Here is a 55,405-nt window from a genome sequence, read left to right as displayed (position 1 = left end):
CTTGCCGACCTTGGTGGAGCTGTGGCCGTAGCCGGTGTCCCGGGGCGGCATATCCAGGCCGAAGCGCTTGTGCCAGTCCTGCGTGAGCCAGACCTGGTCAAGCCCGAAGGCATCGGCGATGTGGTCGTCCTGGACGCGGGTGAGGTGCCAGATGAGCCAGCTGATGGAGTTGGCGTCGTGCGAGGGGCGGGCGTTGAGCACGTCCGGTTCGAGTCCCTCGACGGCGGAGTGGACTTCTTCCTGGATGCGGTTGAACGCGTCGATGAGGATGTCCTTGGCATGCATCCATCCACCATCGCGCATTACGGCGCCTCGTGCGTCCCCTGTTGGAGAAGCGACATCAGCGCCCGGGCCGCCGGACTGGTCGCCTGCGGCGGCGGCAGCAGGGCCACAGTCTCGTAGACGGTCTCGCCGGTGCCCTTCACGGGCAGCGCGCTGAGCGACTCGCGCTTGTGCCGGAAGTGCCGGGGCACGACGGCGATGCCGAGGTTCTCGTCGACCAGGTCCAGCAGACTGTGCACGTCGTTGACCTCCAGCGCGACGGTGCGCCGCACGCCGGCCTCGGCGAAGGCCGCGTCCGTGGTGCGGCGCGGTCCCCAGTCCGGATGGAAGTCCACGAACACCTCACCGCCGAGGTCGTCCGGCGTGACCGCCGCACCGCCGGTCGCCAGCCGGTGGGAGGGGTGGCACAGCACGGTCATCGGCTCGCCGGTCAGCGAGACCGAGCGCAGCTGGTCGGTGTCGGCCTGCGTGCGGTAGGCGAAGGCGAGGTCCAGGCGCCCGGCCGCGACCTCCTCCGCGAGCGCGCCCGAGCCCTCCTGCCGCAGCCGGATCTCCACGTCCGGGTGCATCCGACGGAAGGCGGCGAGCAGCCCCGCCACATGGACTCCCGCGATGCACTGCTCGGTGCCGAGAGACAGCGTCCCGCGCAGGACGCCCTGCACGGCGGCGACCGCCTCGTGCGCCGAGCGCACCTGCGCCAGGATCCGTTCCGCCTCGCCCAGCAGCGCCCGCCCGGCCTCCGTGAGCGTGACCCGGCGGGTGGTGCGCACGAAGAGCGGGGTCTGCAACTCCCGCTCCAGCGCGCGGATCGAGGCCGACAGCCCCGACTGGGACACCATCAGCCGTTCCGCTGCCCGGGTGAAGTGCTGGTCCTCGGCGACCGCGACGAAGTGCTGAAGATGACGAAGTTCCACGATTGAGAAGCCTAGCCGCTGAGTTCCATCGCATTCTCCTGTTGGACCACTGGCCGCAGGTCGCGCGAGAGTGGGTACCGGTTTCCCGGCAGTTCCCGGAACCGGAATCTCGTGTGCCAACCCCTCTGGAGTCGCGTTGTACACCGCACACCCCGACCGTTACGCGGACATGCCCTACCGGCGCACCGGACGCAGCGGCCTGAGGCTCCCCGCGATCTCGCTCGGCCTCTGGCACAACTTCGGTCCCGACCGTCCGGTCGAGACCCAGCGGGCCATCTTGCGCCGCGCCTTCGACCTCGGCGTCACCCACTTCGACCTGGCCAACAACTACGGCCCGCCGCCCGGCGCCGCCGAGTCCGCCCTCGGCGAGGCCCTGAAGGCGGACTTCACCGGCCACCGCGACGAGCTGGTCATCTCCACCAAGGCCGGCTACCGGATGTGGCCCGGGCCGTACGGCGAGTTCGGCTCCCGCAAGTACCTGCTGTCCTCGCTGGACCAGAGCCTTAAGCGGATGGGCCTGGACTACGTGGACATCTTCTACTCCCACCGCCACGACCCGGACACTCCCCTGGAGGAGACGATGGGCGCCCTGCACTCGGCGGTGCAGCAGGGCAAGGCGCTCTACGTCGGCGTCTCCAACTACTCGGCGGAGCAGACCCGCGAGGCCGCCCGCATCCTCGACGAGCTGGGCACCCCGCTGCTGATCCACCAGCCGCGCTACTCGATGCTCGACCGCCGCCCGGAGACCGAGGGCCTCCTGGACGCCCTCGACGAGCTGCAGGTCGGCTCGATCGTGTACTCCCCGCTGGAGCAGGGCCTGCTCTCCTCCCGCTACCTCGACGGCATCCCGGAGGGTTCGCGGGCGGCGAGCGACAGTCCCTTCCTGAACTCGGACGCGGTCACCGAGGAACTGGTGGGCAGGCTGCGGGCCCTCGACGACCTGGCCAAGGGCCGCGGTCAGACCCTGGCCCAGCTGGCCCTGGCCTGGGCGCTGCGCGGCGGCCGGGTGACCTCGGCGCTGGTCGGTGCGAGCAGCGCGCAGCAGATCGAGGACAGCGTCGCGGCCACCCGCAACCTGGACTTCGACGCCGACGAGCTGGCCCGCATCGACGAGATCGTCACCGTGTGAGCAGTCGTTCGCTGACCTCCCAGAGGCGGGCCGCCGCCTCTGGGTCGACGGCGTAGGGCAGCACACCGGGGGTCTCGGCCCCGGCACGCCAGGCGGCCTCCTCCTCGGCCGACACGAGGGGGCTGACGTCGCAGTTCTCGCAGTAGACCCCGCCCATACCGGCGAGCCGCGCGCTGGTGGCGCACCAGACGCTGGTGGCCGCTCCCTGCGGGATCGTCTTCAGCTGCCGGGAGGGGTCGCGGACGGTCCGTCCCTCGGCGTCCACGGCCCCGGCCGCGCGGAAGGCCTCGGCGGGCAGATGCTTGGCGAGATTGGTGTCGATGATGGTGCCCGGGTGCACGGAGAAGGCCCGGATGCCCTCGGTCCGCCCGCGCCGGTCCAGCTCCACGGCGAACAGCGCGTTGGCGGTCTTCGACTGGCCGTAGGCGAGGAACGGTTCGTAGGTCCGGTGCTCGAAGTGCAGGTCGTCGAAGTCGACGTCGCCGAACCGGATGCCCCGCGAGGACACCGACACGACGCGCGCGCCGTCGGCCGCGACGAGCGCCGGCCACAGGCGCTTCACCAGCTGGAAGTGGCCCAGGTGGTTGGTGGCGAACTGCGTCTCGTAGCCGCGGGCGTCGCGGGTCAGCGGGGTCGCCATGATGCCGGCGCTGTTGACCAGGATGTGCAGCGGGCGCCCGGAGGCCAGGAACTTCTCCGCGAAGGCGTCGATCGACGCCGGGTCCAGCAGGTCCATGTACTCGACCTCGGCACCGGGCACATCCTTCAGCGCGTCCTGTGCGCGTTCGAGGTCGCGCGCCGGTACGACGACCTCGGCGCCCGCCGAGCGCAGGACGCGGGCCGTCTCCAGGCCGATGCCGGAGTAGCCGCCGGTGACGACGGCGACCTTGCCGGTCAGGTTGATGCCCTTGATCACCTCCTCGGCGGTGCTCGCGGCGCCGAAGCCGGAGGGCAGGGGATGCTGTGCGGTGGTCATGGTGGGTAACTCCTCTGAATGAGCCGTCCACGCCACCGTAGGTCCGCGATTCCGTACGATGAATACTTGAGAATCCGCATTACTTGCGTGATAGTTCGAGCATGTCCGCGGATCCCCTCTCCGACGCCCTGGCCGTCGCCGATGCCCGCAGCGTGTTCTCCGGCGGCTTCACGGCCGGCGGGTCCTGGGCGATCCGGTTGCGCGGACGCGACAGGCTCAAGGTCAACGCGGTGGTGCGGGGCGGCTGTCTGCTCGTCCGCGAGGACGGCGGGGAGCCGCTGAAGCTGTCCGAGGGCGACGTCGTCGTCTCCGACGGCCGGCAGGCGTACGTGATGTGCAGCGAACCCGGCCCCGAGCCGGTCGACTCGGCCGACGTCGCCGTGGACCCCGAGACCGGCATGGCACGGCTCGGCGGGGGAGAGGTCGAGGACGTCATGTGCGTCTCCGGGCACATCGACCTGAGCCGGGACAGCGGCGAGCTGCTGCGCCGGGCGCTGCCCGAGATGATCCATGTGCGCGCCGACGCGGCCGAGGCACCCGCGCTGCGCTGGCTGATCGGGCAGCTGACCGAGGAGATGCAACCGCACCGCGCCGGTGGGGAGTTCGCCTCGGACCAGCTCGCCCAGCTCGTGTTCGTCCAGGTGCTGCGGGTCTGTCTCACCGAGGCCGACGGGCTGCCCGCGGGCTGGCTGCGCGCCCTCGCCGACGCCCGGCTCGCCCCCGCCCTGCGTCTGATGCACGGCGACCCGGCGCACCCCTGGCAGCTGGAGGAGCTGGCCGGGGCCGCCGCGATGTCCCGCACCACCTTCGCCGTACGGTTCAAGGAGGCGGCCGGAGTGCCGCCCCTGTCCTACCTGATGAACTGGCGGATGAGCCTGGCCGCCCGAGCCCTGCGCCAGGACACGACCCCCGTCGCCTCCCTCGCCCGCTCCGTTGGCTACACCTCGGAGAGCGCCTTCAGCAACGCCTTCAAGCGGGCGATGGGTGTTGCGCCGCGGCGTTACAGGGAGGCGGCCAGGACCGAGGAACGTGACGCTCGGCTGCGGTCATGAGTCCGCTGTCGGCGGCGACCCGTGCCGGGCTGCTGCCTGTTCGAGGAGAGAGCGGAATTGGTGTACGTCCGGGTTGCGCGCCGTGCCGGGGCGAACGACGGTGCAGATGGTGCGGGCGACCGGTGCGAGCAGGGGGTGCAGGCTGACGCCGTCATGAGGTTCGGGGACGGCGAGGCGAGGGGCCAGGGCGACGCCGGCATGTGCGGCGACGAGGGTCAGCAGTACTGAGAAGTCGCTGCTGCGGACCCGGATGTCAGGTACGAACCCGGCTGCTCCGCAGGCCCGTTGGATCATCTCGTAGCAGGAGGTGTCGGGGCCCGGCGTGAGCCATGGGTCGTCGGCGAGCCGGGCGAGGTCGGCGGGCTGACCGGGTGAGAGGCCGAGGCTGCGGGCCCGTTCCGGGTGCACGCACAGCACCACCGGATCCTCCATGAGGAACTCCTGCTGACTGTGGTGCGGGAAGTTCCGGGGCAGCACCGTGTAGCTGTGGGCCACGACCACGTCGGTCCGGTGTTTCCGCAGGGCCTCCAGCGCCTGGTCCGGTTCCTGCTCGTCCAGCCGGAGGGTCAGCGTGGGTGCCGTCCCGTCCTCGTGCCGGGAGAGCGCCCGGTACACGTGGGGCAGCAAGGTGCGTGCGACCGAGGCGAAAGCAGCCACGCGCAGCACCCCGTGGTGCCCGCCCTTGAGCGCGGCGAGATCGGACTCCGCGGCGGCGAGGTCGCCGAGGATCACCTCGGCGTGCGCCACGAGGAGTTCTCCGGCGGGGGTCAGACACAGCGTGCGTCCCCGCTTCTCGACCACCGGCACGCCGGCCTCGCGTTCCAGCACGGCCAGTTGCTGTGACACAGCCGGGCCGGTCAGGTGCAGCGCATCGGCTGTCGCCGCGATCGTCCCGTAGGCCGCCAGGTGCTGCAGCATCCGCAGCCGTCGCACATCGAGCATGAAGAGCACCTCATCAGTGGTGTCGCGGAGACGTCCGCGCGAGGGAGCCGGTGGGCCTGCGATCCTCACGACCGCTCGTGCTCCCCGTCGCGTCCGTGCATGTGTCGTCGCGCGCGGAGCCGGACGCCGACAGGGGGACCGCCTCAACGTCTGTCCCGGGTTCTTCGGCCCTGCGGCGATTGATCAGGACGACCCCGGCCACGGTGATCGCGCCCCCGGCCAGTTCGAGCGGAAGAGGTCGCTCACCCAGCCATACGAACGAAACCACGAGGGCCACGGGCGGGACCAGGTACAGAGCCGCCGTGGAAGCCGCCAGAGGCAGACGGGCGACCGCGTACCCCCAGATGACGAAGCCGAGCGCGGAAGGCAGCAGCCCCAGGAACACGGCGGACCACAGCGCGTCTGCCGGGGCGCCGACCGTCGCGCTCACCGCGCGGGGTGCGAGGGGCAGGGCGAAGAGGGTGCCAGCGACCATCGCGTAGGTCGCCACCTCCAGTCCGCTGTAGTGCTTCAGCAGCGGCTTGCTGGCGAAGTGGTACACGCCCTGGACGACGGCGGCGGCCAGCACCACCAGCGAGGCCGGGCTGAAACCGGAGTACCCCTCGGCCAGGGTCACGACCGCGGTGCCCGCGATGGCGATCAGGCTGCCGAGGACGACATTGCGGGTCGGACGCTCGGACAGGAACACACTGCCCAAGAGGACGCTGAACACCGGAGCGATCGCGATCAACAGGCTCGCCGTGCCTGCCTCGACATGCACCTCCCCCCAGTTCAGCAGCACCTGGTATGCGGTCATGCCGGTCAGTCCGCACAGTCCGATCAGCGGCAGGTCCCGCTTGCGCGGCAGGCGTACGCCGGCGAACGGAGCCATGGCCAGCAGGGCGACGGCCGCGACGGCGAGCCGCAGGAAGGACAGCGCGACCAGGCCGAGCCCCGCCACGCCCACACGGATGGCGGGGAAGGCGCAGGCCCACAGCAGGACGGTGCCCGCGAGGGCGAGGAACCGGGGGGATGCGGATCGCTTCTTCACCTCTCCAACGTGACAGCCGTGAGGCAAAAGATCCATTTAGTAGTTTTTTGCAGACCGCACACTTTTCCTTACGGTGTGCTGGGACCCTCCAGCGTCCAGCCGTCGGCGGTCACCTCGAGCTCGACGTCGTCCCGATCGGCTGCCTCGCCGCAGTGTGCGCACACGGCACGCGGGGTGAACTCGTGATCGTGGTGGCGCAGTCGCATCGAGGGGGACGTCGTGATCCAGCGGTCTCCCCAGCGCAGCAGTTCGCGCAGGACGCCGACCAGGTCACGGCCCGCGTCCGTGAGGTAGTAGCCCTCGTGGCGAGGTTCGTCGGGCAGCGGACGGCGTTCCATCACCCCGGCCGAGACCAGGCCCTTCAAACGGGCGGACAGGCGGTCGGTGGGGGCGCCGGTGTTCTTGGCGATCTGCCGGAAGCGGTGGTTGCCGAACGTGACCTCGCGGATGGCGAGCAGCGCCCATCGGTCGCCGACCACCTGAAGGGAGGCAGCGATCGAACAGGGCCGCCCGGGCACCTCACCGGGATCGATGCGTTGTGTCGTCACGCCGACCAGTATCCGCCCTGTGCTTTGAATCCCAAAGCTGAAGACGTCATCACGGTTTGAATATCAAAGCACGCCATGCTTCCCTGTCCGCATGACACGGTCGGTATGGTTTTCAAAGCAGCGCACCGCCTCGGTGGTGATCCTGCTCGCGGTCTTCATGACGAATCTGGATCTGTGGATCGTCAACGTGGCCCTGCCCGCCATGGGCGAGGCGTTCGCGCCGCCCCACGGGCACGGCGCGACCCTCAACTCCCTGTCCTGGGTGCTCAATGCCTACGCCATCGCCCTGGCCGCGCTTCTGGTGGTCGCGGGCCGTACCGGTGACCGCATAGGACCGCGGCCCGTGTTCCTGGCCGGGGTGACCCTCTTCACCCTCGCCTCGCTCGCGTGCGCCCTGGCCCCCGACCTGTGGACGCTCGTCGCGGCGCGGGCCGTGCAGGCGGCAGGGGCCGCGGCCCAACTGCCCAGCTCGCTGGCTCTCCTGCTGGCGACCGTGCCCGTCGAGGGGCGCACGCGTGCCACCCGCAACTGGGCTGCCGTCGGCGGGCTCGCGGCAGCTGCGGGTCCCGTGGCCGGGGGGCTGCTGGTTCAGGTCGACTGGCGCTGGGTGTTCGTGATCAACGTACCCATCGGCATCGCCACCGCCGTGGTCGGCCTCCGCGTCCTGCCGCACGCGGTACGGCGGGAGCAGGGGCGTCTGCCGGACCTGCTCGGCGCACTGCTCGTCACCGTCGCCGTCGCTGCCCTCTCCGGAGCCCTTGTGCAGGCGCCCGACTGGGGGTGGTTGAGTGCCGGAACCCTCACCCTGTTCGCCGTCACGCTGGTCACCGCGACCGCTTTCACGTTCCGCTCGCTGCACCACAGCCACCCCTTGTTCGAGCTGCGTCTGCTGCGGCTGCCGGGGTTCGGTACCGCGAGCCTGGGCACGTTCGTCTTCGGTGTGGCCTTCGCCATCATGCTGCTGTCCAACGTCCTGTGGTGCCAGGAGGTCTGGCACTGGAGCGCCCTGCGCACCGGCGTCGCCATGGTGCCGGGGCCGGCCCTGGTCCCGGTCGTCACGCTGCTCACGGCGCGCGCCGCGCAGCGTCTCGGTCACGGGCCGTTGATCACCGCGGGCGGCCTGCTGTTCGCCGCGGCGATGGTCTGGCGGGCCTGCTTCGCCTCCCTGACCCCCGACTACATGCTCGATCTGCTGCCCAGCCAGCTGCTCAGCGGTGTGGGCGTCGGACTGACCATCGGCACGCTGATGGCCGCGGGCGTCAGCTCCCTGCCGGCGCACCGCTCCGCCACCGGATCGGCCCTGGTCAACTCCGTGCGTCAGATGTCCGCCACCGTGGGCATCGCCGTCCTGGTCGCCATCCTCGGCTCGCATGTCGGCCCGGCCCAGCGCCAGGACTTCCGCGCGGCCTGGCTGGCCGCCGCCGCTCTCGGTCTGGCGTGCACCCTGATCGGCATACGCCTGACCCGCAGCGCCGGCGAGCGAGCGATACCGCGAAAGGGTGCCGCGGTTGCCCCGGCGGCGACCCCGGCCGACTCGCGCTGAGGAGAGCCATCGACGACAGGGGCCCTGCCGAAGGGGCCCTGCCGAGCGACGTCGTGGCGAGTGCCTTTGGTGACATGTCGACTTCACGGAAGCCGCCCGCGGTGACCGGATCCTGATGCGACCACCGCGGGCGACTCCCGTGAGGACTCGCGGCCCTCAGGCCCCGGCCGGCACCCGGTCCAGAAAGCCGAGTACGTTCCTGATGCGGCCGTCGGCGTCCAGGGTGATCACGTCGAAGCCCGCCACGGGGGCCGAGCCGTCCTCGGCGACCAGTTCCCAGGAGAAGCGTGCCGTGTCGTGGTGGCCGTCCACGGCGCCGCTCGGGCGGAAGACGAAACCCGGGAACTGCTCGTGGGCCGCGGTGATCACGGCCGCGATCTGCTCGTGCCCGGTGACGTCGGCGAGCGGGTCGGTATAGGTGCCGTCCGCGGTCCAGGCGGCCGCGACCGCCTTCGTCAGTTCCTCGGACCCGCCGGCGTTCCAGGCCTCGAAGTAACGGGCGACGGCGTTCTCGTAACGGTCGGTGTTCGCAGACATGGCGGATCAGCCTCCATCGAGGTGGTCGGTGCTGGTCAGGACCCGGATGCGCGCTTCGGCGACCCGGTACGGCAACCATGCCCGGCCGCGCCCGGCGCCGTCGATTACCCCTCGGGTAATGGCGGTGGCTGCAGGATTTCGGCCAACACCCCCTGTGAATATGCCAGGAGAGTGGCCGGAAAGTCGTGGTGACAGTGTTTCAGTAGTGAACATACTCAACAGTCAAGGGACTTCACGCGGAGCGAAGGCGCGATCACTCACAGCGCATGAGTGTGCAGGAGTTGCACCCGGGCCGCATCGAAAGCGAGGACAGCCGACAGTCGAACGATCAGCGGGGGAGAGAAACGTGCACGACGAGTTCTTATGCCACGTAACGGCCTACGGCACCTGCGGAGGCGAGCGCATCGGAGTGCCACTGGGCACCTACCGCGCCCCGACCCTCGCCCTCGCCCTGTGGTGGCTGCGCGACCGTGCGATCTGGATCGCCGACCGACTCGACCCGCAGCCGGAGGCGGAGCACTTCCCGCCCGGCTCGCTCGTCCCCGTCGCCGACGACGTCCCCGATGTGCCCGCCGTCCTTCGATCATGGTGCGGCGATGTCGCCCAACAGGAGCTGGTCGGCGAGCAGTTGGCCGCCGGGCGCCTGGTGCGGATCGCGACGTGCGACGAGACGACCGAGTACGAACTGCTGGCGGAGTCTGTCGACGCCCTCCGTATGCAGCGCACCGTCCCGGCCCTCGTCCTGCCGGTGGGCTGAGCCCCGGCGCCACCTGTCGCGGCCGGGCGCAGATGTCGACGAATCGGTAGAATCCTGGACATGGCAGACCGGCCTGTCGCGCCGACTGCGCCCGAACTCGTCGTGGAGACCGAGGCGGGCTCCACGGTGATGAGCCCGGGTCGCGACTACCACGTGGGACGCGACCCGTTGAGCGACATCGTCCTCGACGACAAGCGGGTCTCCTGGCACCACGCCGTCCTGCGGACCGACTCCGACCACTGGACCCTCGAGGACGAGAACAGCACCAACGGCACCTTCGCGGACGGCCGCCGCATCACCGCCTGGGGCGTCGGCCCCGGCAGCGTCATCCACTTCGGCAGCCCCTCCGACGGCCCGTGCGCCGTCCTGACCAGCCGCCCGGCGCCCGCCCCCGAGCGCCCCTCGGCGGTCGCGGCGGTGTCCATGCCCGGCCTGACCGCCACGTTCCGCCGCCCCACGAGCGTACGGCCGCTGCCCGCCCGCACGATCCGCATCGGGCGGGCCGCCGACAACGACCTCGTCGTGGACGACCTGCTCGCCTCCCGCCGGCACGCCGAGCTGCGCGCCCTGCCCGACGGGACGTACGAGATCGCCGACCTGGGCAGTCACAACGGCACGTTCCTCAACGGCTCGCCCGTCACCGTCGCGCCCGTGGGTCCCGGCGACATCGTCGGCATCGGCCACTCGGCGTTCTGCCTCGTCGGCGACCAGCTGCAGGAGTACGTCGACACCGGCGAGGTCTCCCTCGACGTACAGGACCTCACCGTGGTCGTCGACCGCGGCCGCAAGACCCTGCTCGACCATGTGTCGTTCCCTGTGGGGGAGAAGTGCCTGCTCGCGGTCGTCGGACCGAGCGGCGCCGGAAAGTCCACCCTGCTGAACGCACTCACCGGCCAGCGGCCCGCCGACCACGGCACGGTGCTCTACGACGGCCGGGACCTCTACCGCGACTACGCCGAGCTGCGCCAGCGCATCGGACTGGTCCCGCAGGACGACATCCTGCACGCCCAGCTGACCGTCCGCAGCGCCCTGTCCTACGCCGCCGAGCTGCGCTTCCCGCAGGACACCGCGAAGGCCGAGCGGCGGGCCCGGGTCGACGAGGTCATCCGTGAACTCGGCCTCGAACAGCGCGCCGGCCAGCCGGTGCACAGCCTCTCCGGCGGCCAGCGCAAGCGGGTCAGCGTGGCCCTGGAACTGCTGACCAAGCCCTCGCTGCTCTTCCTCGACGAGCCGACCTCGGGTTTGGACCCCGGCATGGACCGCTCGGTGATGCACATGCTGCGCGGCCTCGCCGACGACGGCCGCACGGTCGTCGTGGTCACCCACAGCGTCCTGAGCCTCGACGTGTGCGACCGGCTCCTGGTGCTCGCACCCGGCGGCACGATCGCCTACTACGGCCCGCCCGACGACGCCCTCGCCTTCTTCGGCTTCGAGCACTGGCCTGAGGCCTTCGAGTCCTTCGAACGGGATCGCGACCGCGACTGGGCGGGCGACTTCCGATACTCGCCCTTCCACCGCCACTACGTCACCGAGGCGTCGGCGCAGCCCCGCGTGCCCGACTCCGGTCCACTCGTCGTCACCCCGCCGCCCCGGCCGCGCAGCCGCGGCGCCCAACTCGGCACGCTGATACGCCGGTACACCGCCGCGCTCAGCGCCGACCGCACCTTCCTCGCCATCATGATCGCCCTGCCGTTCGTGATGGGCGCGATGGCCCGGGCCCTGGCCGGCAGCAAGCTGACTCAGGCGACCGCGATGAACGCGCTGCTCATCCTGTGCGTCGGCGGAGTCCTGACCGGCGCGGCCAACGCCGTGCGCGAACTCGTCAAGGAACGCACCATCTACCGGCGCGAGCGCGCCGTGGGTCTGTCCAGATCGGCGTACCTGATGTCGAAGGTCGTCGTCCTGGGCACGATCACCGTCCTGCAGGCCGTGGTGCTCACCCTGGTGGCCCTCCTGGGCGTCGATCTCAACGCGCCCGACGACGAAGGCGTGTTGATGCCGCCCCTTGTCGAAATCACCGTCGCCGTGGCCCTGTTGGCGTTCACCGCGATGATGCTCGGTCTGCTGGTCTCCGCGCTGGTGCGCAAGGAAGAGGTGACGATGCCGCTGCTGGTGCTGCTGGCCATCGTCCAAGTCGTCTTCTGCGGCGCCCTGTTGAAGCTGCACGGCGTGCCGGGACTGGAACAGCTGTCGTGGCTCGTGCCCTCGCGGTGGGCGCTCGGCGCGATGGCGGGCACGGTCGGGCTGGCGCGGATCGTGCCGGGCGACCTGACCGGAGATCCGCTGTTCGAGCACTCCGCCGGCATATGGCTGCTCGACATCGCCATGCTGCTGGTCCTCTCGGCGCTCTTCGGATTCCTGGTCTCACGGCTGCTGCGCCGGCGCGAGCCCGTCGTGATGCGGAAATAGCCGTGATGCGGAAACAGGCGTCGGAACTAGGAGCGGGCGATGACGACCGAAGGCTTCAGGCCCACGCACGTGGTGCCCCAGCACGGCATGCCGGCCTGGGAGGAGCCCGATCCCGCCCGCGCCACCGTCCCGCTGGACCCGCTGCTGCCCGTCCGGCTGGTCGAACGACGCGGTGAATGGGCGCAGGTCCTGTGCTCCAACGGCTGGTCGGCGTGGGTCGACGGCCGCCATCTGGTCGCCGTACCGCAGGACCCGCCCGCCACCGGCGGACCCCAGGACCGCACCGCCGACCCGCGCCCCCTGCTCGCCCGCGCCGAACAGACCCTGGCGCGCTACCGGGCCGCGGTCGAGGAGCGCGCCCGCGGCGGGCTCGACGGAGAGTCCTTCCACGGCCGTACGCGAGGACTGCGCATCGGGGTCGTCGTCGACGGCGAGAACATGTGGCTGTACGACGGCGAGCAGGGCCGATGGGTGTACGGCGACGGCACACGCCTGAGCACCTGCGCCACCGACGACGAGCCGCGCGCGGCGACCGCGCAGCCCGGCCACGCGCCCACCCAGGTCGTGACCCCCGATGGCCCATGACACCGGCCTCTTCTCGGGCCGGCCCTCCGAACTGATCGGCAGACAGATCGCGGGCTACCGCATCGAGCGCGAGATCGGCCGCGGCGGCATGGCCGTCGTCTACCGCGCCCGGGACCTGCGCCTGGAGCGCACGGTCGCCCTCAAGCTGCTCGCCCCGGAACTCGCCCGCAACGACACCTTCCGGCTGCGCTTCACCCATGAGTCCCGGGCGGCCGCCGCGATCGACCACCCGCACATCGTGCCGGTCTTCGAGGCGGGCGAGACGGACGGCATCCTCTACATCGCCATGCGCTACGTCGAGGGCCGCGATCTGCGCCATCTGCTCGACCGGCGCGGCCCGCTCGCCTTCGCCGTCACGCTGCGGATCGCCGCGCAGATCGCCTCCGCGCTCGACGCGGCCCATGAACACGGGCTGGTGCACCGTGACGTGAAGCCGGGCAACATCCTGGTCGCCCGCGGCACCGACAGCGACCACCCCGAGCACGCCTACCTCACCGACTTCGGCCTGACCAAGAAGTCGCTCTCCCTGACCGGCTTCACCTCCGTCGGCCAGTTCGTCGGCACCCTCGACTACGTGGCCCCGGAACAGATCGCCGGCCGGCCCGTCGACGGGCGCTGCGACGTCTACGGATTCGCGTGCGTCGTCTACGAGTGCCTGACCGGCCGCCCGCCCTTCCGGCGCGACGACGACATGGCCCTGCTGTGGGCCCACCAGTACGACCAGCCACCCCCACCGACGGAACTCCGCCCCGACCTGGCCCCCGAGACGGACGCGGTCTTCGCCAAGGCCCTGGCCAAGACCCCCGAAGATCGCCACCCCTCCTGCCGCACCTTCATCACAGCCCTCCGCACCACCACTGTCCCCCCACCCCTGGAGCACCCACCCACAGAGGTCGACCTACGCCCCCCGACCGGCGACAACCCACTAAAACCACCACCCCGCTGGGCGGCGCCGGTGTTCCGTGACCGGAGCTAGTGCGGTCCGCCTGCCCGTGTCGAGGGTGCCGACTCCCGCCGCCGTAGCGCCCGCGCCGGCAGTGCGCCGAGAAGGCCCGTCACCAGCCCCCACAGAACAGCGATCCCCAGGGCTGACCACAGGTCCGGCTTCAGGAACAGTTCGCCGGACAGGTCGCCCCCCAGGTCTCCAATGCCGAGCAGCGAGAGTCCGTAGTGGGCGGAGATCCGGCCCACCAGGCAGATCATGAGGATCGTCAGGGCGAGGGCGGCGGCCATGTGCAGGGCGTGTCGCCAGGGCGGTGTGCGGGCCGGGGAGCGGGCCGCCATGAGGAAGGCCGCGCCCAGCAGCAGCACCGCGTCGGCCGCCACGAGCCACCACACCCGTCCGTCGTGCTCGGCGAGCGTGTGCAGGTTGAGGGTGGCGACGTCCTCGGTGCGCAGCACCTCGTCCAGGACGTGGGGCATCGGCAGGCCGAAGGGCCCGTGCACCCTGCCGTGCCAGGTGGCACCGAGGCCGAGCGTGAGCGCGAGCCAGACCAGGTTCGGCATGCCCAGCAGGATCACCGCGAGGGTCTCTGCGGCATGACCACGCGTCGCCGCCGTGATCAGGGCGATCACGACACCGAGGACGACGAACGCCAGCAGCAGGACGACCATGGCGTACGCGGCGGGCCGTACCGACTCCTGGAAGCGCAGCAGCCGCCCCGGCAACGGCGCCCCGCGCGACACCAGCAGCGCCAGCACCAGCACACCGGCCGGCCACAGCACACCGAAGACCAGCGTCAGCGGTACGTCGGTCGTGAACCCCACCTTCGGCGACAGGCCGAACACGTCACCGAGGTCGCCGAGGGTCCCGTCGCCGAGGGACACGGCGAAGGTCTGGCGGGCGCCGAAGGCCAGCCCGAGGAGTGCGAGCAGCCACAGCACCGCGATCCTGGCGGCCCATCCGGCCAGTTCCGGCCCCCCGGCCACCGCTCGATGCCGTAGCGGACGCAGGAAGCCGGAGCCGAGGACGAGCGCCCCGACCAGCGTGACCGACAGCGGCATCACGGTCAGCCCGGCCGCGGACTCGGCCAGCGCGCCGGCGTTCCCGGAGAGCTCGACCGTCCCGCCGACGGCCGTGACCACCGTCGCCACCACGACCCGTAGAAACGCGCCGTCGGGAAGATCCCCCGCCCCGGCCGCCAGCAGTCCCAGAGCGGCCACCACCGACATGGCGACCAGGGCCGCCAGTACCGCCAGGAGGGCCTGCACCCAGCCATGGCGGGCGACGACCGGGGTGGAGGCGGTTCGCGGGCTCACCCTCGTCACGCTAAGCAGCGCCCGCGCACTCCGCCCGCCGGGAGAGCCGTCCGCGTCGGCTTGCGGGCGGCACCGGATCGGAACACACAATAGGGTCATCAGGTGATGAAGTGGACTTCATCAGAACGGCCTGAATCGGGGCAGACCGCGGAACACTCCTCCCGGGAGCAGTGCTCTTGAGCGTCGAACCGCCGTCCTCCGGCCGCCCCACAGGACCGCCCTCCGGTCCGCTCTCGGGCCCCTCCGAACCACCCTCGGGCCCGCCCTCGCAACCACCGGGCAGCAGCGGAGGCACACCGTCGCCCCCACCCCGCAGGCCCTGGTGGAAGTCCGCGCCGCGCCTCGCCGCGCTCACCGCCGCGGTGGTCGCCGCCGTGGTCCTGGCCGTCGTCCTGTCCCGCTCCGACGGCGGCTCGGGCCGCGGAGGCGAGCTCTTCGCACAGGCCGCGGACAAGACCGGCCCCGACCCGTTCACGGAGTCGACGGCCGAGGACAGCTCCGTCCCTCCCGCCACCCTGTCCGCCTCCCCGGCCACCGGCTCGGCGTCCGCGAACGTGGTGCGGCGCGTCGACGGCGGGGCGCCCGGTCTGTACGGCGGCAGCCGCAACGTCTCCAGCTGCAACGTGGAGAAGCAGATCAAGGCCCTGGGAGCGGACCCGGCGAAGAACCGCGCGTTCGCCTCGGTCGAAGGCGTCGCCCCCTCCCGCGTCCCCGCCTATCTGCGCTCCCTCACACCGGTGCAGCTGCGCATGGACACCCGGATCACCAATCACGGCTACCGCAACGGCGCCGCCACCACCTATCAGGCGGTTCTGCAGACGGGCACCGCCGTCCTCGTCGACGGCCGCGGCATCCCGCGGGTGCGCTGCACCTGCGGCAACCCGCTGACCCCGCCCGTGGCGCTGACGAGCACGCCGAGGCTCAGGGGGGACAGCTGGCCGTCGTACCGCTCCTCGAACATGATCACGGTCACCCCCGCACCGGAGACGATCGACGTGTTCGTCCTCTACGACGCCGACCACGGCACCTGGATCGCCCGGCACCGGGGTGACTCAGGGCGCCACGACAGCAGGACGCATCCGCCTGCGAAGCCCTCTCCGTCGGTGAGCGTGTCCACGCCCACGGCACCGTCCTCCTCGTCCTCCCCGTCCGCCTGCGCCTCCTCGCCCGGCGCCGACCAGGGCGCGACCCCCTGCCCGCAGACGACGTCGACCGCCCCGTCCTCCTCGGCTCCGAGCTCCGAGCCGCCCTCCGAGCCGCCCTCCGATGAACCCGTCACGAGCCCGCCCGCGTCGCCCGAGACGTCCGCCGCATCACCGGCGCCCTGAGCGGAAGGGGACACATCGACCCGGATGGGGGACTGCCGGACGCGGCTCGGGGTACGAGCATGATGCAGCAGCGTCCGGCGCAGCCGGCTTCCGAGAGAGACATGCATGATCGACAACGCGGGCGGGGCAGTGATACCGACTGGTTTCGACGTGCCCGTCGAACCGCTGAGGCGGGCGGCACACTACACCGGGGAACCGGGATGCATCGCGGAGGCACGCGCCCTGGCCTCGGCTTTCGTGGATCAGCTCAGGACCGAGTGGTGCGCCGAGATCGAGGACCGGGCCCTCGAGGAGGTGATGCTGGTGGTCAGCGAGCTGGTCACCAACGCGGACCGGCACAGCAACGGCCCGTACATCCTGGAACTCGAAGGCACCGACACCACGGTGTCCGTCTGCGTCTACGACAGCAGCGCCGCCCTGCCGCGCCGCTTCCCGAAGGACCCCGAGCGCGTCGGCCGGCACGGCCTGGAGATCGTCCACGCGCTGGCGAAAAGAGTCACCGTGGAGCGGGTGCCCGTCGGCAAGCGGGTCTGTGCCGTGCTGGAGCTGGCCGACGAGTGACCGCCCGGGGCGCCTGCGCCCACGGCCCCGGCGGTCACCCGTGTGTGCCCGCCCCTCAGGCGCAGCCCAGCTCGCCCAGCATCCCCTCGCGCAGCCGCGTGATGATCCGCTTGATCAGCCGGGACACATGCATCTGGGAGCAGCCGAGTCGCTCACCGATCTCCGCCTGCGTGGCCTCCTCCACGAACCGCATGTGGATGATCTGCCGGTCACGCTCGTCCAGCTCCGCCATCAGCGGAGCGAGTGAATGGAAGTCCTCGACGAGCCGCAGCCCGTCCTCCTCCACGCCGATGAAGTCGGCGAGCACCGACTCGCCGCTCTCCGCACCGTCACCGGTGAGCGCGGCGTCCAGGGACGAGGAGTTGTAGCCGTTGGAGGCGATCTGCCCCTCGATCACCTCGTTCTCGGAGAGGTTCATCAAAGTGGCGAGCTCGGCGACGGTGGGCTCCCGGTCCAGCCGGCTGGACAGCTCCTCGCGCGCCTTGGCCAGCTCGACCCGCAGCTCCTGCAGCCGGCGCGGCACGTGCACCGCCCAGGTGGTGTCACGGAAGAAGCGCTTGATCTCGCCCACGATGTAGGGCAGCGCGAACGAGGTAAACTCGACCTCACGGGACAGGTCGAACCGGTCGATGGCCTTGATCAGGCCGATCGTGCCGGTCTGGACGATGTCCTCCATGTCGTCGCCGCGCCCCCGGAACCGTCCGGCGGCGAACCGCACCAGCGAGATGTTCATCTCGATCAGCGTGTTGCGTGCGTACTGGTACTCGTGCGTGCCTTCCTCGAGTTCGGAAAGGCGCTGGAAGAACTGACGGGACAGCTCGCGCGCGTCACGCGGCGCCACCGCTCGTGGCTCCTCGATCCCCGGCAGTGCTCCCTCACCCGCGCTGGTCCTGCCGGTCTCCTCGACGACCTTGGTCTCCGACCGTTCCACGGCGGTGTCCATTCCCTCTCCCACGAAGTCACGGATCGACATCTGTCTTTGTTATCGAGTGTCCTTGTTGTCGAGTCCTGCTGCGGGGGCGAGTACCCCGACTCCGCCGGGGCATGCCCGGCACACCTCACGTGATTCCACTCAGGGCGGAATGCCGATCTCTTCCCATCGCGGCGACAAAATCTAGGCTGGGAGGGTGAGCAGCCAAGCGCCGAACGAAGCCCGAGTCATCGAGCTGCGCCCCTCGCAGGGTGCGCGCCCCGCCCCCGCGCCGCCGCCCAGGGAACCCCTGTGGCGGGACCTGGTCGGTGATGTGCTGCGGCGCGAGCGCCTCGCCCAGGAGCGTACCCTGAAGGACGTGGCCGACGAGGCCCGCATCTCGATGCCCTACCTCTCCGAGGTGGAGCGGGGCCGCAAGGAGGCCTCGTCGGAGGTCCTCGCGGCCGCCGCCCACGCTCTCGGTCTCGGCCTCGGCGACCTGCTGTCGCTGGCACAGGGCGAACTCACCCGGGTCACCAGCCGGTCGGCCCAGCACAGCCGGACCGCGCCCGCCGCCCCGTACAACGGCCTCTGCCTGGCCGCCTGACGGCGCTGCGCGCACCGCGTCCCGGCCCCGGCCGGCGTCTCAGACCGCCACGAGACGCCGGCTCAGCACCTCGTCGGCCAGGCCGTACGCCACGGCCTCCTCGGCGGTGAACACCTTGTCGCGGTCCATGTCCGCGCGCAGCGTCCCGGTGTCGTGGTGGGTGTGCCGCGCCAGCACCTCCTCGACCTGGGAGCGGATCCGCACCATCTCCTTGGCCTGCAGGGTGAGATCGGAGACGGTGCCCTGACGGCCGCCGCTGGCCGGCTGTCCGAGCAGCACACGCGCGTGCTCCAGCACGAACCGCCGCCCCGGATCGCCGCCGGCCAGCAGCACGGCCGCGGTGGAGGCCGCCTGGCCCACGCAGAACGTGGAGATCGGCGCCTGCACGAACGTCATCGTGTCGTAGATCGCCATCAGGGAAGTGAACGAGCCGCCCGGGGAGTTGATGTAGATCGAGACCTCCTGGTCGGGCGCCGCGGACTCCAGGTGGAGGAGCTGCGCGATGACGACGTTGGCCACGCCGTCGTCGATCTCGGTGCCGAGGAAGATGATCCGCTCGGACAGCAGCCGGCTGAAGACGTCCGAGGAGCGCTCGCCGTGTGCGGTCCGCTCGACGACGTACGGAATCGTGTAGTTCCCCATGTCACAGCCCCATCCGTCGCTTCGAGGCGGTCGGGCGGACGTCCGCGAGGGACTCCACGACCCGGTCCACCATGCCGTACTCCCTGGCCTCCTCGGCCGTGAACCAGCGGTCGCGGTCGCCGTCGCGCGAGATGGTCTCCGGGCTCTGGCCCGTGTGCTCGGCGGTGAGCTGCTCGATGGTCCGCTTGGTGTGCTCCAGGTTGTCGGCCTGGATCTCGATGTCCGCGGTGGTGCCGCCGATCCCCGCGGACGGCTGGTGCATCATGATCCGCGCGTTCGGCAGCGCGTACCGCTTGCCCGCCGTGCCCACGCTGAGCAGGAACTGGCCCATGCTGGCCGCGAAGCCCATGGCGAGGGTGGAGACGTCGTTGGGGATCAGCCGCATGGTGTCGTAGATCGCGAGTCCCGCGTGCACCGAACCGCCGGGGCTGTTGATGTACAGGCTGATGTCGGTGCGCGGGTCCTCCGCGGAGAGCAGCAGCAGCTGCGCGCAGACCCGGTTCGCGGAGACCTCGTCGACCTGGGTGCCGAGGAGCACGATGCGCTGACCGAGCAGCTGGGCCGCGAGATGGTCGTCGAACCGGCTGGGCGGGGTGTCGCCCTCCTCCGCGCGGGGCGAGAAGGCGGTGAGTGGAGTCATGGTCTCTCCTGTCGAGCGTCGGGCGGTGTTGCCCTCGACTCCACTCTTGACCTCGGGCGACGCGAAAAGCCGCGTTATCTGCCCGGGGCAGATTCGCCGAGGGCAGAGCCCGCGTTCACCCCTTCTCGCGCAGCTGCCGGAAGAACGCCCGGACGTCCCCCACCAGCAGGTCGGGCGCCTCCATCGCGGGGAAGTGCCCGCCGCGTTCGAACTCCGTCCACCGCACCAGGTTCTCGGTCCGCTCCGCCTTGTGCCGCAGCGCGACCTGGGGTTCGGCCGGGAACAGCGCGAGCGCGGTGGGCGCGGCCGACGGCTCGGTCTGCAGGGCGACGCGGCCGGTGGCATGGGCACGCTCGTAGTAGATGCGGCCCGCGGAACCCGCGGTGCCGGTCAGCCAGTACAGCATCACGTTGGTGAGCATCCGGTCCCGGTCGACGGCCTCCTCGGGCAGCAGCTGCGAGTCCGTCCACTCCCGGAACTTCTCGACGATCCAGGCGAGTTGACCGACGGGCGAGTCCGTCAGCGCGTACGCCAGGGTCTGCGGCCGGGTCGCCTGCTGGACGGCGTATCCGGTGCTCTCGCGCGACCACTCGCGCCAGCGCTGCCAGGACAGCAGCGCCCGCTCCTGCTCCTCCGTGCCCAGCTCGTCCAGTTCGTCCTGCGTCGGCTCACTCGCCTGCTGAGCGCCCGGCAGCAGGTTGAGGTGGACGCCGATCACCCGGTCGGGATGCGCGCGCCCCAGCTCGCGGGAGATCGCGGCGCCCCAGTCGCCGCCCTGCGCCCCGAACCGCTCGTATCCGAGCCGCCGCATCAGCTCGGCCCAGGCGTCTGCGACCCGGCCCGCCTCCCAGCCGGTGTCCGCCGGGGGTCCGGACAGTCCGAACCCGGGGATGCTCGGTACGACGACATGGAAGGCGTCGGCCGCCTCGCCGCCGTGCGCGACGGGATCGGTGAGCGGACCGACCACGTCCAGGAACTCGACGATCGAGCCGGGCCAGCCGTGGGTGATGATCAGCGGGGTGGCGTCCGGTTCGGGGGAGCGGACGTGGGCGAAGTGCACGGTGGAGCCGTCGATGGTGGTGGTGAACTGCGGCCACGCGTTGAGCTGTGCCTCGGCGGCGCGCCAGTCGTAGGCGTGGCGCCAGTGGTGCGCCAGCTCCCGCAGATAGTCGGCCGGTACGCCGTAGGCCCAGCCGGTGCCGGGCAGCTCGTCCGGCCAGCGGGTGCGGTCGAGGCGTTCGTGCAGGTCGTGGAGGGCGCTCTGCGGGATGTCGAGGCGGAACGGCCGGATCGTGTCCGGGCCCGTGTTCGTGGGGGATGACGTCATGTGCGGAGCCTAGATCGGGGCCGGGGCGGGGCCCCATGGATTAATCGGCCGCTCACCGATGAGTTCCGAGCCGGGGACCGGTCGACAGAGGTGAACGCGTTTCCCCACCAGGAGGTGCCCCCATGACCACCGGCGGTTTCACCACATGTCTCTGGTTCGACGGCCAGGCCGAGGAGGCCGCGCACTACTACGTCTCGATCTTCAAGAACTCCAGCGTCGACCGCGTCGGCCGCAACGTCGAGGGGGGAGCGGGCCCGGCCGGCTCCGTGCTGGCCGTGGAGTTCACGGCCAACGGCCAGAAGTTCGTCGCGCTGAACGGCGGACCGCAGTTCACGTTCAACGAGTCGGTCTCCTTCCAGATCTTCTGCAAGGACCAGGAGGAGATCGACTACTACTGGACCAAGCTCACCGAGGGCGGCGGCGAGCCCGGCCCCTGCGGCTGGCTCAAGGACAAGTACGGCCTGTCCTGGCAGGTCGTACCGGACAAACTGATCGACATGATCAGCGACGCGGACCAGGAGAAGGCCGCGCGCACCACCAAGGCGTTCATGGCGATGGGCAAGTTCGACATCGCCGCCCTGGAGCGGGCCTACGCGGGCGAGTGACCGCCTGCGGTCCCTGTCCGGGGTCGCGGCCGGTCCGCCTTCCGCAGGGGAGAGGACGGACCGGCCGCGGCGACGCGTCCGCTACGAGGAGGAGGCCTCCGCCAGCGCCGCCACCTCGGCGGCGCTCAACGCCCTGCCGTACACCCGGAAGTCGTCCACCGCTCCCTTGAGATACGGGTCGGCGTACTGCGACCTGCCGATGTACCCGGCACGGATGTGGTTGCCGAAGTGCCGCGGCTCCACGGTGACGTTCGCGTTCCGGCCCGCCTCGGCGCCGTCGACGTACAGGACGGCGATTCCGTCGCCGTACGTCACGGCCACATGCACCCAGCGGTCGGTGGGCAACGGGTCGGCTTCGATGCGCTGTTCACCGCCCGCGCCGCCGGCGGTGATCGCGTAGCGCAGTGTGCCGTCGCCGCTGAGCGGGGTCAGGAACAGGTTGGCGGTGACACCGGTGCCGAGGTCGAAGATCCGGCTCCAGGCTCCCGGTTCACCGTCGAGGCGCACCCACGCGGCGAGGGCGTACGCAGACGCCCCGGCCAACAGGTCCTCTGCGAGGGCGACATGGCCGTCCGTCCCGTCCAGGACGACCGCCCCGCCGATCCGCCCCGACGCCGACCACGAGGCACCGCCGGCCAGTTGAGCCACCTTGCCGTTGCCGGTCGCGTCCGCCGCGACGGTGCCCGACGTCTCGTCGAAGCGGTGCCAGGCCGCGAACTCCGGGGGAGGGGGCGGGGGTTCGCCGGTGAGCCAGTACACCGAGTAGTGCTGGTGGTGGACCCGGGCGATCGGCAGCAGGGTCACATCCTCGTCGTCGGCGCGGGCGGTGAAGCGCAGGGTGCTGCCGTGCTCCTTGCGCACCGTGGTCGTGTCGAGCCGGGGCAGCCAGGGGTTCGCCCGGTCGCCGTACGCTCCGGCGAGCACCACCGGGCCGTGCAGCACCGCCTGCACCTCCGGGTCGTCGGGGGTCGGCTCGACGACCGTGCGCATCGGCAGGGTCACCTCGACGCGGTCGCCGGTGCGCCAGGTGCGCTGCAGGGTGAGCAGGCTGCCGGGCGCCGGACGGTCGGGCAGCGCACGGCCGCTGAGGGTGGCTCGGGCGCCGGAGGTCCACGACGGGATGCGGATGCGCAGCCGGTGGGTGGCCCGCCCGGAGGTCACCGTCAGCGTGGTCCTCGGGCGGTCGGGGAACCCGGTGGTCTGCCGCCAGGTGATGCCCTGCTCGCGCCAGTCGACCTGGGAGGGCACGAACAGGTTGACCAGCAGGTCGCGGTCGTCGTGCGTGTAGATCGTGTCGGCGAACTTGGCCTGCGTCTCCATGCCCGTGCCGTGGTCGCAGGAGAAGTTGTCGTAGTCGGTGGAGTAGGCGTTCGGGTCGGTGCCCATGAAGGACGGCTGGCGTTTGAACGAGCCGGGCGCAAGTCCGGTGTAGTAGATGTTGAAGCCGTGCGCGGAGTCCGGGTCCTGCTCGCCCAGCATCTGGTTGAACAGGGTGCGCTCGTAGTGGTCGAGCAGGTCGGTGCGCTCCGGCGCGTGGAAGTGCAGCAGCCGGGTCAGCTTCAGCATGTTGTAGCTGTTGCAGTTCTCGCAGGTGCTGTCCGACAACTGGCCTGCGACGACGTCCGGTTCGTGGAACGCCTCGCCGTTGCTGTTGCCGCCGATGACGTACGAGTGGTGGTCGGTGACGATCTGCCAGAAGTTCGCGGCGATGGTGCGGTAGCGCTCGGGCAGGCCCTCCTCCCACAGCCGGAGGGCGCCCACCATCTTGGGGATCTGCGTGTTGGCGTGCAGACCGGCGAGCCGGTCCTCGCCCCGGGCCAGCGGGTCGAAGACCCGGGCGTGGGTGAAGCGTTCGGCGACGTCGAGCCATCTGCCGTCACCGGTGAGCGCGTGCAGGTCGGCGAGCACGTCGTTCATCCCGCCGAACTCGGTCTCCAGCACCCGCTGCATCTGCTCGTACGACAGCTTCGAGGTGCGCGCGTCGACCCACTGTGCCTGCTGGAGCACCACGTCCAGGGCCTGGTCGTTCCCGGCCAGACGGTACTGCTCGACCAGTCCGGCCATGATCTTGTGGATCGTGTAGTACGGCGCCCACACGCCGGTCCCCGCCTCCAGCCGGTCGAAGAAGCTCTCCGGGAAGGCGGACAGATACCCCTTGTTGAAGCCTGCGGCCGGTGACGCGGCCTGGCAGGCGGCGAGTTCGGCCACCAGGGTGCGGCCCCTGTCGCGCAGGGCCCTCTCGCCGGTGTTGGCGTACGCGAGGGCGAGACCGGAGAGGAGATGGCCGGTGGAGTGGCCGCGCAGTTCGACGGCCGGCCCCTCCCAGCCGCCGCAGGGCTCGGCGCTGCTGGGCAGGCCGACGTTGGTGCGAAAGGTGTGCAGCAGCCGGTCGAGGTCGACGAAGCGCAGATAGGCGGAGTTGCGTCGCTGGTTGTCGCGGAAGGGGCTGTCCAGCAGGGTCACCGCGGTGAGCGGGAAGGGCCGCACCCGCGGTGTCGCGGCCGGGCCGGCACCGGCAGGTGCGGCGTGTGCCTGCCCGCCGCCCGCGAGGGCCAGGGCCGCCGAGGCGGTCCCGGTGGCGGCGATGAACTGACGTCTGCCGAGGGGTGGGGTCATGACCGATGTCCTTCGCATGTCGAGGAGCCGGGACGGTGGTGTCCCTCCACCGCCCCACTCATGTTCGAGATACCGAATGTTGTGCGACATGCTGTGCGCAGGACACGCTATGCGTCCCTCGGGTGATGTCAACAGCGCCTGGAGAGACGGAAGTGATGGATTTTCGCGCCGGCGGACGCTGCCTCAACCGGATCGTCGACCGCGAACGTCTTCCGCGACCGTCCGCGTGATCGCGCGCGCGATCCGCAGGATGCCGGGGGAGCGCACCGGGCACGGCTTCGGCGTGGACGTCGTGGGCGCCAGACAGAAGTGCAGATAGTCCTTGTCCAGGTGGAGCGCGGTGCGGTCGCGGTCCGGCTGGGTGCAGTAGTCGGGATGCCGGTGTTCGTAGGCCGAGCACGGCAGGTACTGCGCCCACGCGTAGCGGTCCCCCGCCGGGCTCACCGAGGCGCCCGCGTCGGAGACCAGGTCGCCCGAGGCGGCGGCCTGCTGCTCGTACATCCGGTTCACCCGCCGCACCCGGTCGGGCGTGATCGGGTCCGGGCCCTGGAGGACCCAGACGATCCGCGGGCGGTCGTCCCCGCCGGCCGCGGCGATCTGCTCGGTGAGCCTGCGCAGATCGGAGCGGTAGCGCGTGAAGTACCGCTGCTGGGAGGCGTCGTAGGTGATGCCGTCCATGCACCAGGTGTAGCCCCACGCGTTGCCCCAGAACTGCAGCACCACATAGTCCGGATGCTCCGCACGGACCAGCGCGGCCGCCTTGTCCGCGTCCGGCACCAGCGAACGCCTCCCGGTGTCCTCGAGATAGTCGCACGGCGTGGTTCCCGAGTACGGGGCGCTCGTGTACCTCGCCCCGAGGTCCATGCGCAGCTGCTGCCCGACGACGTTCCGCGCCTCCATGGCGAGCGAGTCGCCGAGGTACAGCACGCGCGGCTCGACGGCGAGTGCGCTCGGGGAGGCCGGTGCCGGCTGGTGGGTCGTGCTCGCCCGAGTCCCCGGCACGGCGGGTGAGGGCGCCGCCTCCGGCCCGGACGACGGGTCGCCGCACGCGCCGAGCAGCAGCACTGCGGTCAGTACCCCCGCGATCCACGGCTTCCGCATACGGCAACTCCTGCCCCGGCGACCGGAAACGGCCCACCAGGCAAGCACAGGAGGGCCCGACGCGGAAGACACACACGTGAGTTCAGGACGCGTCCAGGCGGTCCAGGAGATCCAGCAGATCCGTCAGGGGCAGCGGTTTGGCCAGATGGGCGTCGAAGCCGGCCGCCCGGGACAGGGCGCGGTCGGTGCCCTGGCTGAACCCGGACACCGCGATCAGGCGCATCGTGGCGCCGTCCGGGCGGGCACGCAGCGCACGCGCGACCGTGTAGCCGTCGATGTCCGGCAGCCCCAGGTCGCACAGGACGACGTCGAAGGGGCGGCCCGCGTCGGCCGCGAGCGCGTCCCGGCCCGAGTGCACCGCGGTGACCCGATGACCCTGGCGCTCCAGCAGCGACCGGTAGGTCTCCGCCAGATCGGCGTTGTCCTCGACGATCAGCAGCGACAGCCGGCGCGGCGAGCCCGGGGCGGACGGCGGCCTCGACCGCCGCCCGCCCGTGGAGTCGGTCGTCGGCAGCAGCACCGTGAACGACGCGCCCTTGCCCGGCCCCTCGCTGTGGGCGTCGATCCGGCCGCCATGCAGCTCCACCACTGTCCGCGCCACCGCGAGCCCGAGCCCGAGGCCCTCAGGGGTGTCCGGGCCGGCCGGCGCGGCGCGCATGAACACCCCGAACAGCTCCTCGGCGAGGCCGGGTGCGAAGCCGATGCCGTCGTCCCGCACGGTCAGCCGCGCCCGGCCGTCCCCGGCGGTCAGACCCACCTCCGTGTGACCGCCGGGCCGGGTGTACTTGAGCGCGTTCGACAGCAGGTTGGTCAGCACCTGGGCCAGCCGCAGCCGGTCGCCGTCCACCGGCACGGGCTCGGCCGGCAGGACGACGCCGAGCGTGCGGCCCTCGTGCCCGAACAGGCCCCGGATGTCGGCGCAGGCGCCATGGACGACGGAGCGCAGATCGACCGGGTCCCGCACCAGTTCCAGCCGCCCGGTCAGCGCCCTGGTGCCGTCCAGCAGGTCGTTGCTCATCCGGGTCAGCGTGCCCAGCTGCCGCTCCAGGACGGACAGCGCCGGATGCCCCTTTGGCATGTCGAGGGCCAGCAGCTCGGTGGCCGCGGTGGCGGCGGCGAGCGGGTTGCGCAGCTCGTGCGAGAGCGTGGCGATGAAGCGGTCCTTGGCCCGCTGCTCCTCCCGCAGCCTGCGGCCCGCCGAGTCCAGCTCGGCATTGACCCGGCTCAGCTGTTCGTTCACCTCACGGATCTCCCGCGCGCGTACGAACAGGTCGATCTCCATGCCCTCGGCCCGCACTTCCGCCTCCTCGGCGGCCCGCTGCTGCTCCCGTCCGGCCCGGCGCACCTGCACGTACTCGGTGACGTCCTCGACCCGGTGGATGACGTACTCCACCTTGCCGTCCTCGCCGAGCACCGGTGTGTTGACCGGACTCCAGTAGCGCTCGGTGAATCCCCCCTCGCCCGTCGGGATGTCGTAGCGCTGCAGGGCCATGGTGTCCGTGCGCCCGCTCGACACCACCGTCTCCAGCGAGCGGCGCAGCTTGGTGACACCGTCGGCCGAGGGGTCCTCCGGATTGTCCGGGAACACGTCGAAGATGGGGCGTCCGACGATGTCCCGGCGGGTGCGGGTGGCCGTCAGATAGGCGCGGTTGACCTCGACGATCGTGAAGTCGGGGCTGAGGATGAGCAGCGGGGAGAGCGTCGCGTCGAACAGGCTCCGGAAGTCCGGGGCGTCGGGCATGGGCGGACCTCCGCGTCCGGGGCGGCGACCCTCAGGGGTCGAGGCGGTAGCCGTAGCCGCGGACGGTGGTGATCCGCGGGGCCGGCCCGGTCGTCCGCGCGAGCTTGCCGCGCAGCCGGTACACATGCTCGACCACGGTCGCGGGCTGCCACCAGGACGAGCCCCAGATCCGCTCCAGCAGCTGATCCGCCGAGAACACCCGGGCGGGCGCGGCGGCCAGCATCTCCAGCAGCGCGTACTCCTTGGGGCGCAGTTCCAGCGGAACGCCCGCGACGGACGCCTGCCGGGCCCCGGAGTCGATGCGCAGCGCTCCCACCTGGAGCACGTCCGGGGTCTGTGGCGGTTGCGACCGGCGCAGCACGGCGTGGATCCGGGCCACCAGCTCGCGCTGCGAGAACGGCTTGACCAGATAGTCGTCCGCGCCGATCTCCAGGCCCGCCACCCGGTCGGCCTCCGCTCCGCGGCCCGAGACGACGATGACGGGCAGCCGGCTCGTGGACCGTAGCGCCCGCAGCAGCTCCAGACCGCTGCCGTCGGGAAGACCCAGGTCGAGTACGGCGAGATCGACGCCGCTCTCGTACAGGGCGGCCTTTCCGGCGCGGGTGTCCATGGCCCAGGTGACCGTGAAGCCGACCAGCTCCAGATAGGAACGGCACATCAGTGCGAAGTCGGGGTCGTCCTCGATCAGGGCGAGGTGCGGACGCATTCCGCATCACCCGGCCCATCCGGCGTCCGCTCGTTGTGTCGCTGGTGAGCGGGCGTTGATGCCCCGACCATGTGGCGAAGGTAGAACAGTGAATGCCCACGGTTCAAGGGGGAGCCGCCCGGGGGGAGTTCCGGCACGGGTCGTGCGATGCGCGGACGGCGCAACCATCGCACAGGCTCGTGCCGGAACGTGCCTCATCGGCGGGCGAAACCGCCTCGCGTGTGACCGTGGGCGATCAGATGCGGTCGGCGGCGATCAGCAGGTACTGGAAGCTGCCGTTCTTGTACGCCGTCAGGAACGTGTCCTCGATGCCCGTGACCAGGTGGTCGGCCTGCCTGCGCAACTCCCAGTAGGGGATGGCCTCGGCGGTCAGGTCCTGCACATGGACCGGGACGAGGCGGTTGCGGGCCATCGCGCGGAAGTACTCCGAGCGCGGGTGGATGTCGCAGATGTAGTGGGCGTTGATGAGGGACACCTCGCGGGACGCCCGACCGTAGGTGTCGTTGTAGCAGCCGGTGATCACCACATAGCGTCCGCCGCGGCGCAGCAGCCGGGCGTGCTCGGCGAACAGCAGGTCCAGCTCGACGTACATGGTCGACTCGTTGTTCCACGACGCCGCGTACGCGCCGGTCTCGAAGCCGGTGTCGAGCATGTTGCGGTGGTGGTAGCGCACATGGTCGTCGATGCCCCGCTCACGGGCCCGCTCGTTGGCGAACGCGGCCTGCTTGGCGGAGATCGTCACGCCGTCGGCGTGGCAGCCGTGGCGCAGATGAGCCACCACGCTGCCGCCGCCGCGTCCGCAGCCCGCGTCGAAGACCCGGTCGGCGGGGGAGAGCGGGCCGAGGCGGTCGGCCAGCAATTCGGCCTGGGCGTGTTCCAGACGGTGCAGTTCGGTGGTGATCCGCTTCCGCCGCCGCGCGGGGTCGGGTTCGTCGAGCACGGTCCGGTCGGCGTCACCGATGCCGTAGTGATGGTGGTAGAGATCGTCGATCTTGCCGAGTTCGAGGTTGACCGGGTTCTCCTCGGCGTTCCAGTACTCCGCGACGCGGTTCTGGTACGTGGACTGGGTCGGCACCGGTGCCGAGGTGGTGTCGGCGTCGGGGGCGATCGTCAACTATGACTCCTTGTGCTGTGCCTGACGTGGTGTCAGTAGTGCTGGATCTACCAGTAGTTGGGCAGGGAGTAGCGGTGGGTGTTGGTGGCGTGCCACTCGTGGTTGCCGGCGACCCAGTCGGACAGGCTCCGGGCGTAGCGCTCCACGAGGGGCGAGGTGGCGGACAGGACGGCGGACTCCTCCTCGAAGGCGGTCATGATCTCGTTGTGGATCTCGACCGCTTTGAGGTAGGCGGCCTTCAGACCGCACCGCTCGTTGGCGGCGACGACCTGCGGCAGATTGAGATGGGTGGGGTCGCTCGCCAGCTCCTTGGTGAAGGAGTACAGGTCGTTGACGATGGTGGTGGCGTTGCAGGCGAGCGCCGTGATGCGCTGGATCTCCGGACGGGCGTAGACCGCCTCGGGCAGCTCGTAGCCGTCCACGGCGTCGACGATCGACAGACACGGGCGGAAGTTGTTGAACTGCCGCATCACCAGGTACTCCCACACCTGCGGCACATGGCGGGTCTCCGCCCACGCCGCCTCGGCGAGATAGCCGAGGTGCAGCCGGGCGATGTCGTGCACGAACCGGTCCGTCTGGCTGGGGGTCGCGAAGGCGGCGTAGTCCTTGAGCGCCCAGTGGTACGAGCGCAGCGGACCGTCGGCCTGCACACCGTGCGCCCACTGCTCCTGCAGGGCGGGGGTGCCGTGGAACGGGTCGATCGCCGACTGGGCCAGGATCAGCCGGCCGCCGAGGCCGCGGCGGGCGCCGCCCCTGCCCTCGTCCTCCTCGCAGTAGCAGCTGTCGACGAGGTTCTCGGCCAGCAGCAGCTTGCCCGCGGCGGTGAGCCGCTCCAGGTCGGCCGCCGCCGGGTGCTGCAGGACCACGGCCCGGCCGAACTGGAAGCCGGAGAAGTCCCCCGACCAGGCCTTCGGGAACAGATCGAGACCGTGGGCCCAGGCCTCCAGTCTGCGGTCGACCTCCTCGACCGTGGCCGGGTCGGCGGGGGCGACGGCCCGGTGTCTGAGGCCGGGGACCGCCCCGGTGCGGCGGGCGCGCACCGTGCGGGCGAGGTTCGGCGGCCCCGGCAGCGGGGCCGGGGATGCGGGCGCACTCATCGCTGACTCCACCCTCAGTCGGCCGTCCGGCCGAGCTGGACGTTCTCCAGGATCCCGGCCGCGTCCGGCACGAGGATGGCCAGCGAGTAGTAGGCGGTCACGAGGTACCGGATGATCGCGGCCGTGTCGATGCCCATGAACCGCACGTTCAGGCTCGGCTGGTACTCCTCGGGGATGCCCGTCTGGTGCAGGCCGATCACCCCCTGGTCGGACTCGCCGACGCGCAGCGCGATGATGCTGCTGGTGTGCTGAGGGCTGATGGGGATCTTGTTGCAGGGAAAGATCGGGACCCCGCGCCAGGCGGGGATCTCGTGCCCCTCCACGGTCGCCGTACCCGGCACCAGGCCGCGCCGGTTGCACTGCCGGAAGAACGCGGCGATCGCCTTGGGATGGGCGAGGAACACCTTGGTCTTGCGCCGCATGGCGAGCAGTTCGTCCAGGTCGTCCGGAGTGGGTGGACCGGTGAAGGTGCTGACGCGCTGGCCGTAATCCACGTTGTGCAGCAGACCGAACTCCCGGTTGTTGACCAGCTCCCACTCCTGGCGCTCGCGGATCTCCTCGACGGTCAGGCGCAGTTGCTGCTCGGTCTGGTTCATCGGGTCGTTGTAGAGGTCGGCGACCCGGGTGTGGACCCGCAGCACGGTCTGCGTGAGCGACAACTCGTACTCACGCGGGGCGAGTTCGTAGTTCACGAAACCGCCGCCGATGGTCGGCTCGCCGACATGGCCGGCCTGCACCGGGACGTCGGCCTCGCCCTTGCGGTTCATCGGCAGCTTCTGCCGCTCCGCGAACGCCGCCAGGTGCGCGGCGAGCGACGGCACCCGATCGGTGAACTCCCTGACGACATCCCAGGGGAGCACCAGCAGCACGCCTGCCGTCTCCGCCCGCACCGAGGTCAGCCACAGCGGATCGGACTGCCCGATGGCCTCGTCGCCCATCTGGTCGCCGTCGGTGACGACCCCGACGATCTCCTCCTCGCCGTACTTGCCGGCGGCGTAGCGGGTGAACCTGCCGTGCACCACGAGATAGGCCTCCGTGACCGGTTGCCCGGCCTCGTACAGCACCTGCCCGGCCCGCACCTCGCGGACCCGGAACCTCGTGGCGACCTCCTTGAGCACGTCGGTGTCGGAGTAGCCGCGCAGCACCGGCAGTTCGGTGAGCGTCTCGGGGATGACCTTGATGTCGTCGGCGCCGTTCTGCTCGAACTGCACACGCCCCCGGCCGATACGCAGCTGGAGACGCCGGTTGACCCGGTAGGTGCCGCCCTTGACGTCCACCCAGGGCAGCACCCGCAGCAGCCAGCGCGAGCTGATGGCCTGCATCTGCGGTTCGGACTTGGTCGTGGTGGTGAGCTGGCGCGCCGCCCGCGTGCTCAGACTGGTCGGCTGCGCCTGGCCGTCGGATGCGGGCAGGGGCTCGTCGGTGGCGGGTCCGGAGGCGCTGTCGGGCGCGGACACATTCCCTCCCTGGGGGGTGGATGACAGATACGCACCGCATGTACAAGGCAAACAGCCGCGGTGATGCGCCGGTACGGCGTGAAGGGGGCGGCTTCACCACGCGGAGGCGCAAACTCCGCGGTCGGCGCAGGACGCGGTCGGCGAAGTGATCGCACGCCGGGCGCAGCACCCGAGTGCACCCCGCGCCCGGGCGCTCAGGACAGGTCGTTCACCAGCACCGCCGCGCCGTCGAAGCGCCCGGCCTTGAGGTCCCGCAGTGCCGCGTCGGCCCGCGAGAGGGGATAGGTGTGCGTGGTGGCCCGCACCTCGTGCCGGGCCGCCAGGGCCAGGAACTCCCGCGCGTCCGCACGGGTGTTGGAGGTGACGCTGCGCACCTGCTTCTCGTAGAAGAGCTCGCTCTCGTAGTGCAGTGGAGGCGTGTCGCTGAGGTGGATGCCGGCGATCGACAGCGTCCCGCCCCGGTCCAGGGCCCGCAGCGCGACCGGCACCAGGTCGCCGGCCGGCGCGAACAGGATCGCGCTGTCCAGCGGCTCCGGCGGCATCGCGTACGCGTCCTGCGCGGAGGCCGCGCCCAGCGCGAGCGCCAGTCGCCGGGCCGCCGCCCCGCGCGTGAGGACATGCACCGTGGCGCCCTCGGCCAGCGCCAGCTGCGCACACAGATGGGCGCTGCCACCGAACCCGTACAGACCGAGCCGTCCGCCCGGCGGCAGCGCCGCCCGCCGCAGTGCGCGGTAGCCGATGATCCCGGCGCACAGCAGCGGTGCGAGCGCCTCGTCGTCCAGCGAGAACGGCAGCCGGTGGGCGAAGTCCGCGGGCACCGTCGTGTACTGCGCGTAACCGCCGTCCGCGTCCCAGCCGGTGTACCGCGAGGCCGGACAGAGGTTCTCGGCCCCGCGCGAGCAGTATCCGCAGGTGCCGTCCGTGTGCCGCAGCCACGCCACGCCCACCCGGTCACCGACGGCGAAGCCCTCCGCCCTCGCGCCGAGCCCGGCCACGACGCCCACCACCTCGTGCCCCGGTGTCACCCCGGCCCGGTGCACCGGCAGATCCCCCTCGGCGACGTGCAGATCGGTCCGGCACACCCCGCACGCGCGCACATGCACCAGCAGCTCGTCGTCGGCCGGCACCGGAACCGGCTTCTCGACGAGACGCAGGCCCCCCTTCTCCACCGGCTCCGGCCGCACCACCGACCATGCCCGCATGGTCCCTTCCGCCATCGCGCACCCCGTCCCGTCGCCGTCCGTCTCCCGCCGTGCCGGGGCCCGTTCCCCCGCGCCGAAGCCCCTCTCCCCAGTGTGAAACGGACCCCTGTGTTCGGCGCGCGCTTCGACGGAGGGATGACTAGCGTGAGGAAACGGACCATCCACCTATCCGGGAGAGGGCCGAGTCATGGCCGTGCAACCTGAGGGAACCCCCTGCTGGGCCGACGCGATGTTCGGCGACGTCGAGGGAGCGAAGAGTTTCTACGGCGACGTCCTCGGCTGGACCTTCGGCGAGTCGTCGTCGGAGTACGGCAACTACACCCAGGCCTACGCGGACGGCAAGGCCGTCGCCGCCGTCGTACCGCCGATGCCCGGCCAGGAGGGGCAGTCGCAGTGGTGCCTGTACTTCGCGTCGCCGGACGCGGCGGCGACCGCCGCCAAGATCCGCGACAAGGGCGGCGAGGTACTGATGGAGCCGATGCGGGTCGGCGACTTCGGCACCATGTGCCTGGCCCGCGACCCCAGCGGCGTGGTGTTCGGCGTGTGGCAGGGAGGCACCCACGAGGGGTTCGAGGCGTCGCCGCAGCAGACCGGCGCGTACTGCTGGGCCGAGGTCTTCACCCGCGCACCCGAGAAGTCCGACGCCTTCTTCACCGCGGTCTTCGGGTACACGGCGAAGCAACTGCAGGACGACGCGATCGACTTCCGCATGTTCGAACTCGGCGGCAACACCGTGCTCGGCCGGATGAGGATGACCGACGACTTCCCGCCCGAGGTGCCGCCGTACATCAACGTCTACTTCACCGTAGGCAACTGCGACGACGCCGTCGCCCGCGCCACCAAGCTTGGCGGTGTGCTGCGGTTCGGGCCGATGGACAGCCCGTTCGGCCGGTTCGCCGCGCTCAGCGACCCGCAGGGCGCGAACTTCTCGGTGATCGACATCACGACGACCGCCGGAGAGATGCCGCAGACCACCGACGCCTCCTGAACCGGGGCCGGGCGGGCCTGTCGGTCCATGGCATGATCGGGCGCATGCGTGAACGTGTTGTGGCCGCGTGCGACGGGGCTTCGAAGGGAAACCCCGGGCCGGCGGGCTGGGCCTGGGTCGTCGCGGACGGCTCGGAGAACCCGGCCCGCTGGGAGGCGGGACCGCTCGGCAGAGCGACCAACAACGTCGCCGAACTCACCGCCCTGGAGCGGCTGTTGGCGGCGACCGACCCGAGCGTCCCGCTCGAGGTCCGGATGGACTCCCAGTACGCCATGAAGGCGGTCACCACCTGGCTGCCCGGCTGGAAGCGCAACGGCTGGAAGACGTCCGCCGGCAAGCCGGTCGCCAACCAGGAACTGGTCGTGCGCATCGACGCGCTGCTCGACGGCCGCTCGGTCGACTTCCGCTACGTTCCCGCCCACCAGGTCGACGGCGACCCGCTCAACGACTTCGCCGACCGCGCGGCCAGCCAGGCGGCGAAGATCCAGGAGCAGGCGGGCAGCGCCCTCGGCTCGGCCGAGCCGCCGCCCTCCCCGGACACCCCGAAGCCGGGCACGAAGCCGGGCTCCGCGAAGTCGGGTGGCGCACGCCGCAAGTCCGCGGGGACACGCCAGGGCGGTGCCTCGTCCTCCCGCACCATCAAGGCGAAGTTCCCGGGCCGCTGCCTGTGCGGACGCTCCTACGGCGCGGGCGAGCCCATCGCGAAGAACCCCCAGGGCTGGGGCCACCCGGAATGCCGTACGGCGGAGGCGGCGGGCCAGGCGGGGTGACGAGCAAGAACGTGTCCGGCGACAGCACCACCCGGAGTGTCCGGCGTCGGGCCGATCACGACCTCGGCGACTGTGTGCGGGTGCTGGCAGAAGTCCATGCGCACGACGGGTACCCGGTGAACTGGCCCGACCTCCCCGGCGCATGGCTCACGCCCGACTCGCTCATCGCCTCGTGGGTGGTGGAACTGGAGGGCCGCGTCGTCGGCCATGTCGGCCTGTCCCGCAGTGCGGCGGGAGATGTCGCGCCCGGGCTCTGGAGCGAACGCACAGGCGTGAGCACGGACGCGATCGCCGTGGTCAACCGGCTGTTCGTCGCCCCCTCGGCCCGCGGCCACCGCATCGGTGCGTCGCTGATGGCGCAGGTCGTCGCGGAGGCACGGGGGCGCGGTCTGCATCCGGTGCTCGACGTGGTGGCGTCCGACACCGCGGCGGCAGCACTGTACGAGCGGCTGGGCTGGCAGTTGCTGGGCACGGTCGAACAGCAGTGGAGCCCGCAGCAGAGGGTGGCCGTCCGTTGCTACGCGGCCGGAACCTGACGCACTCCACCGCGTGCACCGGAATTGGGTGAATGGCAATTCACTGAGTAAGGTGAATAGGAATTCACCCAGTCTTCACATGCACGCTGGAGCGTCGATGGACCAGCCGGGCCCGATACCCCGCACCGCCGAAGCGGCGCCCCTGCGCGACCGGCTCACGATTCCGGTGCTGGCGTTCGGCGGCATCCTCATGGCCGTCATGCAGACCGTGGTCGTGCCGCTGCTGCCGGATCTGCCGCGACTGACGGGCGCCTCACCGGGCGCGGTCTCCTGGACGGTCACGGCGACCCTGCTGTCGGGCGCCGTGCTCACCCCGGTCCTCGGCCGGGCCGGCGACATGTACGGCAAGCGCAGGGTGCTGACCGCGGCGCTCGTCCTGATGACCATCGGCTCGGTGATGTGCGCCCTGTCGTCCGACATCACCGTGCTCATCACGGCCCGCGCGCTGCAGGGCGCCGCCGCCTCCGTGGTGCCCCTGTCGATCAGCATCCTGCGCGACGAACTGCCGCCCGAGCGCCGGGGTTCCGCGGTGGCCCTGATGAGCTCCACCGTCGGCATCGGCGCCGCACTCGGCCTGCCGCTGGCCGCGCTGGTCGTGCAGTACTACGACTGGCACACCATGTTCTGGCTGACCAGCGCCCTCGGCGTCCTGGGCGTCTCGGCGGTGTGGTGGGCGGTCAAGGAGTCGCCCGTGCGCGAGCCCGGACGCTTCGACGTGCCCGGCGCGCTGGGGCTGGCCGCCGGACTTGTGTGCCTGCTGCTCGGCGTGTCCCAGGGCGGGCAGTGGGGCTGGGGCAGCACGCGGATCCTCGGCCTGTTCGCCGCCACCGTCGTGATCCTGGCCCTGTGGTGGTGGCAGCAGCTGCACGCCACCAAGCCGCTCGTCGACCTGCGGCTGGTGTCGCGGCCCCGGGTGGGTCTGTCCCATGTGGCGGCCCTGCTCACCGGTTTCGCGTTCTACGCCAACTCGCTGGTGACGGCCCAGCTGGTGCAGGCGCCGAAGGCCACCGGCCACGGCCTCGGCCTGTCGATCGTGGAGACCGGCCTGTGCCTGCTGCCCGGCGGTGTCACGATGCTGCTGTTCTCGCCCCTGTCGGCCCGGATCTCCGCGTCCCGCGGCCCGCGCATCACGCTCGCCCTCGGGGCCGCGGTCATCGCCTGCGGCTACGCCGTGCGCATCGCCGACAGCCGCGACCTGTGGATGATCATCGTCGGCGCGACGGTGGTGTCGACCGGCACCACACTCGCCTACTCGGCCCTGCCGACCCTGATCCTGCGCGCCGTCCCGGCCGAGCAGACCGCCTCCGCCAACGGCGTCAACGTACTGATGCGCACCATCGGCCAGGCCACCTCCAGCGCCGCCGTGGCCGCGGTCCTCGTCCACCACACCAGCCTGGTCGGCGGTGCCCCCGTGGCCACCCTGCACGGCTATCTGCTCGCCTTCGGGATGGCCGGCGCGGTCGCCCTGGTGGCCTGCGCCGCGGCCCTGACCATCCCCGGCGACCCCACGACCGGCGGGACACGCCGGGCCCGCGGCACCACCCGGGACAGCCGGGACGAGGCACTGGAGGGAGCATGAGTGCCGTGAGCACTCCTCCGACCGCCCCGGGCTCCACCGGACCGACACCCTCCGCGTCGTCCGCGTCCTCCGGGTCCACGCCCGTCCGCCGCGACGCCGAGGCGACGAAGGCCGCGATCCTCAAGGCCGCCCGCCATCTGCTGGCCCGGCACGCCCACGCCGACATCACGCTCAAGGCGGTGGCCGAACGCGCCGGTGTCAGCGCGCCGTTGATCCTGAAGTACTTCGGCAACAAGGACACCCTCTTCGCCCGCGTCATGTCCTTCGAGGCCGACGCCGACGCCCTGCTGGATGCCCCGCTGGACGGACTGGGCCGGCACATGGTGCGGCATGTGCTGGTCAGCCAGACGCGGCAGGGCGCCGACCCGCTGCTGCGCATCGTGTTCGCGCCCCTGCACGGCGAGCAGGGCGACATCCTGCGCGCCAACTTCCGCACCCAGGTGACCGCACGCCTCACCGCACGCCTCGACGGCCCCGACGCCGGCCTGCGCGCGGAACTGGCCGTCGCGGGCCTGCTCGGCCTCGGGGTGATGTTCGGCATCGCGCGCAGTACCCATGTGCGCGCTGCCGCGCTGGAGGACATCGTGGACCGGTACGCGCCCGCGGTGCAGGCGCACCTCACCCCGGGCGACGCCGGATGACACACTGACGCCATGGACGAGCGCACTTTCGGTAGGTCGGATCAGCACGCATCCGTGGTCGGACTCGGCACATGGCAGCTGGGCGCGGACTGGGGAGACGTCGACGACAAGGAGGCCCTGGCGGTACTGGAGGCGGCGGCCGAGGCGGGGGTCACCTTCTTCGACACCGCGGACGTGTACGGCGACGGGCGCAGCGAGCAGACCATCGCCACGTTCCTCGCGGGACGGCCCGATCTGCATGTGCTGGTCGCCACCAAGATGGGCCGCCGGGTCGAGCAGATCCCCGAGAACTACGTCCTCGACAACTTCCGCGCCTGGAACGACCGTTCGCGACGCAACCTCGGCGTCGACCGCATCGACCTCGTACAGCTGCACTGCCCGCCCACGCCCGTCTACTCCACGGACGAGGTGTTCGACGCCCTCGACACCCTGGTCGAGGAGGAGCGCATCGCGGCGTACGGGGTCAGCGTGGAGACCTGCGCGGAGGCGCTGACCGCGATCGCCCGGCCGAACGTGGCGAGCGTGCAGATCATCTTCAACCCGTTCCGGATGAAGCCGCTGCGCGAGGTCCTGCCCGCCGCGCGGGAGGCCGGGGTCGGCATCATCGCCCGCGTCCCCCTCGCCTCGGGTCTGCTGTCGGGCAAGTACACCAAGGACACCGTCTTCCCCGCCAACGATCACCGCACCTACAACCGGCACGGCGAGTCCTTCGACGTGGGGGAGACCTTCTCGGGCGTGGACTACACGACGGGCGTCGAGGCCGCCGCCGAGTTCGCCGCCCTCGCGCCCGAGGGGTACACCCCGGCCCAGCTCGCCCTGCGCTGGATCGTCGAACAGCCCGGGGTGACCAGCGTGATCCCCGGGGCCCGCTCGCCCGAGCAGGCCCGCGCCAACGCGGCCGCCGCCCGGCTCCCGCAGCTGGACGCCGGCACGCACGCCGCGATCCGCGACCTATACGACCGCCGGATCAAGGAACAGGTCGAGGGTCGCTGGTAGCCCGTACCGGGTCCGCTCACGGCTCCAGGAGCAGCTGCCACTCCTGCTCCTGGTCGCCGGAGACCGAGCCCTGGTCCTGCGCCGTGAAGGCCTGGGTGAGCCTGTCGCGGGCCGTCGCCACCGCATCCGGCGAACCCTGCACGGTCAGCGTCACCGCACCGGACAGCCGGCCCGCGGCGGGGCCGGGCCCGGACGACCGGTGCTCCGGATCGTGCGCGAACCGCGCCGTGTGGACGGTGACGTCCTCGGCGGCGGGAAGGTCGTCCTGCGGACTGCCGAAAACGGGCTCCAGGACCTGCACCACCGCACGCGCGTCGGCGGCCGTGCCACCGCTGACGGTGACCGTGAGCTCGGTGGCGGAGTCGGGCTGCTGGTTCCTCGGGTGGTCGTCATGCGCCATGCGCCCCGTGTAACCGCTCGTGCATCGTCCAAACAGCAACTGATTCGCGTACGGCCCGGTCGATCGGGCGGGAACGGGGAACACGGTGCGCAAGGACATCAGGGACGACGCAAGCCCGGGAGGACACCGTGCCGGCCGCGAACAAGGGTGCAGAACTGAGCGAGTGGGGACGGCACGAGACCGAGGAAGAGCGCGCCGACCGCAAGTGGGGCGAGCTGATCCAGGAGGTCAGGGTCGCCCAGACCGGGGTGCAGATCCTGTTCGGCTTCCTGCTCACCGTGGTGTTCCAGCAGAAGTTCGACTCGCTGGAGGACACCGACAAGACCATCTACATCGTGACGGTCGTCCTGGGCGCCGCCGCGACCGGAGCGCTCATCGGGCCCGTCTCCCTGCACCGCCTGGTGTCCGGGCGGCGGGTCAAGGCGGAGGCTGTCGAGTGGGCCTCCCGCATGACCTTCGTCGGCCTGGCGCTGCTGTTCGCCACCATGGCCTCCGCGCTTCTGCTGGTCCTGCGGGTCGCGACCCACAACGAGGCCGTGCCCTGGATCGTCACGGGGATCGTCGTGTGGTACGCGCTGTGCTGGTACGTCATCCCGCTGTGGACCCGGCGCCGCGGCAGCGAGAAGTGACGCCGAGCGCGTCGAGCTGCCGGTCGTGCGGGCGCGAGAGCACCAGCACCGAGACCGTCGCTCCGATCAGCGCGCAGAACATGTCCCACTGCGTGTCCCAGACATCGCCCTGCGTGGCCAGGAACGCGTCCGCCGAGTGCCCGCCGACCACCGCGGCCAGCCACTCCAGCATCTCGAAGACGGCACTGAAGGCGAGGCACGCGCACACGGTCAGCGGGGCGAGCCAGCGACTGCCGCGCAGCGGCGAGGTACGACTGAGCAACTCCCGTACCAGCACGGCCGGGACGAAGCCCTGCATCAGATGGCCGAAGCGGTCGTAGGGGTTGCGGTCGAGACCGAAGATGTCGCGCACCCAGTCGCCCAGGGGCACCTGCGCGTAGGTGTAGTGACCGCCCACCGCCAGGACGAGCGCGTGCACGGCCAGCAGGCAGCACAGCAGGTTCGTGAGCGGGAAGCGTCGCCAGGTGAACACCACCAGCGGCAGTCCGACCAGCACCCACACCGTCTCCAGGAACCAGGTGGCGCGCTCGCGCGGCGCCCAGGCCGACACGGCGAGCCCCGCCACCACGACGGTGGCGAGTACGGCGGGCAGCTGCCGTCGCGCGACGGCGGGGTGGACTGCAGCAGTCATGGGGGCTCCTTCTCGTGGAGCCCCCATGCTCTTGGCCCCGGAGAGCGGCGGCATGAGTACGCCTACTCAGCCCGGCCGGGTCGGTGGACTCAGCCCCTGGAGCCGCGCAGCGCGTTCAGGCAGCCCGCGATCGCCTGCTGGAGTTCCTCCAGGCGCTGCACCATGTCGTCCTCGACGAAGTCCTCCACGTCGTCGAAGGTCAGCTCCTCGAACGCCTTGGTCGCCCGCTGGATGCTGCTGTAGAACTTCGTCCGCCGCTCCTGGACGCGCAGCTCGGGGTCGGCCTCCACGGCCTCGGCGACGAGGGACTTCATGGTGTCGTAGGCCTCGGCGGCCCACTCGCCGGCGTTCTCGTCCTCGTCGAGCTCGTCGAGCAGGGACAGATGCCGTTCGGCCTCCTGGCGCAGGTCGACCGGCGCGTCGACGGTCTGCCCCGCAGGCGTTTTGACCTGGCCGGACTCGGCGATCTGGCGTACGTAGCCGATGCGGTCCGCCGATCGGCTCTCGGTGGCGACCGCCTTCTTCAGGTCGTCGGTGCGCACGACATCGCGCGCCAACTCCGCCTGCAGCTCCGGGTCTTCACGGACGCGGTCGAGGAGTGCCCGGCGAGCCGCGCGGGCGGTGGAGGGGTCGGCGAGGATCGCGGCGCGCAGGGCCGTGGGGTTCTCGGCGACCTCCAGCGCCTTCGTCGGGCGGATCCCCTCGGCCTCGGCGGCCTCGGAGATGGCCGTGCCGCGCTCGGAGGTGGCGCTGTTGCGCGAGACGTAGTAGCTCAGCCACACGTCGGCGTCCGGCAGCTCCACCTCCTGGCCGGGGGTGAGGGCCTCGAAGTGCGGGACCATGCCGTCGTCGGCCGCCCGGTCCCAGGCCTTGTAGTAGCGCATGACGCGGTCCGGGGAGCAGCCGGCCAGCTCCGCGAACTCCTTCGCGGACACCTTCGGCGTCTCCTCGGCGCCCTGGCCGCCGGGCCGTACGCTGCGCGCCACCATCAGGCCGAAGGCCCAGCCTCCGGTCCGCGCGTAGACCCCGAACTCGCGTGCGTCCCGCGCGATGTGGTCGGACAGCGGGATGGGGGACGGCTCGGACGGGACGATCGCTACGGTCACGGACGGCTCTCCTGTGCAGGGCTGGTCGGTCTGCAAAAGTGCAGACAGGCAGCCTAACCGGACCCCGTGGGGCCGAGGACGCCGCTCCCTGCCGGTGTCAGCCGAAGGCCTCGCGCAGCGCGGGCAGCAGTGTCTTCTCCGCCCAGTCCAGATACGCCATCTGCGACGCACCGCCGATCTGCACGAGCGCGATCTCGCCGAACCCCGCCTCGGCGTAAGGGCGTACGGCCTCGACGAAGTCCTCGGGGTCGTCGCCGCAGGGGATCGACGCGGCGACGTCCTCGGGGGTCACGTACTGGGTCGCCTGCTCGAACGAATCGGGGTGCGGCAGCTCGGAGTTGACCTTCCAGCCGTTGCCGAACCAGCGGAACTGCTCGTGTGCGCGCCGCACGGCCGCGTCCCGGTCGGGGTCGTGGCAGACGGGCAGCTGGCCCACGCGGGGCTTGCCCGCGCCGCCGTGCCGGTCGAAGGCGTCCAGCAGGTCCGGCTTGGGTTCCGTGGCGATGACGAGGTCCGCGAGCCGGCCCGCGAGGGCGCAGGACTGCCCGCCGGAGACGGCGATGCCGATGGGCGGCGGCTCGTCCGGGAGGTCCCACAGCCGGGCCGACTCCACGTCGAAGTGCGTGCCGTGACGGGCCACATGGCCGCCCTCGAACAGCTCCCGGATGATCTCCACGGCCTCCTGGAGCATCTCGTGACGTACGTCGACCGAGGGCCAACCGCCGCCCACCACATGCTCGTTGAGGTTCTCCCCGGAGCCGAGGCCGAGCCGGAAGCGGCCCTCGGAGAGCAACTGCATCGTCGCGGCCTTCTGCGCGACGACCGCCGGGTGGTAGCGGACGGTCGGGCAGGTCACATACGTCATCAGCGGAATGCGCGAGGTCGCCTGGGCCGCGGCACCGAGCACGCTCCACGCGTACGGCGAGTGCCCCTGCGAGCGCAGCCACGGGAAGTAGTGGTCCGAGGTCACCGAGAAGTCGTAACCGGCCTCCTCGGCGCGCACCACATGGTCGACCAGCTCACGCGGGCCGGCCTGCTCGGTCATCATCGTGTATCCGATTTGCACCATAGGGGCCGGGTCCCCGGTACCGGCGGCGGAAAACGGAGTGGATCGACCGTCGATCACCGGGGGAGGATGCCTGCATGGATGCTCGCCCGCTGCCCTCCAGCGACCTCGCGGCCCAGGGTGTCGACGCCACCGGCGTCCACGCCTTCCTCGACGCCCTCGAAGCCGCCCCGGACATCGAGCCGCACAGCCTGATGATCCTGCGGCACGGCCGTCTGGTGGCATCGGGCTGGTGGGAGCCGTACACCCCCGAACGCCCCCATCTGCTGTACTCCCTCAGCAAGAGCTTCACGGCGACGGCCGCCGCGCTGGCCGCGGCGGAGGGACTGCTGCGCTTCGACGACCCGGTGATCTCGTACTTCCCGGAGTTCGAGGCCGACATCACCGACCCGCGCAGCCGCGCGATGCTGGTGCGGCATGTGGCGTCGATGGCCAGCGGACACGAGGCCGAGACGCTCGACCGCGCGCTCACCACCGACCGCGCGGACCTGGTGCGCGGCTTCCTGCTGGTGCCGCCGGAGCGAGACCCGGGGACCGTCTTCGCCTACAACCAGCCCGCGACCTACAGCCTCGCCGCGATCGTCCAGCGCGTCACGGGACAGCCGCTGACCGCATACCTCCGCTCGCGCCTGCTGGACCCGCTCGGCATCGGGAAGGCGGCCTGGCTGCGCGACCGGACCGGCCGGGAGCTGGGCTTCAGCGGGCTGCACGCCGCCACCGACGCCATCGCCCGGCTCGGGCAGCTCTATCTGCAGGACGGCGTCTGGGAGGGCGAGCGGCTGCTGCCCGAGGGCTGGGTGGCCGAGGCCACGCGCCCGCACATCGACAACGCCGACGGCACGCCCGAGGGCGCGCTCTCGGACTGGCAGCAGGGCTACGGCTTCCAGTTCTGGATGGCGAGGCACGGCTACCGCGGCGACGGCGCGTTCGGCCAGTTCTGTCTGGTGCTGCCCGAGCACGACGCCGTGATCGCCACGACCGCGGCGACCGAGCAGATGCAGGAGATGCTGAACCTGGTCTGGGAGCATCTGCTGCCCGCCTTCGGGCCGCGGCCGCTGCCGGACCGAAAGGACGAGGACAAGGCCCTGAGCGAGCGGATGGCCGCACTCGCCCTGTCCCCGGCACCCGGCAAGGCCGCACCCCCTGAGGGTGCCGAGGACTGGTCGGGCGCCGTGTTCACGCCGTACGGAGATGTCTGCGCGGACCAGCCCAAGCTGACCGGGGTCGCGGTGAACGAAGGTGCGGACGGCTGGAGACTGCGGCTCACCGAGGACGGGCACGACCTGGAGCTGCCCGTGGGGGAGAGCGGTTGGACCGTGACCGAGGAGCCGCTGCCCGCGGCGGTGAGCGGCGGCTGGGCCGACGCGGACACCCTCTCCGTGGACATCGTGTTCCTGGAGACACCGCACCGGCTGACCGTGACCTGCTCCCTGCCCGACCGGACGTTCACGGCGAGGTGGCACACACGCCCGCTGCAAAGCCCTCCGCTGAGGGCGATGCGTGCGCCCCGGCCCTCAGTCTGACGACGCCCAAAACGTCCGCGGCCTCAGTTCGACGACGTCCGGAACGTCCGCAGGAACGTCTGCAGGGCCTGCCGGTTCGCGGAGTCGTTCCAGTCGTCGGCCGGGGTCGTCCAGCGCAGCGAGAAGCCACGGCTGCCGCCCAGCAGGAAGCCGCGCCCGAAGGTGCGCACCCGGGTGCCGTCGACATCGGTGAGCCACTGCATGTCGGCGGCCTTGCGACCCTGGTACGTCGTCGCCTCGATCTCGCCGATCCGCCTGAAGCCGTCCTCCTTGCGCAGCCTGGGCTCCACGTCGTCGCGCCACACGGCGACCGGGTCCGGGCCGACGACGGTGCTGTAGGTGATCGCGAGGGCACGGGGATCGTCGTCCGCGCCGAAGGTCACGCGGTACGAGACATCACCGGTGCGCGAGGTGTCCACCCGCTTCCAGCCCTCGGGCAGGGCGACCGAGAAGCCCTCGGGCGCCGTGTAGCGGGCGAAGCCCTGCGGGAGCGCGTTGCCCGAGGGGGAGGGCGACGGAGAGGACGGCGGCGACGTGGTGGGCGAGGCCGACGGTGACGGCGTGGCGTCGCTGCCGTCGGTGCGGCTGTCCGGCGGCGTGGCGGCCGCGGTCGGCCGGGGTCCGGCATCGTTCGACGACGTTCCGGTGCCGGGCAGGCTGCCGGTGGCGGCGAGCGCCGCGACCACCACGGTGACGACGGCCAGGGCCGTCCCGGCGGCCATCGCGCGCCGGCCCCAGGTGGGGGCGGAATACCAGGCGGCGGTGTGGACGCCACGCAGCCGGGGCCCGGGCATGGTCGGCGACGCCGAGGCGGGGTCCTCCGTGACGGCCCGGGTGAGGGCCTCCCGCACCACCTGCCGGGTCAGCCGCTCCCTGGAGTTCTTCCGCAGCAGACCCTGCACGGTCTGGGTGAGCGGACCCGCCCGCACCGGCGAGCGCAACGGCAGCCGGTCCACGCCCTTGAGGGTCGCCTCGGGCCGGTCGCGGTCCCTGAACGGCGGGCGGCCCTCGACCATCGTGTAGAGGATCGCGCCGAGCGCCCACAGGTCGGCCGCCGGCCCGATGCGCTCGTCACGGGCCTGCTCGGGGGAGGCGTACGACGGCGCGGTGAGCCGGGGGGCCAGGGTCGCGCCGGCCAGCCCGAATCCGGTGACCACGATCGAGCCGCGGTCCCGCACGAAGATCTGCCCCGGACTGAGCTCGCCGTGGGTGATGCCCTCACCGTGCGCCGTCTCCAGCACATCGAGCAGTTGGAGGCCGATACGGGCCGCCCGCACATAGTTGAACGTGCCCTGCTGGGCGATGAGTTCGCCCAGGGGCGTGCCGTCGATCCACTCGGTGACGATCCAGAGGGTGCCGTCCTGCTCCACGGCGTCCACGACCGTGGCGACCGCGCCGGGGCACATCAGCCCCAGGGTCTCGGACATGCGGATGACGCGTGCCGTCGCCCGGGGTGCGGCCTCGCCGTCCGGGTCGTAGGGAAGGTCGATCTGGGTGAGCAGATAGGGACGTTGACCGTTGAGGTCCTTGCCGTACCAGCAGACCCGGTTCGCCTCGCGATGGACGACATCGACGAGTTGGTACCTTCCGGCGACCGACTCGTGCGTGAAGACATGCGCCTTGACCATGGTCATCCCTCGTAGAACCCGTGGGTCTCGCCTTTCACAGAAGTACGAGGAGTGCGGCGGCGAGCGTTCAAAGGATCCGCACATTCACGGTGAGCGGGGCCATTTGCTCATGTGTCACCGGGCGGAATTCGAGGAACTCCCCTTTTCCTGACCGGAATTCAAGGAAACGATTTCCGTGGACGTTTCGCGGAGGCGGTGCAGAAGCCGGCGGGAACCCGTGCAGGAGTCGCGCAGGCGCCCCGCAGGAGTCTCGCAGGAGTCCTGCGGGAGTCCTGCGGGAGTCAGTGCAGCCCGAAGCGATCCGCCCAGCGCATGACGTCCCTGGTCGTGGCGTTGCCGCCGCACACGACCAGTCCCAGCCGGACGCCCTCGCCGACCCGCTCCAGGACCTGGCGGGCGGCGGGCAGCAGACAGCCGGCCGCGGGTTCGGCCCACACCTTGGCATGGTCGGCGAGGTCGAGCGTGCCTTGCACCGCGTCCCGGTCCGGCACCACGAGCACCTCGTGGACCAGCGCGGACACATGCTCGTACGTCAGCGGTGACGCGGAGGGGGCGCTGAGGGTGGTCACGACGGAGGACAGGTCGACGGTGACCGGGCCGCCCGCTGCCAGCGCCTGCGACACGGCCTGGGCGCCCTCGGTTTCCACGCCCCAGATCCGTACGTCGGGCCGCAGCCCCCGCATCGCCGTCGCGACACCGGAGATCAGTCCGCCACCGCCGATGCTGACGAGGACGTCGGTGAGTTCGCCCGCGTCGGCGGCGAACTCCAGGCCGACGGTGCCCTGTCCGGCGATGATGAGCGGGTCGTCGAAGGGGTGGACGAGGGTCAGTCCCTCGTCCTGCAACCGCTCCACGAGCGCGAACGCCCCGGCCATGTCGTCGGTCAGCCGCACCGACGCGCCGGTGGCCTGCGCGATCTCGATCGACCGCGCGGATGCCGTGCGCGGCATGACCACCGTGGCCTTCACATCGAGGGCCGCGGCCATCACCGCGAAGGCGATGCCGTGATTCCCGCCGCTGACCGCCACGACACCGGCGGCCCGCTCACCGTCGGTCAGCGACAGCAGCTTGGCCGTCGCCCCGCGCGCCTTGAACGACCCGGTGCGCTGCAGCAGTTCGAGCTTGACCGTGACCGGGACACCGAGCAGCCCGGTCAGCCCCGGGCTCGGCAACGTCGGCGTCCGCACGACATACCCGGCGATGACCTCCGCCGCGGCCTCGACATCCCCAATCCCGATCACGACACTCACCCTCCTGGTGCGGACAGGGATCCGCGCCGCCTCGCACTTTTGCGTGCGTGGGGGGTTGGGTCAAATTGTTTGCGGGGGAGGGGAGGGCTTTGCTTGCGGAGGAGGGTGCTGTTTGTGGAGGGGGGAGTGTGCGTCCTCTGAGGGGGAGTTGCTGCCTTGCGAGGGGGGAGCGTCCGTCTTCTGAGGAAGAGGTTCTGCTTTGCGGAGGGGGTGCGCCCGCCCCTGAGGGGGGCAGCGTCCGCCTTTCAGGAGGGAGCGCCCGCCCTCCCAGGGGACAGCATCCGCCTCCCGAGGGGGAGCTCCTGCTCCCGAGGGGGAGGCGCCTGTTACCGAGAGGGGGCTTCGGCCTTGCGGGAGGGGCTCCGTCTTCCGAGGGGAGCCTCTGCCCCCGAGGGGAGCCTCTGCCTCCCGAGGAGGTGGAAGCGCCTCCCCCCAGGGAAACGCCCCCCGCGTCCCGTCACACCTCCCGCCGGGCCAAGTACTCCAGCAGCGCCCGTAGTTCGTCCACTGCCCGTTGCTGAAGGGGCGCGTCCGTGAGAGCACCCTCCACTGCGGTGATGTGGCGGCGTGCCTCGGCCATGGCCGCGGTCCGGCCGCCTGCTGCTTCGATCAGCGCGGCGGCCTCCTCGACGTCCTCGCCGGCGTCCAGCAGTGCGGCGAGCCGCCCGGACCGGGGGTGGTCGGAGTCGAGTGCGGCCAGCACCGGGAACGTCTTCTTGCGTTCCCGCAGATCGCCGTGGACGGGCTTTCCGGTGACCGAGGGATCGCCCCAGATGCCCAGGACGTCGTCGACGATCTGGAAGGCGATCCCGAGGTGGCGTCCGGCGCGGTCGAGAGCGTCGACCGCTGCGGGCGCCGCGCCGCCGAGCAGGGCGCCGAGCGAGGCGGCGCAGCCGAGCAGCGCCCCCGTCTTGCGCTCGGCCATCGCCCGGTACTCGTCCGTCCGCACCCGCTGCGGCCCGGTCCACGGGCGGGTGGCGAACAGCAGGTCGTCGGCCTGGCCGTGCACCAGGTCGCTGAGCGCCACCGACAGCACCCGCACGGCCTGCGGCCCGCCCGGCGCGGCGGCGAGGGTCTCGACGGCCAGTGCGAACAGCGCGTCTCCGGCGAGAACCGCGGGCCCGGTGCCGTAGGCCTTCCAGACGGTGGGACGGCGGCGCCGGGCCGGGTCGCCGTCCATGATGTCGTCGTGCAGAAGGGAGAAGGTGTGCACCAGTTCCACCGCCACCGCCGCGGGCACGCCGGCCTCCGCGGGCGCACCCGCCGCCTCGGCCCCGAGCACCGCCAGGGCCTGCCGTACACCCTTACCGCCGGACGCGGCGACCGGCGCCCCGCCCACCTCGCACCAGCCGAGCGAGTAGGCAGCCATCTCGCCCACCCACGGATGCATCCGCCCAACGGCCTCCTCGAGCGCAGGCCGCACCGCCTCACGGCAGCGGGCCAGGACTCGGTGGACGTCGGCGGGCGCTTGCACCGTCGTGGGAAGTGCCGTCATCGTGCCACCTCCGCGGCCGGGGCGACCTCCTCCTGCGTGCGGGTCACCATCGCGTCCACCCACGGATGCATCCGCCCGAAGGCCTCCGTGAGCGCGGCTCGCACCGACCCACGGCAGCGGGCCAGGACTTGGTGGGCGTCCGCGGGCGCTCGCACCGTAGAGGGAAGTGCCGTCATCGTGTCGCCTCCGCAGTCGGCGCGAACTCTTCCTGTGCGCGGGTCACCATTTCACGTGCGTGCTTCAGGCCGATCCGCTCCAACTCGGTGGCAAGGGCGGTGAGTTCGGCGGTCGTTTCGGTGTGGTCGCGTCCCAGTCGGGCCAGTGACTTGACCAGGCCCAGCCTGGCCAGCGCCGCTCCGCGCGGCTCGCTCATGGCCCGGAACTCCGCGAGCGCCTCCTCGTACAGATCGCGGGCCTCGGCCCAACGGCACGCGCGGTAGAGGACGTTGCCGCGCATCTTGTGGTTGTAGGCCAGCGCGCTGGACAGATGCATCGCCCGGCACGTCGTCTCCGCCTCGGACAGCAGCCCGAGCGCCCGCTCGACGTCCCCGTCCCGCACGGACACGATGTCGGCGAGGCCGCGCAGTGCCCAGGCGTGGCCCCGCCGGTCGTCGGCGCCGGCGGCTATCTCGGCCGCCTCCTCGAACAGCGCGAACGCGGTGTCGTAGGCACCGGTGTTGCGGTGGATCTGCGCGATGCCCTCCAGTGCCCACACCGTGTGCCGCGCCTCGCCGCGCCGCCGTGCCTCGGCGAGCAATTGCTCGTGCAGTCTGCGGACGGCTTCGTAGTCGCCCTGGATGCGGCCGGTCTCGGCGAGTCCGGCGAGCGAGTAGCCACGCACGACGACGTCACCACCCCGTTCGCCGAACTCGGCCGCGAGCCCCAGCAGCCGCCGGGCCAGCGGGAAGGCTCCCCGCTGCCGGGCCAGCGTGCCGCCGCTCCACAGCGCCCATGCCATCGCTGCCGTGTCCCCGGCCGCGCGGGCCGCGCGGTAGCTCGCCTTCCATGCCCGGTCGGCGTCCGCGACCTGCCCCAGCCGGCGGTGCGCCTCAGCGACCGCGAGCCCGGAGCGGGCCGCCTCCCCGTGCCGCCCGGACCGCTCGGCCGCTCTCAACTCCCGTGTACCGGCGGCCAGTACGTCGCTCAGCGAGGAGTTCACGGAGAGTGTCGTGAGCGCGCCCTGGTACTCCGGGGCGAATGCCTTGCCGTACATGGATCCCTTTCAGTCCGTATGAGCGCGCTGTACGCACCTCGTGTAGGCACCTCGTGTAGGCACCTCGTGTATACGCTGCGTGTATACGTGCCGCGTATACATCCTGTGTATACATGTCGTGTATAGCGCGCCGGAAATGAGCCCGGGCCCGAAGGGCCAGGGCATCAGCTGTTGTGGATCAAGACGTCGTGGCAGCCGGAGAGGTTGCTCCTGAGGCGCAGATCACTTCGCGGGGCTCAGTGCTGCTGAGCCTTCTGCGGCGTCGCCTCGCTCGGGCGCACGACCACATACCCCTCACCCTGCAGCATCAGCTGCACGGCCTCGCCGGAACCGCCGCGCAGCATCGACCCGATGGACTGCGAACGGTGCAGCGAGGTCTGCAGTCCGGCCGTCCAGCCGACCACGGCGTCCGTGTCGACGTACACCGGGTACTGCGCCGAGACCGGGATGACCAGCGGATTGCCCTCGCACGCCAGGCCCAGCCGGCCCTGCCCGGTGAAGACGCTGTTGAACAGACCGCCGCCGGCGATGCCCGCGCCCTTCACCGTCGAGATGCGGTACGACAGGGTGGCGTCGAAGCACAGGACGTTGCGGCCGTTGACGGTGAACTCGTCCCCGGGGTCCACCTCGACGATGAAGCAGTTCTGCGCCTCGTGCGCGAACCAGGCCTCGCCCGTCCCGCGCACCGCCATGAGGGGCAGCCCCTCCCCGGTGACCGCGCGCTTGAGCATGCCGCCCACGCCCTGGCCCTTGCGCTCGAACTGGAGGTTGCCGCGGTAGGCGATCATCGCACCCTGGCGGGCGAGCATCTCGCCGTTCACCGCGTACTTGATGCATTTGGCGTTCTCGACGGTCATGCCCGCTTCGGTGGCCGGCTGGACCATGTGATCGCTGGAAAAGAGGGAACCCTTCATGCGGGCATCCTGTCCCGGAAGTTCCCGTTCCGCCAAGATCGAGGTCGGGTCGGTCGATGGGCCGGGTTGCCTGGATCCGTGAACGCCTCAGGCGCCGAACAACTGCGTCCAGTACGTGCCTGCCGAGCCGCCGCCCGCGAGGCCGATCCCTATGTGCGTGAACTCGGGCTTGAGGATGTTGGCGCGGTGGCCCGGGCTGTTCATCCAGCCGTCGACGACCTCGGCGGGGGAGCGCTGGCCGCAGGCGATGTTCTCGCCGATGGTGCGCCGGCGCGAACCCGCAGCCGCTGCCCGGTCCCAGGGCTGGCTGCCGTCCGGCGAGGTGTGCGAGTAGAACGTGCGCGCCACCATGTCCGCGCTGTGCGCCTGTGCGGCGGTGGTGAGCAGGGCGTCGGTGGTCAGCGGGGGCAGACCGGCCCTGGCGCGCTCACGATTGGTGAGGTCGACGACCTCGGCCGCCGTCCGCGCCAGGTCACCCGGTGTGAACGGCCTGGCCCACAGCGCGGTCCAGTACATGCCGCCGAAGCGGCCGTCGCTCACGGACCCCAAACCCGCGTGCGTGAAGGCCGGTTCGCACAGGGTGCGGCGCGCCTTCTCGTCGCCCAGGCAGTAGTCGACGAAGTCGGCAGCCGTACGGGGGCCGGAGACCAGGTGCTCGCCGACGGTGAGATACGCGTATCCGGTGGCCGTCAGGCGCTGGTAGACGGAGACACCGTCCGGGCCCTCGACGCCGAGCTGCCCGGCGGCCGCCATGGCGGAGGCATGCGCACGGGCCGCGGACGCGAGCCGCCCGTCCAGGAAGACGGGTGGTGAACCGGCCCTGGCGCGGGCCGAGTTGACGAGAGCGAGGAAGCCGTCGGGGTCGGCCTGTGGGGGGCCGGAGGCGTGCAGGTCGACGAGCGTCGGCGTGGGGACGACCGGTCGGCTCGTGGGCGCCGGAGGAGCTTGCGGGCCGGGTGCGTAGGTCGGTGGTGGAACAGGAATGTGCGCGGGCGGGGCGGGCGCGTGAGCGGGCGGGGCCGGCGTGGCACCGGCCGCGTCGTCGTCGATGACGTCCACGCCGAAGTCCCGTGCGAGACCGGCGAGTCCGTCGGCGTACCCCTGCCCGACGGCCCGCAGCTTCCAGCCGTCGCCGCGCCGGTATATCTCCGCGAGCAGCAGCACCGTCTCCTGCCGCGGTCGCGGCGGCGCGAACCGGGCGAGCGGTCGGCCGCCCGGAGCCGAGACCTGGAGAGCGGGAGTGGGAAGGCTGCCCAGGGGAGTGGCGGGATCGGCCGGGCTGACGACCACCGTGACCTTGGTGGCACCGGCGCGCAGTCGCGGCGGGTCGACGGTGAGGGTGTCGCCCTCCAGCCGGGCGCCCGGTGCGGAGGGCTGGTTGAAGAACACGAAGTCGGCGTCGCCCAGGACCTTGCCGCCGTCGTCCGTGATCAGCGCGGACACGTCGAAGGGGCCGGGCACCCGGACGGTCACGGCGCCGCCCGGAAGGGGCATGTTGCCTCCGGGGACCAACTCGTTCATCGCGCCGCCCTGGTGTCGTCGTCCCGTCGGGGTGGGCACGACCGAAGTCCTGCCTCGGTGAACCCGGCCGAGGTCCCGCCTCGGTGAGCTCGTCCGGACAACGTCCGCCAGGGCGGCCGGGTTCCCGCCGGATCAGTCCCGCGCGGCCCCGGGGGCGATGTCCTCACGCACGTGGGCGGCCGGCGCGGGACGGCGTACGTTCTTGGTCTTCTTGCCGCAGAAGGCGGACTCCAGCGTGCCCAGCATCGTGGTGAGCACACGGCCGTTGTTGGAGGCGTTGGCGAGCGCCGCGAGGCTGCGCCTGCCGTCCTTCGTGGCGAACGCGTAGGTGTAATAGCCCTGGACGGCGCCCGTGTGCCCGTAGACCGAGACGCCGCACGACAGGGTCCGGCGGCGCAGCCCGAGGCCGTAGGCCTGGGTGCTGTCGACCCGCACCATGTGCTCCATCTGCTTGAGCTGTGCCGACGACATCAACCGGCCGCCGAGCAGGGCCGAGAGGAACGTGTTGAGGTCGCGGGTGCTGGAGATGACCGCGCCCGCGCTCTGCGCCCAGGACACCGTCTGCTCGGTGGCGTCGACCAGGGGCGCGCCCGCCCGGTCCGGGGTGAGATAGCCGCGGGCGTGGCGGCCGGGGATCTTCCGGTCCGGGTGCACGTAGAACGTGTCGCGCAGTTTCAGCGGCTTGATGATGCGGTTCTGGTACTCCGTCCGCACCGAGTGGCCGGTCAGTTTCTCGATGAGCAGGCCGGCGACGACGAAGTTGGTGTTGGAGTACGAGTAGGCCGCGCCCGGCGCGTTGGTGCGTGCGTGCCGCAGCGAACGGTCCACCAGCTGGCGGTAGCCGAAGACCTTGGTGCGGACCTCCTCGAAGCCGGGAACCGCCTTGGCGAACATGTCGTTCGTGTAGTCGTACAGCCCGCTGCGGTGGCCCAGCACCTGCCGCACAGTGATCTTGCGGTCGGGGAGCAGCCCCGGCAGATAGTGGTCGACCGAGGCGTCGAGCTTCAGCCTGCCCTCGTCGGCCAGTTGCATCAGCACGACGGCCGAGAAGGTCTTGGTGACACTGCCGATGCGGAACCGGTCGGCGTTGCTGATGGGCCGTTTGCTCTTGCGGTCGGCAACGCCCGCGGCGGCCCGGGTGACCGAGCCGTGGTCGTCGATCCGCGCCATGGCGCCGGGTGCGCCCTGCTTGAGCGCGGTGCGCAGAACGTTCTGCACTCCCGTGAGGTCGGGTTTCGGCAGCACGTCGGCCGGGGCGGCGTGCGCGGGGACCGCGAGGAGGGAGAGCACGACCGTTCCCAGGAGAGCGCTCTTGGATGCGAGATGGGTCACATTCACACGAGGCAACTTTCTTCCGTCCCGTCACATCTCCACGGACAACGAACCGTTGGTGACCCGGTGATCACCGAGCGATGGGAATTGCGGAGTATCGCCATGTATCGCCGGGAAACTTCTTTTTTAGTCTTTACATGGACATGACTCGTCCGAAAGGGTTTCGTCCCGGGCCCGACCAGCCCCCATGGCGCTCAACGGCGCCATGCGTCAGGGCGGTTGGCGCGTCCGGCCGCCCTGCGAGGAAGGAACCCCCACCAGTGCGCAGACCGCACATACGCAGCGTGGCGGTCGCCGTCGCCGTGACGACGGCCGCCACGAGCCTCGCGGGCACCGCCTTCGCGACTCCCGCCACGGGGACGGAACACGCCACCGCCACCGCAGCATCCGCCACGTCCGTGGTGTCCGCCGCGCGTGCCGCCGCGCTCGCCCACTCCTCGGCGACCGGTGTCTCCCAGGGCGACGAACTGCGGGCCGAGGACGTCATGATCGACCCGGAGGGTGCCCGGCACGTCCGCTTCACCCGGACCCACCAGGGTCTGCCGGTCCTCGGCGGTGACCTCGTCGTCCATCTGACCGGGAAGCTGGCGTACGCGGGTGTCACCCGGGCCGCCGGCCACACCGTCAGGCCGGCCGCCGCCACCTCCGCGAAGCTCTCCGCGGATCAGGCCGAGCAGAAGGCGGCGACGGCCGCCAAGGGTGAGGCCGGCGCCGCCGAACTCGTCGTGGACGCCCGGGACGGCGGGTCCGCGCTCGCCTACCGGATACGGGTCAATGGCAGCAGCGTGACCGAGGGCAGCGGCTCCAGCACCGTCGTCATCGACGCCGTCACCGGCACGGTACGCAGCAACACCCCCGACAGCGACGCGTTCCTCTCGCCGGAGCTGGTAGACACCCTGCGCGAGCGCGGCGAGAAGCTCGAACCCGCCGCAGACCTCGGCTCCCGATCCACCGGAACCCCGGCATCCCCCCGGTCGGCGACCGCAGCGCGCTACCCGTCGACCGCCCACGGCACGGGCAAGTCCCTCTTCGTCGGGCAGATACCGCTGACCACCACCCGGACGGCGCGCACCAGCTACCTCCTCAAGGACCCCACGCGCTGGGGCACCGAGACCCGGGACGCCAAGGGGCAGGAGCTGGAGACCTTCGGCCGCGGCAAGAAGATCACCACCCGCAACGACGTCTTCGGCAACGGCGCCACCTCCAGCCGGAACAGCGCCGCCGCCGACGCCCAGTACGGCATCACCAAGACCCTGGACTTCTACAAGAAGACCTTCGGGCGCAAGGGCATCGAGAACAACGGCAAGGGCGCCCACGCCCTGGTCCACTTCGGCAAGAAGGTCGCCAACGCGTTCTGGGACTCCGACTGCGACTGCATGCTCTACGGCGACGGCGACGGGGACATGTTCAAGCGGCCGCTCGTGGTGCTGGACGTAACGGACCACGAGCTCACCCACGGCGTCGTGGACGCCACCGCGAAGCTGGAGCCCACCCGCATCGACGCGCAGGGCAACCAGTACGGAGAGCCGGGCGCCCTCAACGAGTCCCTCGCGGATGTCTTCGGCGTCAACGTCGAGTACTTCACCAACAATGCCAAGGACAAGCCGGACTACCTCATCGGCGAGAAGCTCGGCCTGGACCAGAAGTTCCTGCGCCGGCTCGACCACCCGTCCCTCGACAAGCTGGAGGGCACGATCGACTACTGGTCGCCGCAGACCTACGACGCCGAGGTGCACTCCGGCTCCGGTGTCTCCTCGCACGCGTACTACCTGCTCGCCGAGGGCAGCGGCCGCAAGACGATCGGCGGCGTCACGTACGACTCGCCGACCTACGACGGCTCCACGGTGAAGGGCATCGGCCGCACGAAGGCGACCGCCGTCTTCTACCGCGCCCTCACCCGCTACATGGTCTCCACGACCGACTTCCACGGCGCGCGCGTCGCGACGCTGAAGGCGGCCAAGGACCTCTACGGGCAGAGCAGCACCGAGTACAGAACGGTGGACAAGGCCTGGGCCGCGGTCAACGTCACCGCCGCCAACACCCCTGCCGCGCACCGCTGATCACGCCGGCGCCACCTCCCGCGACACGGCGGACACCGTGTCGCGGGAGGGCGGGGAGACACCACAGGCACCGCACAGAGAACCTTCAGGCGATTCCTGTCTCTTTTATTGACAGCGTAAATTAATGGCTCTAGGTTCCCGGCCATGCGCTCGACCCCGCCCGCCGAGACGTTCCCGGCCCATACGCCGGCCGCCTCGCAGATCTTCACCACGGTGCTGTCCCAGGGCCCCCTCACCAGGCTCGAGGCCGCCCGTCGGGCCGGGTTGTCCGCCGCCGCCGTCACCAAGGCCGTCCGCCCGCTGCTGGCAGCCGGCTATCTCGTGGAGAGCGCCGACGAGGAGGCGCGCCCCGCTCTCGGACGGCCCGCGAGCCTGGTGCGCGTGGACGGCGGACGCGCCCTGTTCATCGGCCTCAAGGCGACCGGCGGCGAACTCATCGGCGTCCTGACCGACCTGTGCTGCCGCATCCGCATCGCCCGGCGCATCTCCCTGACGGACCGCCAGGACACC

General features: G+C 71.2%; 53 protein-coding genes (2 of these 53 only partly in view). 21 read left to right on the top strand and 32 right to left on the bottom strand.

Going from position 1 to position 55,405, the window contains the following annotated elements:
- Positions 1-285: the 5' portion of a mycothiol transferase gene (locus MQN93_RS21920; RefSeq protein ID WP_242710908.1), read on the bottom strand. The gene continues 231 nt to the left of window position 1, outside the view; only the first 285 of its 516 coding nucleotides appear in the window; the start codon lies at positions 283-285; the stop codon falls past the left edge of the window.
- A gap of 17 nt (positions 286-302) precedes the next feature.
- Positions 303-1,196: a LysR family transcriptional regulator gene (locus MQN93_RS21915; RefSeq protein ID WP_016433254.1), complete on the bottom strand. Its 894-nt coding sequence runs from the start codon at positions 1,194-1,196 to the stop codon at positions 303-305.
- 136 nt (positions 1,197-1,332) lie between these two features.
- On the opposite strand from MQN93_RS21915, the gene mgrA reads away from it, so the two are divergent.
- Positions 1,333-2,325: an L-glyceraldehyde 3-phosphate reductase gene (gene mgrA, locus MQN93_RS21910; RefSeq protein ID WP_242710907.1), complete on the top strand. Its 993-nt coding sequence runs from the start codon at positions 1,333-1,335 to the stop codon at positions 2,323-2,325.
- Here mgrA and MQN93_RS21905 read toward each other — a convergent pair.
- Positions 2,315-3,301 (bottom strand): oxidoreductase, encoded by a 987-nt coding sequence (locus MQN93_RS21905; protein WP_242710906.1) that lies wholly within the window; start codon positions 3,299-3,301, stop codon positions 2,315-2,317. The genes mgrA and MQN93_RS21905 overlap by 11 nt on opposite strands.
- Positions 3,302-3,402: 101 nt before the next feature.
- Between MQN93_RS21905 and MQN93_RS21900 the strand changes: the two genes are divergently transcribed.
- The gene (locus MQN93_RS21900; RefSeq protein ID WP_242710905.1) at positions 3,403-4,353 is read left to right on the top strand and encodes an AraC family transcriptional regulator; all 951 of its coding nucleotides are present in this window, start codon (positions 3,403-3,405) and stop codon (positions 4,351-4,353) included.
- Here the strand turns inward: MQN93_RS21900 and MQN93_RS21895 are convergent.
- The 3 genes from MQN93_RS21895 to MQN93_RS21885 all read right to left on the bottom strand — a co-directional run bounded on the left by MQN93_RS21895 (position 4,348) and on the right by MQN93_RS21885 (position 6,873).
- Positions 4,348-5,295, bottom strand: coding sequence for a LysR family transcriptional regulator (locus MQN93_RS21895; RefSeq protein WP_242710904.1), 948 nt, complete (start codon positions 5,293-5,295; stop codon positions 4,348-4,350). The genes MQN93_RS21900 and MQN93_RS21895 overlap by 6 nt on opposite strands.
- A 13-nt stretch (positions 5,296-5,308) precedes the next feature.
- Complete coding sequence (locus tag MQN93_RS21890) at positions 5,309-6,325, bottom strand: DMT family transporter (RefSeq protein WP_242710903.1); 1,017 nt, start codon at positions 6,323-6,325, stop codon at positions 5,309-5,311.
- Positions 6,326-6,393: 68 nt separating this feature from the next.
- Complete coding sequence (locus MQN93_RS21885) at positions 6,394-6,873, bottom strand: winged helix-turn-helix transcriptional regulator (RefSeq protein WP_242710902.1); 480 nt, start codon at positions 6,871-6,873, stop codon at positions 6,394-6,396.
- Positions 6,874-6,964: 91 nt separating this feature from the next.
- On the opposite strand from MQN93_RS21885, the gene MQN93_RS21880 reads away from it, so the two are divergent.
- A complete protein-coding gene (locus tag MQN93_RS21880; protein ID WP_242710901.1) occupies positions 6,965-8,416 on the top strand; it encodes an MFS transporter in 1,452 nt (483 codons plus the stop codon).
- 156 nt (positions 8,417-8,572) lie between these two features.
- On the opposite strand, the gene MQN93_RS21875 is transcribed toward MQN93_RS21880, so the two are convergent.
- Positions 8,573-8,953 (bottom strand): nuclear transport factor 2 family protein, encoded by a 381-nt coding sequence (locus MQN93_RS21875; RefSeq protein ID WP_242710900.1) that lies wholly within the window; start codon positions 8,951-8,953, stop codon positions 8,573-8,575.
- 346 nt (positions 8,954-9,299) lie between these two features.
- On the opposite strand from MQN93_RS21875, the gene MQN93_RS21870 reads away from it, so the two are divergent.
- Genes MQN93_RS21870 through MQN93_RS21855 form a run of 4 tightly spaced genes read left to right on the top strand, consistent with a single transcriptional unit; the run spans position 9,300 to position 13,680 of the window.
- Entirely contained in the window at positions 9,300-9,710 is a 411-nt protein-coding gene (locus tag MQN93_RS21870; protein WP_242710899.1) for a hypothetical protein, read from the top strand.
- A 60-nt stretch (positions 9,711-9,770) separates the two neighbouring features.
- Entirely contained in the window at positions 9,771-12,119 is a 2,349-nt protein-coding gene (locus tag MQN93_RS21865) for an ABC transporter ATP-binding protein/permease (RefSeq protein ID WP_242710898.1), read from the top strand.
- Between the two features lie 39 nt (positions 12,120-12,158).
- A complete protein-coding gene (locus MQN93_RS21860) occupies positions 12,159-12,704 on the top strand; it encodes a hypothetical protein (protein WP_242710897.1) in 546 nt (181 codons plus the stop codon).
- The gene (locus MQN93_RS21855) at positions 12,694-13,680 is read left to right on the top strand and encodes a serine/threonine-protein kinase (protein ID WP_242710896.1); all 987 of its coding nucleotides are present in this window, start codon (positions 12,694-12,696) and stop codon (positions 13,678-13,680) included. Before MQN93_RS21860 ends, MQN93_RS21855 begins: the two co-directional genes overlap by 11 nt.
- Here the strand turns inward: MQN93_RS21855 and MQN93_RS21850 are convergent.
- Positions 13,677-14,963: a streptophobe family protein gene (locus MQN93_RS21850; protein WP_242710895.1), complete on the bottom strand. Its 1,287-nt coding sequence runs from the start codon at positions 14,961-14,963 to the stop codon at positions 13,677-13,679. The genes MQN93_RS21855 and MQN93_RS21850 overlap by 4 nt on opposite strands.
- Before the next feature lie 176 nt (positions 14,964-15,139).
- On the opposite strand from MQN93_RS21850, the gene MQN93_RS21845 reads away from it, so the two are divergent.
- Both MQN93_RS21845 and MQN93_RS21840 read left to right on the top strand, forming a co-directional pair.
- Positions 15,140-16,291 carry a DUF6777 domain-containing protein gene (locus MQN93_RS21845; protein ID WP_242710894.1) on the top strand — a complete coding sequence of 384 codons (1,152 nt, stop codon included), beginning with the start codon at positions 15,140-15,142 and terminating at the stop codon, positions 16,289-16,291.
- A 105-nt stretch (positions 16,292-16,396) separates the two neighbouring features.
- Positions 16,397-16,852 carry an ATP-binding protein gene (locus MQN93_RS21840; RefSeq protein WP_016433239.1) on the top strand — a complete coding sequence of 152 codons (456 nt, stop codon included), beginning with the start codon at positions 16,397-16,399 and terminating at the stop codon, positions 16,850-16,852.
- Between the two features lie 55 nt (positions 16,853-16,907).
- Here MQN93_RS21840 and MQN93_RS21835 read toward each other — a convergent pair whose 3' ends face one another.
- Complete coding sequence (locus MQN93_RS21835; RefSeq protein WP_242711087.1) at positions 16,908-17,795, bottom strand: RNA polymerase sigma factor SigF; 888 nt, start codon at positions 17,793-17,795, stop codon at positions 16,908-16,910.
- Between the two features lie 184 nt (positions 17,796-17,979).
- On the opposite strand from MQN93_RS21835, the gene MQN93_RS21830 reads away from it, so the two are divergent.
- Complete coding sequence (locus MQN93_RS21830; protein WP_016433237.1) at positions 17,980-18,369, top strand: helix-turn-helix domain-containing protein; 390 nt, start codon at positions 17,980-17,982, stop codon at positions 18,367-18,369.
- A gap of 39 nt (positions 18,370-18,408) precedes the next feature.
- Here MQN93_RS21830 and MQN93_RS21825 read toward each other — a convergent pair whose 3' ends face one another.
- The 3 genes from MQN93_RS21825 to MQN93_RS21815 all read right to left on the bottom strand — a co-directional run bounded on the left by MQN93_RS21825 (position 18,409) and on the right by MQN93_RS21815 (position 20,978).
- Positions 18,409-19,011: a ClpP family protease gene (locus tag MQN93_RS21825; RefSeq protein ID WP_016433236.1), complete on the bottom strand. Its 603-nt coding sequence runs from the start codon at positions 19,009-19,011 to the stop codon at positions 18,409-18,411.
- Position 19,012: 1 nt separating this feature from the next.
- The gene (locus MQN93_RS21820) at positions 19,013-19,651 is read right to left on the bottom strand and encodes an ATP-dependent Clp protease proteolytic subunit (protein ID WP_016433235.1); all 639 of its coding nucleotides are present in this window, start codon (positions 19,649-19,651) and stop codon (positions 19,013-19,015) included.
- 115 nt (positions 19,652-19,766) lie between these two features.
- Entirely contained in the window at positions 19,767-20,978 is a 1,212-nt protein-coding gene (locus MQN93_RS21815; protein WP_242710893.1) for an epoxide hydrolase family protein, read from the bottom strand.
- Between the two features lie 122 nt (positions 20,979-21,100).
- Between MQN93_RS21815 and MQN93_RS21810 the strand changes: the two genes are divergently transcribed.
- Positions 21,101-21,583 carry a VOC family protein gene (locus tag MQN93_RS21810; RefSeq protein WP_242710892.1) on the top strand — a complete coding sequence of 161 codons (483 nt, stop codon included), beginning with the start codon at positions 21,101-21,103 and terminating at the stop codon, positions 21,581-21,583.
- A gap of 81 nt (positions 21,584-21,664) precedes the next feature.
- On the opposite strand, the gene MQN93_RS21805 is transcribed toward MQN93_RS21810, so the two are convergent.
- From MQN93_RS21805 to MQN93_RS21770, 8 genes are all read right to left on the bottom strand, one after another.
- Entirely contained in the window at positions 21,665-24,199 is a 2,535-nt protein-coding gene (locus MQN93_RS21805; protein ID WP_242710891.1) for a beta-L-arabinofuranosidase domain-containing protein, read from the bottom strand.
- A gap of 183 nt (positions 24,200-24,382) precedes the next feature.
- Complete coding sequence (locus tag MQN93_RS21800) at positions 24,383-25,300, bottom strand: SGNH/GDSL hydrolase family protein (protein ID WP_242710890.1); 918 nt, start codon at positions 25,298-25,300, stop codon at positions 24,383-24,385.
- Positions 25,301-25,382: 82 nt separating this feature from the next.
- Entirely contained in the window at positions 25,383-27,041 is a 1,659-nt protein-coding gene (locus MQN93_RS21795) for an ATP-binding response regulator (protein ID WP_242710889.1), read from the bottom strand.
- A 31-nt stretch (positions 27,042-27,072) separates the two neighbouring features.
- Positions 27,073-27,747, bottom strand: coding sequence for a response regulator transcription factor (locus MQN93_RS21790; protein ID WP_242710888.1), 675 nt, complete (start codon positions 27,745-27,747; stop codon positions 27,073-27,075).
- A gap of 235 nt (positions 27,748-27,982) precedes the next feature.
- Positions 27,983-28,861, bottom strand: a complete 879-nt coding sequence (locus tag MQN93_RS21785) for a geranyl diphosphate 2-C-methyltransferase (protein WP_242710887.1) — start codon at positions 28,859-28,861, stop codon at positions 27,983-27,985.
- Between the two features lie 47 nt (positions 28,862-28,908).
- Positions 28,909-29,958 carry a family 2 encapsulin nanocompartment cargo protein terpene cyclase gene (locus tag MQN93_RS21780; RefSeq protein ID WP_016433227.1) on the bottom strand — a complete coding sequence of 350 codons (1,050 nt, stop codon included), beginning with the start codon at positions 29,956-29,958 and terminating at the stop codon, positions 28,909-28,911.
- A gap of 14 nt (positions 29,959-29,972) precedes the next feature.
- A complete protein-coding gene (locus MQN93_RS21775) occupies positions 29,973-31,415 on the bottom strand; it encodes a family 2B encapsulin nanocompartment shell protein (RefSeq protein WP_242710886.1) in 1,443 nt (480 codons plus the stop codon).
- A gap of 194 nt (positions 31,416-31,609) precedes the next feature.
- The gene (locus tag MQN93_RS21770; RefSeq protein ID WP_242711086.1) at positions 31,610-32,617 is read right to left on the bottom strand and encodes a zinc-binding alcohol dehydrogenase family protein; all 1,008 of its coding nucleotides are present in this window, start codon (positions 32,615-32,617) and stop codon (positions 31,610-31,612) included.
- Between the two features lie 187 nt (positions 32,618-32,804).
- Here MQN93_RS21770 and MQN93_RS21765 point away from each other — a divergent pair, with 187 nt between their 5' ends.
- The 6 genes from MQN93_RS21765 to MQN93_RS21740 all read left to right on the top strand — a co-directional run bounded on the left by MQN93_RS21765 (position 32,805) and on the right by MQN93_RS21740 (position 38,127).
- The gene (locus tag MQN93_RS21765; RefSeq protein ID WP_016433224.1) at positions 32,805-33,605 is read left to right on the top strand and encodes a VOC family protein; all 801 of its coding nucleotides are present in this window, start codon (positions 32,805-32,807) and stop codon (positions 33,603-33,605) included.
- Between the two features lie 32 nt (positions 33,606-33,637).
- Positions 33,638-34,375, top strand: a complete 738-nt coding sequence (locus MQN93_RS21760) for a ribonuclease H family protein (protein WP_242710885.1) — start codon at positions 33,638-33,640, stop codon at positions 34,373-34,375.
- Positions 34,372-34,911, top strand: a complete 540-nt coding sequence (locus MQN93_RS21755; RefSeq protein ID WP_242710884.1) for a GNAT family N-acetyltransferase — start codon at positions 34,372-34,374, stop codon at positions 34,909-34,911. Before MQN93_RS21760 ends, MQN93_RS21755 begins: the two co-directional genes overlap by 4 nt.
- A gap of 97 nt (positions 34,912-35,008) precedes the next feature.
- The gene (locus tag MQN93_RS21750; RefSeq protein WP_242710883.1) at positions 35,009-36,490 is read left to right on the top strand and encodes an MFS transporter; all 1,482 of its coding nucleotides are present in this window, start codon (positions 35,009-35,011) and stop codon (positions 36,488-36,490) included.
- Entirely contained in the window at positions 36,487-37,131 is a 645-nt protein-coding gene (locus tag MQN93_RS21745; protein WP_242710882.1) for a TetR/AcrR family transcriptional regulator, read from the top strand. Before MQN93_RS21750 ends, MQN93_RS21745 begins: the two co-directional genes overlap by 4 nt.
- Positions 37,132-37,143: 12 nt before the next feature.
- Positions 37,144-38,127: an aldo/keto reductase gene (locus MQN93_RS21740; protein WP_242710881.1), complete on the top strand. Its 984-nt coding sequence runs from the start codon at positions 37,144-37,146 to the stop codon at positions 38,125-38,127.
- Between the two features lie 16 nt (positions 38,128-38,143).
- Here MQN93_RS21740 and MQN93_RS21735 read toward each other — a convergent pair whose 3' ends face one another.
- Entirely contained in the window at positions 38,144-38,527 is a 384-nt protein-coding gene (locus MQN93_RS21735; RefSeq protein ID WP_242710880.1) for a hypothetical protein, read from the bottom strand.
- Between the two features lie 128 nt (positions 38,528-38,655).
- On the opposite strand from MQN93_RS21735, the gene MQN93_RS21730 reads away from it, so the two are divergent.
- Positions 38,656-39,156 (top strand): DUF6328 family protein, encoded by a 501-nt coding sequence (locus MQN93_RS21730; protein ID WP_016433217.1) that lies wholly within the window; start codon positions 38,656-38,658, stop codon positions 39,154-39,156.
- Here the strand turns inward: MQN93_RS21730 and MQN93_RS21725 are convergent.
- From MQN93_RS21725 to MQN93_RS21715, 3 genes are all read right to left on the bottom strand, one after another.
- Positions 39,116-39,787: a DUF2238 domain-containing protein gene (locus MQN93_RS21725; protein ID WP_016433216.1), complete on the bottom strand. Its 672-nt coding sequence runs from the start codon at positions 39,785-39,787 to the stop codon at positions 39,116-39,118. The two genes, MQN93_RS21730 and MQN93_RS21725, sit on opposite strands and share 41 nt — an antisense overlap.
- An 89-nt stretch (positions 39,788-39,876) precedes the next feature.
- Positions 39,877-40,893 carry a hypothetical protein gene (locus MQN93_RS21720; RefSeq protein ID WP_242710879.1) on the bottom strand — a complete coding sequence of 339 codons (1,017 nt, stop codon included), beginning with the start codon at positions 40,891-40,893 and terminating at the stop codon, positions 39,877-39,879.
- A 97-nt stretch (positions 40,894-40,990) separates the two neighbouring features.
- Positions 40,991-41,962, bottom strand: coding sequence for an LLM class F420-dependent oxidoreductase (locus MQN93_RS21715; protein ID WP_242710878.1), 972 nt, complete (start codon positions 41,960-41,962; stop codon positions 40,991-40,993).
- A gap of 74 nt (positions 41,963-42,036) precedes the next feature.
- Here MQN93_RS21715 and MQN93_RS21710 point away from each other — a divergent pair, with 74 nt between their 5' ends.
- The gene (locus tag MQN93_RS21710; protein ID WP_242710877.1) at positions 42,037-43,482 is read left to right on the top strand and encodes a serine hydrolase domain-containing protein; all 1,446 of its coding nucleotides are present in this window, start codon (positions 42,037-42,039) and stop codon (positions 43,480-43,482) included.
- A gap of 23 nt (positions 43,483-43,505) precedes the next feature.
- On the opposite strand, the gene MQN93_RS21705 is transcribed toward MQN93_RS21710, so the two are convergent.
- From MQN93_RS21705 to MQN93_RS21670, 8 genes are all read right to left on the bottom strand, one after another.
- Positions 43,506-45,110 (bottom strand): serine/threonine protein kinase, encoded by a 1,605-nt coding sequence (locus MQN93_RS21705; RefSeq protein ID WP_016433212.1) that lies wholly within the window; start codon positions 45,108-45,110, stop codon positions 43,506-43,508.
- Positions 45,111-45,391: 281 nt separating this feature from the next.
- The gene (locus MQN93_RS21700) at positions 45,392-46,351 is read right to left on the bottom strand and encodes a threonine/serine dehydratase family protein (protein ID WP_242710876.1); all 960 of its coding nucleotides are present in this window, start codon (positions 46,349-46,351) and stop codon (positions 45,392-45,394) included.
- A gap of 466 nt (positions 46,352-46,817) precedes the next feature.
- Positions 46,818-47,855 (bottom strand): polyprenyl synthetase family protein, encoded by a 1,038-nt coding sequence (locus tag MQN93_RS21695; RefSeq protein WP_242710875.1) that lies wholly within the window; start codon positions 47,853-47,855, stop codon positions 46,818-46,820.
- Complete coding sequence (locus MQN93_RS21690; RefSeq protein ID WP_242710874.1) at positions 47,852-48,031, bottom strand: hypothetical protein; 180 nt, start codon at positions 48,029-48,031, stop codon at positions 47,852-47,854. The genes MQN93_RS21695 and MQN93_RS21690 overlap by 4 nt, the downstream gene beginning before the upstream one ends.
- Complete coding sequence (locus MQN93_RS21685) at positions 48,028-49,068, bottom strand: tetratricopeptide repeat protein (protein WP_242710873.1); 1,041 nt, start codon at positions 49,066-49,068, stop codon at positions 48,028-48,030. The genes MQN93_RS21690 and MQN93_RS21685 overlap by 4 nt, the downstream gene beginning before the upstream one ends.
- Positions 49,069-49,304: 236 nt before the next feature.
- Positions 49,305-49,982, bottom strand: a complete 678-nt coding sequence (locus MQN93_RS21680; RefSeq protein WP_016433207.1) for an AIM24 family protein — start codon at positions 49,980-49,982, stop codon at positions 49,305-49,307.
- A gap of 87 nt (positions 49,983-50,069) precedes the next feature.
- On the bottom strand, positions 50,070-51,503 hold the full coding sequence (locus tag MQN93_RS21675; RefSeq protein ID WP_242711085.1) for a CAP domain-containing protein: 1,434 nt from the start codon (positions 51,501-51,503) through the stop codon (positions 50,070-50,072).
- Between the two features lie 132 nt (positions 51,504-51,635).
- Positions 51,636-52,835 carry a serine hydrolase domain-containing protein gene (locus MQN93_RS21670; protein ID WP_242710872.1) on the bottom strand — a complete coding sequence of 400 codons (1,200 nt, stop codon included), beginning with the start codon at positions 52,833-52,835 and terminating at the stop codon, positions 51,636-51,638.
- Positions 52,836-53,095: 260 nt separating this feature from the next.
- Here MQN93_RS21670 and MQN93_RS21665 point away from each other — a divergent pair, with 260 nt between their 5' ends.
- Together MQN93_RS21665 and MQN93_RS21660 are read left to right on the top strand one after the other, a co-directional pair.
- Positions 53,096-54,895 (top strand): M4 family metallopeptidase, encoded by a 1,800-nt coding sequence (locus tag MQN93_RS21665; protein WP_242710871.1) that lies wholly within the window; start codon positions 53,096-53,098, stop codon positions 54,893-54,895.
- Between the two features lie 144 nt (positions 54,896-55,039).
- Positions 55,040-55,405 carry the start of an ROK family transcriptional regulator gene (locus MQN93_RS21660; protein WP_242710870.1) on the top strand. The gene runs 822 nt beyond the window's last position, so 366 of the gene's 1,188 nt are visible here — the first part of the coding sequence; its start codon is at positions 55,040-55,042; the stop codon falls past the right edge of the window.

The organism is Streptomyces spinosisporus, assembly GCF_022698145.1.
GTDB lineage: Bacteria > Actinomycetota > Actinomycetes > Streptomycetales > Streptomycetaceae > Streptomyces > Streptomyces spinosisporus.
This window is presented reverse-complemented; position numbering and strand designations above follow the sequence as displayed.

What these genes read in the sequence shown, in the direction of transcription:
- MQN93_RS21905 (WP_242710906.1), bottom strand. Translation starts at nt 3,301, where the DNA reads ATGACCACCGCACAGCATCCCCTGCCCTCCGGCTTCGGCGCCGCGAGC.
- MQN93_RS21710 (WP_242710877.1), top strand. Translation starts at nt 42,037, where the DNA reads ATGGATGCTCGCCCGCTGCCCTCCAGCGACCTCGCGGCCCAGGGTGTC.
- MQN93_RS21900 (WP_242710905.1), top strand. Translation starts at nt 3,403, where the DNA reads ATGTCCGCGGATCCCCTCTCCGACGCCCTGGCCGTCGCCGATGCCCGC.
- MQN93_RS21695 (WP_242710875.1), bottom strand. Translation starts at nt 47,855, where the DNA reads ATGACGGCACTTCCCACGACGGTGCAAGCGCCCGCCGACGTCCACCGA.
- MQN93_RS21705 (WP_016433212.1), bottom strand. Translation starts at nt 45,110, where the DNA reads ATGGTCAAGGCGCATGTCTTCACGCACGAGTCGGTCGCCGGAAGGTAC.
- MQN93_RS21790 (WP_242710888.1), bottom strand. Translation starts at nt 27,747, where the DNA reads ATGCGTCCGCACCTCGCCCTGATCGAGGACGACCCCGACTTCGCACTG.
- MQN93_RS21895 (WP_242710904.1), bottom strand. Translation starts at nt 5,295, where the DNA reads ATGCTCGATGTGCGACGGCTGCGGATGCTGCAGCACCTGGCGGCCTAC.
- MQN93_RS21835 (WP_242711087.1), bottom strand. Translation starts at nt 17,795, where the DNA reads ATGGACACCGCCGTGGAACGGTCGGAGACCAAGGTCGTCGAGGAGACC.
- MQN93_RS21825 (WP_016433236.1), bottom strand. Translation starts at nt 19,011, where the DNA reads ATGGGGAACTACACGATTCCGTACGTCGTCGAGCGGACCGCACACGGC.
- MQN93_RS21715 (WP_242710878.1), bottom strand. Translation starts at nt 41,962, where the DNA reads ATGGTGCAAATCGGATACACGATGATGACCGAGCAGGCCGGCCCGCGT.
- MQN93_RS21800 (WP_242710890.1), bottom strand. Translation starts at nt 25,300, where the DNA reads ATGCGGAAGCCGTGGATCGCGGGGGTACTGACCGCAGTGCTGCTGCTC.
- MQN93_RS21840 (WP_016433239.1), top strand. Translation starts at nt 16,397, where the DNA reads ATGATCGACAACGCGGGCGGGGCAGTGATACCGACTGGTTTCGACGTG.
- MQN93_RS21880 (WP_242710901.1), top strand. Translation starts at nt 6,965, where the DNA reads ATGACACGGTCGGTATGGTTTTCAAAGCAGCGCACCGCCTCGGTGGTG.
- MQN93_RS21680 (WP_016433207.1), bottom strand. Translation starts at nt 49,982, where the DNA reads ATGAAGGGTTCCCTCTTTTCCAGCGATCACATGGTCCAGCCGGCCACC.
- MQN93_RS21855 (WP_242710896.1), top strand. Translation starts at nt 12,694, where the DNA reads ATGGCCCATGACACCGGCCTCTTCTCGGGCCGGCCCTCCGAACTGATC.
- MQN93_RS21860 (WP_242710897.1), top strand. Translation starts at nt 12,159, where the DNA reads ATGACGACCGAAGGCTTCAGGCCCACGCACGTGGTGCCCCAGCACGGC.
- MQN93_RS21760 (WP_242710885.1), top strand. Translation starts at nt 33,638, where the DNA reads ATGATCGGGCGCATGCGTGAACGTGTTGTGGCCGCGTGCGACGGGGCT.
- MQN93_RS21735 (WP_242710880.1), bottom strand. Translation starts at nt 38,527, where the DNA reads ATGGCGCATGACGACCACCCGAGGAACCAGCAGCCCGACTCCGCCACC.
- MQN93_RS21865 (WP_242710898.1), top strand. Translation starts at nt 9,771, where the DNA reads ATGGCAGACCGGCCTGTCGCGCCGACTGCGCCCGAACTCGTCGTGGAG.
- MQN93_RS21725 (WP_016433216.1), bottom strand. Translation starts at nt 39,787, where the DNA reads ATGACTGCTGCAGTCCACCCCGCCGTCGCGCGACGGCAGCTGCCCGCC.
- MQN93_RS21805 (WP_242710891.1), bottom strand. Translation starts at nt 24,199, where the DNA reads ATGACCCCACCCCTCGGCAGACGTCAGTTCATCGCCGCCACCGGGACC.
- MQN93_RS21780 (WP_016433227.1), bottom strand. Translation starts at nt 29,958, where the DNA reads ATGAGTGCGCCCGCATCCCCGGCCCCGCTGCCGGGGCCGCCGAACCTC.
- MQN93_RS21810 (WP_242710892.1), top strand. Translation starts at nt 21,101, where the DNA reads ATGACCACCGGCGGTTTCACCACATGTCTCTGGTTCGACGGCCAGGCC.
- MQN93_RS21875 (WP_242710900.1), bottom strand. Translation starts at nt 8,953, where the DNA reads ATGTCTGCGAACACCGACCGTTACGAGAACGCCGTCGCCCGTTACTTC.
- MQN93_RS21685 (WP_242710873.1), bottom strand. Translation starts at nt 49,068, where the DNA reads ATGTACGGCAAGGCATTCGCCCCGGAGTACCAGGGCGCGCTCACGACA.
- MQN93_RS21795 (WP_242710889.1), bottom strand. Translation starts at nt 27,041, where the DNA reads ATGCCCGACGCCCCGGACTTCCGGAGCCTGTTCGACGCGACGCTCTCC.
- MQN93_RS21765 (WP_016433224.1), top strand. Translation starts at nt 32,805, where the DNA reads ATGGCCGTGCAACCTGAGGGAACCCCCTGCTGGGCCGACGCGATGTTC.
- MQN93_RS21750 (WP_242710883.1), top strand. Translation starts at nt 35,009, where the DNA reads ATGGACCAGCCGGGCCCGATACCCCGCACCGCCGAAGCGGCGCCCCTG.
- MQN93_RS21745 (WP_242710882.1), top strand. Translation starts at nt 36,487, where the DNA reads ATGAGTGCCGTGAGCACTCCTCCGACCGCCCCGGGCTCCACCGGACCG.
- MQN93_RS21815 (WP_242710893.1), bottom strand. Translation starts at nt 20,978, where the DNA reads ATGACGTCATCCCCCACGAACACGGGCCCGGACACGATCCGGCCGTTC.
- MQN93_RS21740 (WP_242710881.1), top strand. Translation starts at nt 37,144, where the DNA reads ATGGACGAGCGCACTTTCGGTAGGTCGGATCAGCACGCATCCGTGGTC.
- MQN93_RS21675 (WP_242711085.1), bottom strand. Translation starts at nt 51,503, where the DNA reads ATGAACGAGTTGGTCCCCGGAGGCAACATGCCCCTTCCGGGCGGCGCC.
- MQN93_RS21690 (WP_242710874.1), bottom strand. Translation starts at nt 48,031, where the DNA reads ATGACGGCACTTCCCTCTACGGTGCGAGCGCCCGCGGACGCCCACCAA.
- MQN93_RS21770 (WP_242711086.1), bottom strand. Translation starts at nt 32,617, where the DNA reads ATGCGGGCATGGTCGGTGGTGCGGCCGGAGCCGGTGGAGAAGGGGGGC.
- MQN93_RS21820 (WP_016433235.1), bottom strand. Translation starts at nt 19,651, where the DNA reads ATGACTCCACTCACCGCCTTCTCGCCCCGCGCGGAGGAGGGCGACACC.